Source organism: Buttiauxella agrestis, assembly GCF_900446255.1.
Classification (GTDB): Bacteria; Pseudomonadota; Gammaproteobacteria; order Enterobacterales; family Enterobacteriaceae; genus Buttiauxella; species Buttiauxella agrestis.
In genome coordinates, this window is sequence record NZ_UIGI01000001.1 from 3,560,687 (window position 1) to 3,618,357 (window position 57,671).

The 57,671-nt window shown below is 50.2% G+C and carries 53 protein-coding genes and 1 tRNA gene (2 of these 54 running past the window's edge); 33 read left to right on the forward strand and 21 right to left on the reverse strand.

Features of this window, described 5'->3' with window-relative positions; all coding sequences use genetic code 11:
* The 4 genes in view from leuS to nadD are tightly spaced (at most 14 nt apart) and all read left to right on the forward strand, a layout consistent with a single transcriptional unit that may run on beyond the window.
* Positions 1 to 1,337, forward strand: partial view of a leucine--tRNA ligase gene (gene leuS / locus DY231_RS16895; RefSeq protein WP_115630158.1) — the 3' portion only. 1,246 nt of this gene lie to the left of the window's left edge; only the last 1,337 of its 2,583 coding nucleotides appear in the window; its start codon lies beyond the left edge, outside the window; it ends in the stop codon at positions 1,335 to 1,337.
* Positions 1,338 to 1,351: 14 nt separating this feature from the next.
* Positions 1,352 to 1,969, forward strand: a complete 618-nt coding sequence (lptE, locus tag DY231_RS16900) for an LPS assembly lipoprotein LptE (RefSeq protein WP_115630160.1) — start codon at positions 1,352 to 1,354, stop codon at positions 1,967 to 1,969.
* Positions 1,966 to 2,997, forward strand: a complete 1,032-nt coding sequence (gene holA / locus DY231_RS16905; RefSeq protein ID WP_115630162.1) for a DNA polymerase III subunit delta — start codon at positions 1,966 to 1,968, stop codon at positions 2,995 to 2,997. The genes lptE and holA overlap by 4 nt, the downstream gene beginning before the upstream one ends.
* A complete protein-coding gene (nadD, locus tag DY231_RS16910) occupies positions 2,990 to 3,643 on the forward strand; it encodes a nicotinate-nucleotide adenylyltransferase (protein ID WP_115630164.1) in 654 nt (217 codons plus the stop codon). The genes holA and nadD overlap by 8 nt, the downstream gene beginning before the upstream one ends.
* Here nadD and cobD read toward each other — a convergent pair.
* Positions 3,615 to 4,709 carry a threonine-phosphate decarboxylase CobD gene (gene cobD, locus DY231_RS16915; RefSeq protein ID WP_115630166.1) on the reverse strand — a complete coding sequence of 365 codons (1,095 nt, stop codon included), beginning with the start codon at positions 4,707 to 4,709 and terminating at the stop codon, positions 3,615 to 3,617. The two genes, nadD and cobD, sit on opposite strands and share 29 nt — an antisense overlap.
* A gap of 68 nt (positions 4,710 to 4,777) precedes the next feature.
* Between cobD and DY231_RS16920 the strand changes: the two genes are divergently transcribed.
* The 11 genes from DY231_RS16920 (at position 4,778) to lipA (ending at position 15,353) form a co-directional block, all read left to right on the forward strand.
* Positions 4,778 to 5,389, forward strand: coding sequence for an adenosylcobalamin/alpha-ribazole phosphatase (locus DY231_RS16920; RefSeq protein WP_115630168.1), 612 nt, complete (start codon positions 4,778 to 4,780; stop codon positions 5,387 to 5,389).
* Positions 5,390 to 5,643: 254 nt separating this feature from the next.
* Positions 5,644 to 5,961, forward strand: a complete 318-nt coding sequence (gene rsfS / locus DY231_RS16925; protein ID WP_034493995.1) for a ribosome silencing factor — start codon at positions 5,644 to 5,646, stop codon at positions 5,959 to 5,961.
* A gap of 3 nt (positions 5,962 to 5,964) precedes the next feature.
* Positions 5,965 to 6,435: a 23S rRNA (pseudouridine(1915)-N(3))-methyltransferase RlmH gene (gene rlmH / locus DY231_RS16930; RefSeq protein ID WP_034456714.1), complete on the forward strand. Its 471-nt coding sequence runs from the start codon at positions 5,965 to 5,967 to the stop codon at positions 6,433 to 6,435.
* A 27-nt stretch (positions 6,436 to 6,462) separates the two neighbouring features.
* Positions 6,463 to 8,364, forward strand: a complete 1,902-nt coding sequence (mrdA, locus tag DY231_RS16935; protein ID WP_115630170.1) for a peptidoglycan DD-transpeptidase MrdA — start codon at positions 6,463 to 6,465, stop codon at positions 8,362 to 8,364.
* Between the two features lie 2 nt (positions 8,365 to 8,366).
* Positions 8,367 to 9,479 (forward strand): peptidoglycan glycosyltransferase MrdB, encoded by a 1,113-nt coding sequence (gene mrdB, locus DY231_RS16940; protein WP_034493991.1) that lies wholly within the window; start codon positions 8,367 to 8,369, stop codon positions 9,477 to 9,479.
* A gap of 16 nt (positions 9,480 to 9,495) precedes the next feature.
* Positions 9,496 to 10,623, forward strand: coding sequence for an endolytic peptidoglycan transglycosylase RlpA (gene rlpA, locus DY231_RS16945; RefSeq protein WP_115630172.1), 1,128 nt, complete (start codon positions 9,496 to 9,498; stop codon positions 10,621 to 10,623).
* Positions 10,624 to 10,766: 143 nt separating this feature from the next.
* Positions 10,767 to 11,978: a D-alanyl-D-alanine carboxypeptidase DacA gene (gene dacA, locus DY231_RS16950; protein ID WP_034493987.1), complete on the forward strand. Its 1,212-nt coding sequence runs from the start codon at positions 10,767 to 10,769 to the stop codon at positions 11,976 to 11,978.
* Positions 11,979 to 12,084: 106 nt separating this feature from the next.
* Positions 12,085 to 12,348 carry a DUF493 family protein YbeD gene (gene ybeD, locus DY231_RS16955; protein WP_034493985.1) on the forward strand — a complete coding sequence of 88 codons (264 nt, stop codon included), beginning with the start codon at positions 12,085 to 12,087 and terminating at the stop codon, positions 12,346 to 12,348.
* Positions 12,349 to 12,423: 75 nt separating this feature from the next.
* Positions 12,424 to 13,065: a lipoyl(octanoyl) transferase LipB gene (gene lipB, locus DY231_RS16960; protein ID WP_115630174.1), complete on the forward strand. Its 642-nt coding sequence runs from the start codon at positions 12,424 to 12,426 to the stop codon at positions 13,063 to 13,065.
* A gap of 175 nt (positions 13,066 to 13,240) precedes the next feature.
* Positions 13,241 to 14,164 carry a YbeF family transcriptional regulator gene (locus tag DY231_RS16965; RefSeq protein WP_256682675.1) on the forward strand — a complete coding sequence of 308 codons (924 nt, stop codon included), beginning with the start codon at positions 13,241 to 13,243 and terminating at the stop codon, positions 14,162 to 14,164.
* Between the two features lie 223 nt (positions 14,165 to 14,387).
* Positions 14,388 to 15,353, forward strand: coding sequence for a lipoyl synthase (gene lipA / locus DY231_RS16970; RefSeq protein ID WP_115630178.1), 966 nt, complete (start codon positions 14,388 to 14,390; stop codon positions 15,351 to 15,353).
* Between the two features lie 98 nt (positions 15,354 to 15,451).
* Here lipA and tatE read toward each other — a convergent pair whose 3' ends face one another.
* Positions 15,452 to 15,655 carry a twin-arginine translocase subunit TatE gene (tatE, locus tag DY231_RS16975; protein ID WP_115630180.1) on the reverse strand — a complete coding sequence of 68 codons (204 nt, stop codon included), beginning with the start codon at positions 15,653 to 15,655 and terminating at the stop codon, positions 15,452 to 15,454.
* Positions 15,656 to 15,783: 128 nt separating this feature from the next.
* Entirely contained in the window at positions 15,784 to 16,572 is a 789-nt protein-coding gene (locus tag DY231_RS16980; protein ID WP_115630182.1) for a deaminated glutathione amidase, read from the reverse strand.
* 103 nt (positions 16,573 to 16,675) lie between these two features.
* Between DY231_RS16980 and crcB the strand changes: the two genes are divergently transcribed.
* Complete coding sequence (crcB, locus tag DY231_RS16985; RefSeq protein WP_115631874.1) at positions 16,676 to 17,059, forward strand: fluoride efflux transporter CrcB; 384 nt, start codon at positions 16,676 to 16,678, stop codon at positions 17,057 to 17,059.
* Between the two features lie 212 nt (positions 17,060 to 17,271).
* On the opposite strand, the gene cspE is transcribed toward crcB, so the two are convergent.
* The 6 genes from cspE to DY231_RS17015 form a co-directional block, all read right to left on the reverse strand.
* The gene (cspE, locus tag DY231_RS16990; protein WP_004100146.1) at positions 17,272 to 17,481 is read right to left on the reverse strand and encodes a transcription antiterminator/RNA stability regulator CspE; all 210 of its coding nucleotides are present in this window, start codon (positions 17,479 to 17,481) and stop codon (positions 17,272 to 17,274) included.
* 200 nt (positions 17,482 to 17,681) lie between these two features.
* The gene (gene pagP / locus DY231_RS16995; protein ID WP_256682716.1) at positions 17,682 to 18,239 is read right to left on the reverse strand and encodes a lipid IV(A) palmitoyltransferase PagP; all 558 of its coding nucleotides are present in this window, start codon (positions 18,237 to 18,239) and stop codon (positions 17,682 to 17,684) included.
* A gap of 189 nt (positions 18,240 to 18,428) precedes the next feature.
* Positions 18,429 to 21,548: an efflux RND transporter permease subunit gene (locus DY231_RS17000; RefSeq protein ID WP_115630186.1), complete on the reverse strand. Its 3,120-nt coding sequence runs from the start codon at positions 21,546 to 21,548 to the stop codon at positions 18,429 to 18,431.
* Positions 21,545 to 22,810, reverse strand: a complete 1,266-nt coding sequence (locus DY231_RS17005) for an efflux RND transporter periplasmic adaptor subunit (RefSeq protein WP_115630188.1) — start codon at positions 22,808 to 22,810, stop codon at positions 21,545 to 21,547. Before DY231_RS17005 ends, DY231_RS17000 begins: the two co-directional genes overlap by 4 nt.
* Positions 22,810 to 24,066 (reverse strand): TolC family protein, encoded by a 1,257-nt coding sequence (locus tag DY231_RS17010; RefSeq protein ID WP_115630190.1) that lies wholly within the window; start codon positions 24,064 to 24,066, stop codon positions 22,810 to 22,812. The genes DY231_RS17005 and DY231_RS17010 overlap by 1 nt, the downstream gene beginning before the upstream one ends.
* 185 nt (positions 24,067 to 24,251) lie before the next feature.
* On the reverse strand, positions 24,252 to 24,605 hold the full coding sequence (locus DY231_RS17015; protein ID WP_115630192.1) for a hypothetical protein: 354 nt from the start codon (positions 24,603 to 24,605) through the stop codon (positions 24,252 to 24,254).
* A 443-nt stretch (positions 24,606 to 25,048) separates the two neighbouring features.
* Between DY231_RS17015 and dcuC the strand changes: the two genes are divergently transcribed.
* A complete protein-coding gene (dcuC, locus tag DY231_RS17020; protein WP_115630194.1) occupies positions 25,049 to 26,431 on the forward strand; it encodes an anaerobic C4-dicarboxylate transporter DcuC in 1,383 nt (460 codons plus the stop codon).
* A gap of 18 nt (positions 26,432 to 26,449) precedes the next feature.
* Here the strand turns inward: dcuC and dpiA are convergent, their stop codons facing one another.
* Entirely contained in the window at positions 26,450 to 27,130 is a 681-nt protein-coding gene (dpiA, locus tag DY231_RS17025) for a two-component response regulator DpiA (protein ID WP_115630196.1), read from the reverse strand.
* On the reverse strand, positions 27,099 to 28,760 hold the full coding sequence (gene dpiB / locus DY231_RS17030) for a sensor histidine kinase DpiB (RefSeq protein ID WP_115630198.1): 1,662 nt from the start codon (positions 28,758 to 28,760) through the stop codon (positions 27,099 to 27,101). Before dpiB ends, dpiA begins: the two co-directional genes overlap by 32 nt.
* A gap of 381 nt (positions 28,761 to 29,141) precedes the next feature.
* Between dpiB and citC the strand changes: the two genes are divergently transcribed.
* From citC to DY231_RS25245, 13 genes are all read left to right on the forward strand, one after another.
* Positions 29,142 to 30,218 carry a [citrate (pro-3S)-lyase] ligase gene (gene citC / locus DY231_RS17035; protein WP_115630200.1) on the forward strand — a complete coding sequence of 359 codons (1,077 nt, stop codon included), beginning with the start codon at positions 29,142 to 29,144 and terminating at the stop codon, positions 30,216 to 30,218.
* Positions 30,215 to 30,511, forward strand: a complete 297-nt coding sequence (citD, locus tag DY231_RS17040) for a citrate lyase acyl carrier protein (protein ID WP_115630202.1) — start codon at positions 30,215 to 30,217, stop codon at positions 30,509 to 30,511. Before citC ends, citD begins: the two co-directional genes overlap by 4 nt.
* Positions 30,502 to 31,416: a citrate (pro-3S)-lyase subunit beta gene (gene citE / locus DY231_RS17045; protein ID WP_370511334.1), complete on the forward strand. Its 915-nt coding sequence runs from the start codon at positions 30,502 to 30,504 to the stop codon at positions 31,414 to 31,416. The genes citD and citE overlap by 10 nt, the downstream gene beginning before the upstream one ends.
* A gap of 9 nt (positions 31,417 to 31,425) precedes the next feature.
* Positions 31,426 to 32,946 carry a citrate lyase subunit alpha gene (citF, locus tag DY231_RS17050; RefSeq protein WP_115630206.1) on the forward strand — a complete coding sequence of 507 codons (1,521 nt, stop codon included), beginning with the start codon at positions 31,426 to 31,428 and terminating at the stop codon, positions 32,944 to 32,946.
* A gap of 3 nt (positions 32,947 to 32,949) precedes the next feature.
* Entirely contained in the window at positions 32,950 to 33,501 is a 552-nt protein-coding gene (gene citX / locus DY231_RS17055) for a citrate lyase holo-[acyl-carrier protein] synthase (RefSeq protein ID WP_115630208.1), read from the forward strand.
* A complete protein-coding gene (citG, locus tag DY231_RS17060; protein ID WP_115630210.1) occupies positions 33,473 to 34,363 on the forward strand; it encodes a triphosphoribosyl-dephospho-CoA synthase CitG in 891 nt (296 codons plus the stop codon). Before citX ends, citG begins: the two co-directional genes overlap by 29 nt.
* Positions 34,364 to 34,389: 26 nt before the next feature.
* Complete coding sequence (locus DY231_RS17065) at positions 34,390 to 35,853, forward strand: anion permease (protein WP_115630212.1); 1,464 nt, start codon at positions 34,390 to 34,392, stop codon at positions 35,851 to 35,853.
* 90 nt (positions 35,854 to 35,943) lie between these two features.
* On the forward strand, positions 35,944 to 36,750 hold the full coding sequence (gene rna, locus DY231_RS17070; protein ID WP_115630213.1) for a ribonuclease I: 807 nt from the start codon (positions 35,944 to 35,946) through the stop codon (positions 36,748 to 36,750).
* Between the two features lie 325 nt (positions 36,751 to 37,075).
* Positions 37,076 to 38,110, forward strand: coding sequence for an aldo/keto reductase (locus DY231_RS17075; RefSeq protein WP_115630215.1), 1,035 nt, complete (start codon positions 37,076 to 37,078; stop codon positions 38,108 to 38,110).
* Positions 38,111 to 38,250: 140 nt separating this feature from the next.
* Positions 38,251 to 38,574 (forward strand): antibiotic biosynthesis monooxygenase family protein, encoded by a 324-nt coding sequence (locus DY231_RS17080; protein ID WP_034493946.1) that lies wholly within the window; start codon positions 38,251 to 38,253, stop codon positions 38,572 to 38,574.
* The gene (locus DY231_RS17085; protein WP_115630217.1) at positions 38,567 to 38,959 is read left to right on the forward strand and encodes an amino acid-binding protein; all 393 of its coding nucleotides are present in this window, start codon (positions 38,567 to 38,569) and stop codon (positions 38,957 to 38,959) included. The genes DY231_RS17080 and DY231_RS17085 overlap by 8 nt, the downstream gene beginning before the upstream one ends.
* Positions 38,956 to 39,666 carry an ArsR/SmtB family transcription factor gene (locus DY231_RS17090; RefSeq protein WP_115630219.1) on the forward strand — a complete coding sequence of 237 codons (711 nt, stop codon included), beginning with the start codon at positions 38,956 to 38,958 and terminating at the stop codon, positions 39,664 to 39,666. Before DY231_RS17085 ends, DY231_RS17090 begins: the two co-directional genes overlap by 4 nt.
* A 181-nt stretch (positions 39,667 to 39,847) precedes the next feature.
* Positions 39,848 to 39,997 (forward strand): hypothetical protein, encoded by a 150-nt coding sequence (locus DY231_RS25245; protein WP_172588704.1) that lies wholly within the window; start codon positions 39,848 to 39,850, stop codon positions 39,995 to 39,997.
* A gap of 45 nt (positions 39,998 to 40,042) precedes the next feature.
* Here DY231_RS25245 and DY231_RS17095 read toward each other — a convergent pair whose 3' ends face one another.
* Positions 40,043 to 40,873 (reverse strand): alpha/beta fold hydrolase, encoded by an 831-nt coding sequence (locus tag DY231_RS17095; RefSeq protein ID WP_034493942.1) that lies wholly within the window; start codon positions 40,871 to 40,873, stop codon positions 40,043 to 40,045.
* A 289-nt stretch (positions 40,874 to 41,162) separates the two neighbouring features.
* On the opposite strand from DY231_RS17095, the gene DY231_RS17100 reads away from it, so the two are divergent.
* Together DY231_RS17100 and rnk are read left to right on the forward strand one after the other, a co-directional pair.
* Positions 41,163 to 42,539, forward strand: coding sequence for a GntP family permease (locus DY231_RS17100; RefSeq protein ID WP_115630221.1), 1,377 nt, complete (start codon positions 41,163 to 41,165; stop codon positions 42,537 to 42,539).
* 156 nt (positions 42,540 to 42,695) lie between these two features.
* Entirely contained in the window at positions 42,696 to 43,106 is a 411-nt protein-coding gene (gene rnk / locus DY231_RS17105; protein ID WP_115630223.1) for a nucleoside diphosphate kinase regulator, read from the forward strand.
* A gap of 53 nt (positions 43,107 to 43,159) precedes the next feature.
* Here rnk and DY231_RS17110 read toward each other — a convergent pair whose 3' ends face one another.
* The 6 genes from DY231_RS17110 to folD all read right to left on the reverse strand — a co-directional run bounded on the left by DY231_RS17110 (position 43,160) and on the right by folD (position 53,572).
* Positions 43,160 to 48,727 carry a DUF3320 domain-containing protein gene (locus DY231_RS17110; RefSeq protein WP_115630225.1) on the reverse strand — a complete coding sequence of 1,856 codons (5,568 nt, stop codon included), beginning with the start codon at positions 48,725 to 48,727 and terminating at the stop codon, positions 43,160 to 43,162.
* Positions 48,728 to 49,074: 347 nt separating this feature from the next.
* The gene (gene malI / locus DY231_RS17115; protein ID WP_115630227.1) at positions 49,075 to 50,091 is read right to left on the reverse strand and encodes a Mal regulon transcriptional regulator MalI; all 1,017 of its coding nucleotides are present in this window, start codon (positions 50,089 to 50,091) and stop codon (positions 49,075 to 49,077) included.
* 86 nt (positions 50,092 to 50,177) lie between these two features.
* Complete coding sequence (locus tag DY231_RS17120) at positions 50,178 to 51,677, reverse strand: PTS transporter subunit EIIC (protein ID WP_115630229.1); 1,500 nt, start codon at positions 51,675 to 51,677, stop codon at positions 50,178 to 50,180.
* Between the two features lie 197 nt (positions 51,678 to 51,874).
* Entirely contained in the window at positions 51,875 to 52,402 is a 528-nt protein-coding gene (locus DY231_RS17125) for a metal-dependent hydrolase (RefSeq protein ID WP_115630231.1), read from the reverse strand.
* An 89-nt stretch (positions 52,403 to 52,491) separates the two neighbouring features.
* Positions 52,492 to 52,704, reverse strand: a complete 213-nt coding sequence (gene ybcJ / locus DY231_RS17130) for a ribosome-associated protein YbcJ (RefSeq protein ID WP_034493931.1) — start codon at positions 52,702 to 52,704, stop codon at positions 52,492 to 52,494.
* Position 52,705: 1 nt separating this feature from the next.
* On the reverse strand, positions 52,706 to 53,572 hold the full coding sequence (folD, locus tag DY231_RS17135) for a bifunctional methylenetetrahydrofolate dehydrogenase/methenyltetrahydrofolate cyclohydrolase FolD (protein ID WP_034493929.1): 867 nt from the start codon (positions 53,570 to 53,572) through the stop codon (positions 52,706 to 52,708).
* Between the two features lie 187 nt (positions 53,573 to 53,759).
* On the opposite strand from folD, the gene DY231_RS17140 reads away from it, so the two are divergent.
* Positions 53,760 to 53,836, forward strand: a tRNA-Arg gene (locus tag DY231_RS17140).
* Positions 53,837 to 53,901: 65 nt separating this feature from the next.
* Here DY231_RS17140 and DY231_RS17145 read toward each other — a convergent pair.
* The 3 genes from DY231_RS17145 to DY231_RS17155 all read right to left on the reverse strand — a co-directional run.
* Entirely contained in the window at positions 53,902 to 55,083 is a 1,182-nt protein-coding gene (locus DY231_RS17145; protein ID WP_115630233.1) for a MalY/PatB family protein, read from the reverse strand.
* Positions 55,080 to 56,546 (reverse strand): Na+/H+ antiporter NhaC, encoded by a 1,467-nt coding sequence (gene nhaC, locus DY231_RS17150; protein WP_115630235.1) that lies wholly within the window; start codon positions 56,544 to 56,546, stop codon positions 55,080 to 55,082. Before nhaC ends, DY231_RS17145 begins: the two co-directional genes overlap by 4 nt.
* A 145-nt stretch (positions 56,547 to 56,691) precedes the next feature.
* Positions 56,692 to 57,671, reverse strand: the 3' portion of a protein-coding gene (locus DY231_RS17155; RefSeq protein WP_115630237.1) for a LacI family DNA-binding transcriptional regulator. It continues 25 nt past the right edge of the window; 980 of the gene's 1,005 nt are visible here — the last part of the coding sequence; its start codon lies off the right edge, out of view; it ends in the stop codon at positions 56,692 to 56,694.

Consider the following 57,671-nt stretch of genomic DNA (forward strand, 5'->3'; position numbering starts at 1 on the left):
GTCTGCGCGACTGGGGTGTTTCCCGTCAGCGTTACTGGGGCGCGCCAATCCCAATGGTGACTCTGGAAGACGGCACCGTAATGCCAACGCCTGCGGATCAACTGCCGGTTATCCTGCCTGAAGATGTTGTCATGGACGGCATCACCAGCCCAATTAAAGCCGATCCTGAGTGGGCTAAAACCACCGTTGATGGCAAACCTGCGCTGCGTGAAACCGATACCTTCGATACCTTTATGGAATCTTCCTGGTACTACGCGCGTTATACCTGCCCGCAGTACGACAAAGGCATGCTGGACTCGAAAGCAGCAAACTACTGGCTGCCGGTTGATATCTACATTGGTGGTATCGAACACGCCATCATGCACCTGCTCTACTTCCGCTTCTTCCACAAACTGATGCGCGATGCAGGTATGGTGACGTCTAACGAGCCTGCCAAACAGCTGCTGTGTCAGGGTATGGTTCTGGCAGATGCGTTCTATTACACCGGTGTTAACGGTGAGCGTAACTGGGTTTCCCCGGTTGATGCGATTGTAGAACGTGACGAGAAAGGCCGTATTATCAAAGCCTCTGACGCACAGGGCAATGAACTGGTCTATGCTGGCATGAGCAAAATGTCGAAGTCGAAAAATAACGGCATCGACCCGCAGGTCATGGTTGAACGTTACGGCGCCGATACTGTTCGCTTGTTCATGATGTTTGCATCACCTGCTGATATGACTCTGGAGTGGCAAGAATCCGGCGTTGAAGGGGCAAACCGCTTCCTGAAACGTGTCTGGAGACTGGCTTATGAACACACCAGCCGTGGTGCTTCTCCAACGCTTGACGTTGCAGCACTGAGCGAAGATCAAAAAGCATTGCGCCGCGATGTTCACAAAACTATCGCAAAAGTGACCGATGATATCGGTCGTCGTCAGACCTTTAACACCGCTATCGCTGCCATCATGGAATTGATGAACAAACTGGCGAAAGCACCGCAGGATGGCGATCAGGATCGTGCATTGCTGAACGAAGCTCTGTTAGCAGTCGTACGCATGCTTTATCCATTCACCCCGCACGTTTGCTTCGATATGTGGCAATCTCTGGGTGGTGAAGACGATATCGACAATGCACCGTGGCCGCAGGCTGATGAATCAGCAATGGTTGAAGACTCGCTGCTGGTTGTGGTGCAAGTGAATGGTAAAGTTCGCGGCAAAATCACTGTTCCAGCAGATGCTACGCAGGAACAAGTGCAGGAGCGCGCAGGTCAGGAACATCTGGTTGCGAAATATCTTGAGGGTGTGACCGTTCGTAAAGTGATTTACGTTCCGGGCAAACTGCTCAATCTGGTTGTGGGCTAAGCGCAGGAGGAACCGTGCGACATCCCTTTGTCAGCTTGTTAGTTACTTTGGCGGTGCTTGTCACCGCCGGGTGTGGTTTTCATCTGCGTGGTAGCACGCAGGTTCCGGATCAAATGAAAACCTTGATCCTGAACTCAGGTGATCCCAACGGCCCATTGGCACGTGAAGTTCGCTCTCAGTTACGCCTGAACGGCGTCACGATTGTGGAAGATACCGGTACGGGTGTTCGCAAGGATATTCCATCGCTGCGTTTGCTGGGCAGTGGGATTGGCCAGGATACCGCATCTATCTTCCAGGATGGGCGTACTGCGGAGTATCAAATGGTCATGACGGTTTCAGCACAAGTGTTGATCCCTGGCCACGATATTTATCCGATCAGTGCCAAGGTATATAAATCATTCTTCGATAACCCGCTGACGGCTCTGGCAAAAGATGCTGAGCAAGATTTGCTTATCAAAGAGATGTATACCACTGCAGCGCAACAGCTGATCCGTAAGCTGATGAGCGTACGCGTGGCTGATGTTGCTGAGACTGAAGAGGCCGAAAAACCGGTTAAAGATACAACTTCAACTCCTGCAACATCCACCGGGCGTACGTCGGCAACGCTTTCGGCCACCTCTGGTAACAAATGATTCGGTTGTACCCTGAACAACTCCACGCGCAGCTCAACGAAGGGCTGCGCGCGGCGTATCTGCTGCTCGGTAACGATCCGCTATTACTTCAGGAAAGCCAGGATGCTATTCGTCAAACGGCGAGCACCCAGGCTTTTGAAGAACACCATACCGTTCAGATTGATGCCAGTACCGACTGGCAAGATCTGTTCTCGATCTGCCAGGCGTTAAGCCTGTTTGCCAGCCGTCAAACACTCCTGCTGTTGTTGCCAGAAAATGGTCCCAACGCGGCGATTAACACGCAACTCGAAATGCTGGTTTCCCTGCTGCACGACGACATTCTGCTGATGGTGCGTGGTAACAAATTCACCAAAGCGCAGGAAAATGCCGCGTGGCTGACGAAACTGGCTGACCGTAGTGTGATAGTCACCTGTCAGACGCCTGAACAAGCACAATTGCCGCGCTGGGTTGCCCAACGAGCCAAACAGATGAACCTGAATCTGGATGAGGCTGCAAACCAGCTACTTTGCTACTGCTATGAAGGCAACTTGCTGGCGCTGTCACAGGCATTGGAACGTCTGTCATTAATTTGGCCGGATGGAACGCTGACACTGCCTCGCGTCGAGCAGGCCGTTAATGATGCCGCGCATTTCACCCCGTTCCATTGGGTAGATGCGATTCTTGCGGGTAAAAGTAAGCGTGCGTTGCATATCCTGCAACAGCTGCGCCTCGAAGCCAGTGAGCCGGTCATTTTGCTGCGCACTATCCAGCGTGAATTGCTGCAACTGGTTAATCTTAAACGCCAGTCGGCGGATACACCGCTGCGGACTTTATTTGATCAGCAACGTGTATGGCAAAACCGTCGCGCACTCGTCACCGAAGCACTCAATCGTTTGTCGGCAGAGCAGCTTTTCCAGGCTGTGCGCTTGCTCAGCCAAATCGAAATGACGCTGAAAAAAGATTACGGGCAATCCGTCTGGGCGGAACTTGAAGGGCTTTCCCTGCTGCTTTGTCATAAAGCTTTGCCGGAAATTTTTATTGATGGCTAACAATGAATCGCGTTTATCTGCCCTGTATGGCGGGACTTTTGATCCCATTCATTACGGGCATTTAAAACCGGTTGAAGCACTGGCAAAACAGGTCGCGTTACAGCAAGTGACCATCATGCCAAACAACGTACCGCCACATCGCCCGCAGCCGCTGGCAAACAGCCAACAGCGCAAAAAAATGGTCGAACTCGCCATCGAGGGAAATCCTCTGTTCAGGCTCGATGATCGCGAACTCCGGCGCGAAACTCCCTCGTACACGGTAGAAACGCTCGAACAACTGCGCGCAGAAATTGGCGCTAAGCAGCCGCTGGCATTTATTGTGGGTCAGGATTCGTTGCTAAGTCTGCAACGCTGGCACCGCTGGGAAACTTTGCTGACGTTATGCCATTTATTAGTTTGCCAGCGTCCGGGATATTCTTTGTCGATGAAGACACCCGGAGAACAACAATGGCTGGATGAACACCAGACCACCTCCGTTGAACAGCTCCACAGCCAGCCTGCGGGTAAAATTTACCTCGCGCAGACGCCAATGGTGGATATTTCTGCGACAGCCATTCGCCAGCGCCTGGAGCAGCACCTTCCCTGCGATGACCTCCTCCCGCCCGCCGTGGCTGAATTTATTCGCCAGCACCAGCTTTATCGATAAGTACGCGCCGCAACGCATCCAGTAACTTGTCGTTATCCAACTGGCTTTTAATCGCCACTCGGTAATAACGAGCGTCCAGACCTGGGTAATTTGCGCAATGGCGAATCAAAATATTCTTTTCCAGCAACGCCCGTTGCAACTCTAACCCGTCAATATCGCAACGCAGGAAGATATAATTCGCCCGTGGCGGCCAGACCGTAATCCCCTGTAATTCACTCAAACCTTGATACAGCCGGGGTTGTTCAGCACTCAACCATCGATAACTCGCCTCAATGTAATCACGATCGTTGAGGATCACTTCTCCGGCTAATGCGGCAAACGCATTAATCGTCCAGGGTTCTCTGAGTGCACGAATCCGCCCAACTGTTGCGGTATCCGCGCTGACCAGATAGCCAAGACGCAGCCCGGCGATGGCAAAGAATTTGGTGAGCGAACGCAAAACATAAAGCTGAGGGAAGCTTGAAAGCCGGGGAATTAAACCAGCTTCATCAGGCAAAAAATCGAGAAAGGCTTCGTCTACGATCAGCGCAATACTGTTTTCACGGCAACGCTGCGCGATAGCCAGAAGCAAAACGTTATCGAGCAAAAGTCCGGTCGGGTTATTAGGCGTGCACAGAAACAGGCAATCGAGATCGGGCGTCAATGCGCTGAGTAAGGATTCATCAGGTTGCCAGCCCTGTTCTTCAGAAAGCTGAAAATCGACTATCTTACAGCCGACCCGAGTTAACGCACGGCGATATTCGGCAAATCCGGGCGTCAACAATAATGCTGTGCGCGGAGAAAGTTGCTGAACCAGATTAAAAATCAGCTCCGTTTCACCATTTCCTGCCAGCACCCATTCTGTCGGAATTTTATGATGATGAGCCAACGCCTGATGCAGAGCACGGTACTCAACGTCGGGGTAGCGCTCAGCCAATGCCAGGTTTTCGGTAATCGCCCGTTTTAAGGAATCAGGCATACCTAACGGATTGATATTCGCGCTAAAGTCAGTCAGCGAGTTTGCATCCACGCCAATCGCGGCAGCCGCTTCTATAATATTGCCACCGTGCTGGCTACTCAACGCCATACTTCCCCCAATAAAACTGACCTCAAAACAAGAAACGCAATGATACACTGATGCCTGCGGAGGATGAGATGAAATTATGGTTAGTGCGCCATGGGCAAACCCAGGCAAATTTACAGGGTTTATACAGCGGTATTTCCGAAACTCCGCTGACGGAAAGAGGCATCTCGCAGGCTGAAGCCGTCGGCAATATGTTAAATGATATTGCGTTCGATAAAGTGCTTTGCAGTGAACTAAGCCGTGCGCAACACACGACTCAGTTAATTCTCCAGCAGCGCGAACTCGCCGTCATTACCGAACCTCGACTTAATGAGATGAATTTTGGCGATTGGGAAATGCGCCACCATCGTGATTTACAGCGCCGGGATGCAGAAAACTACGCCGCCTGGTGCAATGACTGGCAGAACGTGGTGCCGAATAACGGTGAAGGTTTCCAGCTTTTCTCGCAGCGTGTTTGCGGATTCGCCTCCTCTCTTTTAGTGCAGCCAAAAGAAGAGAATGTTCTGATTGTGAGCCATCAGGGCGTGCTAAGTTTGTTTATCGCGACGTTGCTCAACATGCCTCCTGCCTCCCTGTGGCATTTTGTCATTGAGCAAGGAGCATGGAGCTGCATAGAGATTAACGACAGCTTCACGACACTCAGAACCCTTAATAATCGTGCTGTTTATTACCCGTCATCGTGAGTTGAATGCGTTACAGTTATCGTCAACCATTGACACTACAGTCCAGGCTGTTATGCTCCGCTGCCATAATTTCCTGCCCGCAAGCATGACTTTCCAAAATAGTTTTACAAAAATGGCGATGCAAACCAGGCCACTCGGTGGGATGATACCCCGCTTTGAGCGCCGCATTGCCGACTAATCAGTAAAACTGCCCCATTCAATGGGTTTTTATGCGGGCACCATCGAACACACTCTACTTCTCCCAGGGGGAACACTTGCAGGGTAAAGAATTTCAAGATTTCATCGTCGATAAAATCGACGACCTCAAAGGCCAGGACATCGTTGCTCTGGATGTTCAGGGTAAATCAAGCATCACTGATTGCATGATTATCTGTACCGGTACTTCTAACCGCCACGTTATGTCTATCGCAGAACACGTCGTAGAATCATCCCGCAAAGCAGGTTTTGATGCGCTGGGTGTGAAAGGCATTAACGCGACTGACTGGGTAGTTGTTGATCTTGGCGAAGTTATCGTTCATGTGATGCAAGAAGAAAGCCGTCAACTGTACGAACTGGAAAAGCTCTGGGGTTAATACGTGAAGCTGCAACTAGTCGCAGTCGGCACTAAAATGCCTGACTGGGTACAAACCGGCTTTACCGAGTACCTGCGTCGTTTTCCAAAGGATATGCCATTTGAACTGGTAGAAATTCCTGCGGGCAAACGTAGCAAAAATGCCGATATCAAACGCATTCTCGAAAAAGAAGGCGAAATGATGTTGGCTGCCGCCGGCAAGGGCAACCGTATTGTCACGCTGGATATCCCAGGTCAACCTTGGGATACGCCGCACCTTGCCGTGCAGCTTGAACGTTGGAAACAGGATGGTCGAGATGTCAGCCTGCTGATTGGCGGCCCGGAAGGTCTTGCCCCGGCATGCAAAGCTGCCGCAGAACAAAGTTGGTCGCTTTCGAATCTGACAATGCCTCACCCTTTAGTGCGGGTGCTGGTTGCCGAAAGCCTGTACCGCGCGTGGAGCATTACGACCAACCATCCCTATCACCGTGAGTAGATATCGTCAGGTAGAACAAAGCTGCGGATGAAATTACAGAATTCTTTTCGCGACTATTCAGCTGAGTCTGCGCTATTTGTGCGCCGGGCGTTAGTCGCGTTTCTTGGTATTTTGGCGCTAAGCGGTGTGCTTGTCGCCAACCTTTATAATTTGCAAATCGTCCGTTACACCGACTACCAGACTCGTTCCAACGAAAACCGAATCAAACTGGTCCCAATCCCACCTAGCCGCGGCATTATCTACGACCGCAATGGCACACCACTGGCACTCAATCGCACCATCTACCAGGTGGAAATGATGCCGGAAAAGGTGGATGACGTGCAGGCGACGCTTGAAGCCCTGCGCTCGGTGGTAGATTTAACCGACGAAGATATTGTTAACTTTAAGAAAGAACGCGCGCGTTCCCATCGCTTTACCTCCATTCCGGTCAAAACTAACCTCACAGAAGTGCAGGTTGCGCGTTTTGCCGTGAATCAGTACCGCTTCCCCGGCGTTGAAGTGAAAGGCTATAAACGCCGTTTCTACCCGTACGGCTCGGCGTTGACCCACGTTATTGGCTACGTTTCCAAAATCAACGATAAAGACGTTGAGCGTCTGGATAAAGACGGCAAACTGGCGAACTACGCATCCACGCACGACATTGGTAAGCTGGGTATCGAGCGCTATTACGAAGAAGTTCTGCACGGTCAAACCGGTTATGAGGAAGTTGAAGTCAACAACCGTGGCCGCGTGATTCGTCAGCTTAAAGAAGTGCCACCGCAAGCCGGGCACGATATTTATCTGACTATCGACCTTAAGCTACAGAATTATATTGAAACTTTACTGGCGGGCAGCCGTGCCGCAGTCGTAGTGACTGATCCGCGTACAGGTGGCATTCTGGCGCTGGTTTCAATGCCAAGTTATAACCCGAACCTGTTCGTCGACGGTATCTCAAGCAAAGACTATTCCGGTTTGCTTAACGACCCGAATACGCCGCTTATCAACCGCGCGACGCAAGGGGTTTACCCACCGGCTTCGACAGTGAAACCGTATATGGCCGTGTCGGCATTGAGCGCGGGCGTTATCACCAAAAATACCTCTCTGTTTGACCCCGGCTGGTGGCAGTTACCCGGTTCTGAGAAACGCTATCGTGACTGGAAAAAATGGGGCCACGGACGCCTGAATGTAACCAAAGCGCTTGAAGAATCTGCGGATACTTACTTCTACCAGGTCGCCTATGACATGGGTATCGACCGCATGGGCGAATGGATGCGCAAGTTTGGTTACGGGCATTATACGGGTATCGATCTTTCTGAAGAACGAGCCGGTAACATGCCGACGCGCGAATGGAAGCTGAAACGCTTTAAAAAGCCGTGGTATCAGGGTGACACCATTCCTGTGGGTATCGGCCAGGGTTACTGGACCGCAACACCGATTCAGATGAGCAAGGCGATGATGATCCTGATTAACGACGGCATCGTTCGTGTTCCTCATTTCCTGATGAGCACCGTTGAGAATGGGAAGCAGGTTCCATGGCAGCAACCTGTACAGCCACCGGTGGGCGATATCCACTCTGGTTTCTGGGAAATTGCCAAAGACGGCATGTACGGCGTTGCCAACCGTCCGAACGGCACCGCGCACAAATACTTTGCCAACGCACCGTACAAAGTCGCAGCGAAATCAGGGACCGCGCAGGTCTTTGGTCTGAAAGCCAACGAAACCTACAACGCCCACAAAATCGCTGAACGCTTGCGCGATCATAAATTGATGACCGCGTTTGCCCCTTACGATAATCCAAAGGTTTCCGTCACCATGATTCTGGAAAACGGCGGTGCAGGCCCCGCTGTAGGCACCATCATGCGCCAAATCCTCGACCACATTATGCTCGGGGATGACAATACGGTACTGCCTACTGAAGCGCCGGCAGCAGCAGGTGCAGAGGATCAATAACCATGACTGATAATCCAAATAAAAAGTCGTTTTGGGACAAAATCCACATCGACCCGATCTTCCTCGTGACCATCCTGGCGCTGCTTATCTTTAGTGCGCTGGTTATCTGGAGCGCCAGTGGCCAGGATATGGACATGATGGAGCGTAAGATTGGCCAGATCCTGATGGGCCTGGTCGTGATGATCGTAATGGCGCAGATTCCGCCTCGCGTTTATGAGGGCTGGGCGCCGTATCTGTACATCGTCTGCATCATATTGCTGGTAGCGGTGGATGCGTTTGGGGCGATATCCAAAGGTGCACAGCGCTGGCTAGACCTCGGCATCGTGCGTTTTCAGCCATCTGAAATCGCCAAAATCGCGGTGCCATTGATGGTTGCGCGATTCATTAACCGCGATGTTTGTCCTCCAACGCTGAAAAATACCGGTATCGCGCTGATACTCATTTTCATGCCGACCCTGCTGGTCGCCGCCCAGCCCGATTTAGGTACGTCGATTCTTATCGCTGCATCCGGCCTGTTTGTGCTGTTCTTGTCGGGTATGAGCTGGAAGCTAATCGGTATTGCCGTTTTACTGGTCGCCGCTTTCATTCCGATTTTGTGGTTCTTCCTGATGCACGATTACCAACGTGCACGCGTAATGATGCTACTTGATCCCGAAACTGACCCACTCGGCGCGGGTTATCACATTATTCAGTCTAAAATTGCGATTGGGTCTGGTGGTTTGCGCGGCAAAGGTTGGTTGCATGGTACGCAGTCGCAACTTGAATTTTTACCCGAACGCCATACGGACTTTATCTTTGCGGTACTTGCCGAAGAACTCGGCCTGGTAGGCGTTCTGGTGTTACTGGCGCTCTATCTGCTGCTGATTATGCGCGGCCTGGTGATTGCGGCTCGTGCGCAAACCACATTTGGCCGAGTGATGGCTGGTGGGCTAATGTTGATTTTATTCGTATATGTGTTTGTTAACATTGGCATGGTTAGTGGTATCTTACCGGTGGTCGGCGTACCTTTGCCGCTGGTAAGTTACGGTGGCTCGGCCTTAATCGTTCTAATGGCTGGGTTTGGTATCGTGATGTCGATACATACCCACAGAAAAATGTTATCAAAAAGCGTGTAAGTGGATGAGGTGCGTAATGGTTAAGCGTTGGCTTGGGATCTGTGTAGTGGCTGCAATACTGGCTGGCTGCTCGTCTGATGACGGCAACCAACAGCAGGTAAACCAGCAACCACAACCGGCGGTGTGTAATGGCCCGGTGGTTGAAATAAGCGGCGCAGACCCGCGCTTTGAACCGTTAAATCCTTCGGTTAACCAGGATTACGAAAATAACGGTAAGAGCTACAAAATCGTGCAAAACCCGGCGAACTTCAGCCAGGCGGGTCTTGCCGCGATTTACGATGCCGAACCGGGTAGCAACCTGACAGCCTCTGGCGAAACCTTCGACCCAACAGCCTTAACCGCGGCGCACCCTACATTGCCTATTCCAAGCTATGCGCGAATCACAAACCTCGCGAATGGCCGCATGCTTGTGGTGCGCATCAACGACCGTGGCCCATACGGCAATGACCGTGTGATTTCATTGTCTCGCGCCGCCGCCGATCGTCTGAACAATTCCAACAACACCAAAGTACGTATCGATCCAATTATTGTGGCGCAGGATGGAACAATGTCCGGGCCAGGTACCGTATGTACCACTATCGCGAAACAAACCTACGCCCTGCCCGCTCGTCCGGATTTAAACACCGGAATGGGAAGTGCGACATCCGCACCCGTTGACGCGCCTCAGAGTGATGTTCGCGCCATTAGCAATTCCACTTTGCAAAGCGAAGACACCACGGGAGCGCCTGTCAGCAGTAGCGGCTTCTTAGGTGCTGCAACGCCACTGGCTCCGGGCGTAATTGAAAATGATCCGCCAGCAGCTGCGCCAGCCCCTGCGGTGGTCGCAACACCAGTGCAGCAAAGCGCTCCTGTTACCGCACCAGCTTCAGTTCAAAGTAGCGTACAAACTGCCGCTCCAGCCGCAGCCGCCTCCGGACGCTATGTGGTGCAAGTCGGTGCCGTAAGCGACCAGGCTCGTGCCGCGCAATGGCAGCAGAAACTGAGCCAGCAATTTGGTGTACCGGGCAAGGTTTCCAGTAATGGGACGATGTACCGTGTTCAGCTTGGGCCATTTACCAGCAAAACTGAAGCGAGCGCGCTTCAACAACGCCTGATGAGCGAAGCCCAACAGCAATCCTTCATCACTAACGCACCCGCTATGTAAGCGGTTGTGTCTGGCATCCTCTCTGCGTCAGTTAATGTCAATTTCATTAACAAATGATGCGCAAAGACGGATGCCAGTAAAAACCGCTTTTGCTATAGTAAGGCACTTTTTTTATTCCCATCATGGATGTCGTTGTTCTAATCATGAATACAGCCCCTTCTTTTCGTTTTGTTAAACGCCTGGCGCTTACTACGGCCCTGACCCTTACGGCAATAACCGCCGCACACGCTGACGACCTGAATATCAAAACTATGATTCCAGGTGTGCCGCAGATTGATGCAGAAGCGTATATCCTGATTGATTACAACTCAGGTAAGGTTTTGGCTGAGTCCAACGCTGACACCCGCCGCGATCCTGCCAGCCTGACCAAAATGATGACCAGCTACGTCATCGGCCAGGCCATGAAAGCCGGTAAATTTAACGAAAGCTCGATTGTGACTGTTGGACAGGATGCCTGGGCGACCGGTAATCCGGTGTTTAAAGGCTCCTCTTTGATGTTCCTGAAGCCAGGTATGCAAGTTCCTGTCTCTCAGTTGATTCGTGGTATCAACCTGCAATCCGGTAACGATGCTTGCGTGGCTATGGCCGATTTCGTGGCGGGTAGCCAGGATTCGTTCGTTGGCCTGATGAACAGCTATGTTTCCGCTCTTGGCCTGAAAAACACCCACTTCCAGACTGTGCACGGCCTGGATGCTGAAGGTCAGTACAGCTCAGCGCGCGATATGGCCCTGATTGGTCAGGCATTAATTCGCGATGTGCCAAACGAATACTCTATCTATAAAGAAAAAGAATTTACCTTTAACAATATTCGCCAGACAAACCGTAACGGCTTGCTGTGGGATACCAGTCTGCAAGTTGACGGCATCAAAACCGGTCATACCGACGCTGCGGGTTACAACCTGGTGGCTTCGGCAACTGAAGGGCAAATGCGCCTGATTTCTGCTGTACTTGGCGGACGCACCTACAAAGGCCGCGAAACCGAAAGTAAAAAACTGCTGACCTGGGGCTTCCGTTTCTTTGAAACTGTATCTCCGCTGAAAGCCGGTAAAGAATTTGCTTCAGAACCCGCCTGGTTTGGCGACAATGACCGTGCATCGCTGGGTGTGGATAAAGACGTTTACCTGACGATCCCACGTGGTCGTATGAAAGATTTGAAAGCCAGCTATGTGCTTAACACCACTGAACTGCACGCTCCTTTGCAGAAAAACCAGGTGGTCGGCACCATCAACTTCCAGCTGGATGGCAAGACTATTGAACAGCGTCCGCTGGTCGTGCTTCAGGAAATGCCAGAGGGTAACTTCTTCAGCCGAATCATTGATTATATCAAATTGATGTTCCATCATTGGTTTGGTTAATAATTGAACACTTGAAAGAGTGCAAGCCATCCCCATATACTAAGAATCAAAGCAACTCCCGCTCTGCGGGAGTTATTATTTTTAATGCCGTAACGCTGGAGCTACCATGCAAACCAATCTGAAAGAATTGCTCGAATTCCCGACTTCCTTTACTTACAAAGTGATGGGTCTGGCGAAGCCTGAGCTGGTTGATTTGGTCGTCGAGGTGGTGCAGCGCCACGCACCCGGTGACTACACCCCTCAGGTAAAACCGAGCAGCAAAGGTAACTACCATTCTGTCTCTATTACCATTAATGCGACCCATATCGAGCAAGTTGAAACCCTGTATCAAGAACTGGGTAACATCGAAATCGTTCGTATGGTGCTGTAATTCACACCGCGCCCGGCCTTCTGGTCGGGCATGTGATATATTCCCTTCACTTTTCAACCTGCCGGAGACGATGTTTTGTCTCAAGATACTATTCAAATCCGCCAACTTGGCCTGCAACCCTACGAACCTGTTTCGCGGGCAATGCATGAATTCACCGATACCCGCAATGAAACCACTCTTGATGAAATCTGGTTAGTGGAGCATGAACGCGTATTTACCCAGGGTCAGGCAGGGAAAGCGGAACATGTTCTGGTGCCCGGAGATATCCCCGTCATTCAGAGCGACAGAGGCGGCCAGGTGACTTATCACGGGCCAGGCCAGCAAGTCATGTACGTGCTACTCAACCTCAAGCGCCGTAAACTCGGGGTTCGGGAACTGGTGACTATTCTTGAGCAAACCGTGGTTAACACTCTCGCGGAATTAAACATCGATGCTTATCCGCGCGCGGATGCTCCGGGTGTCTATGTTGACGGGCGTAAAATTTGCTCGCTCGGTTTGCGCATCCGCAAAGGTTGCTCATTCCACGGATTAGCATTGAATATCGATATGGATCTCAGCCCATTCTTACGCATCAACCCTTGCGGCTATGCTGGTCTGGAAATGACGCAGGTCAGCTCGTTACGATCGGGAGTTTCGCTGAGTGATGTTCAGCCACTGCTTATCGATAAATTCATTGAATTATTGAATGATCCACCATTCAAATATATCCCCGCTTAATATATATAATTTTTATGACTGCATTTTTTAAATGCAGTTATTAAATGCTAAGTTTCTTTTCGCCGCTTTACTTTATTTCTTATTTTGTATAATTTCATCCACATAAATATAAATCAAAATTTGAATATATATATTCAGTTTGACTGGTATCTGCCTGGCTATGGAGTTTTGCATCATGGAAAGAAATCAAGAAGACAATTACCCAACATTCAAAGCACTACGCAATATCGATCTTAATTTGTTGACCGTCTTCGAAGCCGTCTACATCCATAAAGGGATTGTTAATGCAGCCAGGGTGTTGAATTTAACACCCTCCGCTATTAGCCAGTCTATCCAAAAACTGAGATCGACGTTTCCTGACCCATTATTTATCCGTAAAGGGCAAGGCGTCACGCCGACCGCATACGCGGCACATTTGCATGAATACATTAGCCAGGGGTTTGAATCGATTCTTTGCGCGTTAGATGTTAACAATAACTACGATAAAGAGCGTACCATTACCATCGCGAGCACCCCGTCAGTAGGCGCACTGCTGATGCCCAGAATTTATTCCGCTATTCAGAAAGTCAATCCTAAATTAACTATTCGCAATGTCCCTGTAACAGAGCGTCAATTATCACAATTTCAGGCTGATATCGCCATCGATACGCGTTCCCATCACAGCCCTGGTATTAGCAGCTATAAACTTTATACCGATTCACTTGTGGCTGTTTGCCGTCAGAATCACCCTACTGCCTCATCAATAGTTAAAGGTAGTGATATTCATGACGTGAATTACAGCTTTTTAATTATGCAGGATGATCTATTAATAGATTTACGCCAATTAATTAACGAGACTTTACCGAATCGCCACATCACCTTTAGCAGTTATAATTTTTTAACCATCGCTTCAATGTTAAGTACCAGTGATCTGATTGGTTTCATGCCAAAGAAAATTTATGAAATGTACTCTCGCATCTTTGAGCTTCAGAAGGTTGAATGTGAAGCCTTTACCAGGATTACCGTCACAACCACCATGCATATCAACAAACTGAGTTCGCGTGATGCGGTGTTGCAGGAAGTTATAGACACTATCATTGATGAGTTTGAGCAAGCATAGGAAATCGACCTCTCGCCTTCCGGTATGAGGTCGACATACTGTTCGTTAACGTAGAAAAGCGCACAAACCAACAACTCATTTACAATTCTTTCCCCGTTTACGGCTTTGCCAGGCTGATTTATCCCCTCCAGTGATGGTATACTGCGCGCGCTATTAAAAAATAGTTGATAAATAAAACATTCGATTAGCCTGATTCGTTATTAGCAACTGGAATTTCTACGATATGAGTAAACCTATTGTAATGGAGCGCGGCGTTAAGTACCGCGACGCCGATAAAATGGCTCTGATCCCGGTTAAAAACGTGGTGACTGAGCGCCAGGAGCTGTTAAGAAAACCAGAATGGATGAAGATCAAACTTCCATCTGATTCGACCCGAATTCAGGGTATCAAAGCGGCAATGCGCAAAAATGGTCTGCACTCCGTGTGTGAAGAAGCTTCCTGCCCTAACCTGGCAGAATGTTTCAACCACGGCACCGCGACCTTTATGATTCTTGGCGCAATCTGTACCCGTCGCTGCCCGTTCTGTGATGTTGCTCATGGTCGCCCTGTCGCGCCCGATGTCAACGAACCGGGCAAGCTTGGTCAAACTATCGCTGACATGGCGTTACGCTATGTGGTTATCACATCGGTTGACCGTGATGATTTGCGCGACGGTGGTGCTCAACACTTTGCCGATTGCATCACCGCAATCCGTGAAAAAAACCCGAACATTAAAATTGAAACCTTAGTCCCTGATTTCCGTGGCCGTATGGATAAAGCTCTGGAAATCCTGACCGCTACGCCACCAGATGTATTCAACCACAACCTGGAAAACGTACCGCGCATCTATCGTAAGGTTCGTCCTGGCGCTGACTATAACTGGTCGCTGAAGCTGCTGGAGCGTTTTAAAGAAGCGCATCCGGATATCCCGACTAAATCAGGTTTGATGGTCGGTTTAGGCGAAACGAATGCTGAAATCGTAGAAGTCATGCGTGATTTACGCCGCCACGGCGTCACCATGTTGACGCTGGGGCAGTATTTGCAGCCGAGCCGTCACCATTTACCTGTTCAGCGTTATGTCAGCCCTGACGAGTTTGAAGAGATGAAAGCTGAAGCGCTGGCGATGGGCTTCACTCACGCAGCTTGTGGCCCTTTTGTTCGCTCTTCTTACCATGCAGATCTGCAGGCAAAAGGGATGGAAGTAAAATAACGATGTAACAAATCGTTACTTTTAATTTGCAGCTCACACAAAAAAACCGGCATTTGAGATGCCGGTTTTTTTATATCTGTTCGAAAGCTGTGTTTTGATCAGTCTTTATGCGTAATACGATCAGAGACTGCATCAGTATTATTGGCAGACTTCGCACCTGTTTCGTCTTCATTCATCGCTTTCTTAAAGCCTTTGATTGCCGCGCCAAGATCGCCACCGAGGGTGCGCAACTTCTTGGTGCCAAATAACAAAACAATCAGCGCACCGACAACCAACAACTTTGTAATACTAATCTCGCCCATAACAACCTTCTTTAATCATGCGTGCCGTGAATACGGCGAATAATACACTGAGACAATTAACGGTCATTTTCTCGTGCGTTACAATAGCAACCTGTAACAAGTTGGATCAAGATCAGGTTAAAAATCACTCACAACAAATGCGGTAAAGCGAAACGCCGATTTTTTAGCACCGGCAACATAGCCCGTACTTCACTTAAATGTTGCCTTTCCAGTTCAGCAAAGATCAACGCGGGTCTCTGATTAGCAGCCGCCATCACCACACCAAGTGGATCAATAATTTGGCTGTGCCCGATATTCTTGTTGCCGCACTCGCCTGAGGCCACAACATAGCATGTTGTATCGAGCGCACGTGCTGCCAGAAGCGTTGACCAGTGCATTTCTTTATTCGGCCCTCGCAACCAGGCTGCGGGCAGGACTAAAACCTCCGCCCCCGCCAACGCCAGGCTTAATGCCATTTCTGGAAAACGCAGATCGTAGCAGGTCATCAATCCCACTTTAAATCCTGCAACTTCAATCAATGGTGGCAACGTATCACCGGCATCAACAAGACGCGATTCCTGCACATTAAACGCATCATAAAGATGAAGTTTCTGATAACGGGCAATGACTTCGCCCTCGCGAATCGCCAGTAAGGTGTTCGCAGCACGCCCTGCTGTCGTTTTGACGTGCAGAGTCAGAATCGTCGTCAATTGATTACTGCGGCTTTGCTCGCAAAGTGGCTGAATAAACTCATGATGGACTGCCTGCGCGGATTTCACCGACAAATCCGGGTCATTATCGTCACGCGCCAGTATCGCCTCAGGCAAAACAAGTAAATCTGCCCCATCAGCATGAGCTGTGTGCATATAGTGAAGACATGTTTGCACGTTTTCCTGCCAAAGGTGACTCACGGCAAATTGCCCTATTGCAACTTTCATGTGGTTTCTCTCCAGGCTGCGAATAAATCATTATACCCAGTGTGAAACTTTCCGTGCTGACGTTACACTCATACACTTTAATAAGAACGAACAGGAAACGACTGTGTTGCAAATGCTATTAGCCGTATTCATTGGCGGCGGAACGGGGAGCGTTGTGCGCTGGCTTTTGAGTATGAGACTCAACCCTGTGCATGCTGCCCTTCCGATTGGAACATTGACCGCAAACCTGGTGGGCGCGTTTATTATCGGACTGGGTCTGGCGCTGTTTACCCGCATGACACACCTCGATCCCGTCTGGAAATTGTTAATCACCACCGGCTTTTGTGGTGGTTTGACCACCTTTTCGACTTTCTCCGCAGAAGTGGTTTTCTTACTTCAGGATGGTCGACTTGCATGGGCCGCGCTAAACATACTGCTGAATCTCGCAGGCTCACTCACCATGACCGCTCTCGCATTTTGGATAGTTTCTCTTACATACGGCCAATAATTAACCTCGCGTTAAGGTTAGCTTAATTTATGTCTGCCACTCTGGTTGAAAATTAGCGTGGGGCAGAATGATGAAAGAACGTGTTGCAGGGTGGACAGCTGTGCTGATGAGCACGCTGATCGTGATGTGCTTTGTGAAAATTTATCTATTTTCCTGAATTTAAAACAAAAAAAACCCGCCTTAGCGGGTTTTTATATTCTACTGGTAAAGCCTTAGATAGGCATTACGTTTGCAGCAGATGGGCCTTTGGCACCGTTAGTGATTTCAAACTCAACGCGCTGACCTTCAGCCAGGGTTTTGAAACCATTGCTCTGGATTGCAGAGAAGTGTACGAACACGTCTTTGCTACCATCTTCCGGAGTAATGAAGCCAAAGCCTTTTGACTCGTTAAACCACTTAACGTTACCTTTAATCTTAGACATCTAAATTACCTTTACATGAAAAACGACACAAATGCTGTGTCGGACATCAGTACACCAATTGTGGTGGATTTTGTCCAGTCCCGATTTAAGAAAAAGTGCTAAAAATTGCAACCTCTTTTAAAAACTGTGCAGTAGCCCTTATTTTTGAAAGTCAGATAATAGCGATACATGTTGTGCATGATTTCAGCCATTACCAAGCATCAGAATTGGAAGCGTAACCAGGCAAAGTAAACGTTACCGTTGTTGTAGGTTCCTGGGATATAGGTCATCTGGAACGTCGCCGGGCCATAACCCGCAGAGGCCAGCGGCAATATCACTGGGATCGGAATGTAATTCCAGTTATCGCGCGCGGTAGCGCCCAGCGTGTAGCCGAGTCCCAGACGGAAGTTATCATCAGCCAGCGGACGCCAGATTTTCTCCCAGCCGTAGCCGCCAATCGGTTCCCATTTGTTATAGGAATCTTTAAAAACCATCAGATACAAACCGTGCCAATTTCCGCTATCGTCCCAGCGATCCTGACCAAAACCTATCCCCCACGGGCGCTCGTTATAGCGATCGGTTTTTTCTTTATCGTAGGCAAACCGCGCATGCCAGGTGATGGCAGGCACGTATAAATCATAATGTTGCGGTTCATTCCACGTTTGTGAAACGTTATCCGTTAAAGTATTCCAGGCGTCACCTAAAACGCTACTTTGATTAGCCAGTGCGACGGGCATTATCATTAGCGATGAAAAGAAAACAATACAGGAAATGACAATTCTTTTTGTTAGGGTCACATTAATTTCCACTTCAAAAATCAATATACAACCTAACAAATTATATATGAACAAAAGTTAAATAAACGCGTAGTAAATTCCTAAAGATGTCTAACTTTGTCGAATTAATGGCCGATAAAAACATTACCCCAGCCATTATCTGAAAATAAAAAATGGTGGGGTAACTTGCTATTATTTATCTCTTTTTAATAAAACATACATTGCTGGAATCACCAGCATCGACAATAGCGGTGCCGTGATCATTCCGCCAATCATCGGCGCAGCAATTCGGCGCATCACTTCAGAACCGGTACCGTCACCCCACATGATAGGCAGTAAACCCGCCATGATCGTCGCCACAGTCATCACTTTTGGCCTGACGCGCAGCACCGCGCCTTCATGCAATGCCCGCATTAACATCGGCTTGCCGCCCAAAGGATTGAGTGCTTTATGCCGTGCAATCGCCTGGTTCAAATAAAGCACCATAATGACACCAAATTCAGCGGCGACTCCCGCCAGAGCAATAAACCCTACGGCGCCCGCAACCGACAAATTATATCCAAGCAGATAAAGCAACCAGACTCCGCCGATAAGCGAGAAAGGTAAAGTGCCCATTATTAATAACGCATCGCTCACCCGCGAGAATGTCACATAAAGTAAGACAAAAATAATAACAAGCGTAAATGGTAGGACTATTCTTAATTTAGCGCTTGCACGCTCTAAATATTCAAATTGGCCTGACCAGGATAATGAAACACCTTCCGGTAATTTAACTTGTTGGGAAACGGCGCGTTGCATATCTTCCACCGCCGATTTCAAATCTCTCCCGCGCAGGTCGACATAGACCCAATTCGATAAACGCGCGTTTTCACTTTTCAGCATGGGTGGTCCGTCGGTAATGCTGATATCGGCCAGTTCAGAGAGTGCAATCTGACTACCATTTGCCGTTATAACAGGGAGATTTTTCAGCTTTTGGATGTTATCACGCATTTCACGCGGGTAACGGACGTTGATGGGATAGCGCTCACGCCCTTCTATCGTCTCACCAATATTTTGCCCGCCAATCACCGTCGCTACTAACGACTGCAACTCTTTGACCGATACGCCATAACGTGCCGCTTTCAGTCGGTCGATATTGATATCCACATAACGTCCGCCACCCAACCTTTCCGCAAGCGCAGAAGTCACACCCGGAACCTGCTTCACCACCCGTTCGATTTGCTCGGCAACTTGCTCAATAGCAGCGATATTGTTGCCATTAACTTTGATACCCACCGGGCTTTTGATGCCCGTTGCCAGCATATCCAGGCGGTTACGGATTGGTGGCACCCAAACGTTGGCGATGCCAGGCACTTTCACCACGCTATCGAGTTCACTCACCAGTTTGTCCATCGTCATTCCCGGGCGCCATTGGTCACGCGGTTTAAAACGAATCGTCGTTTCAATCATCGTTAGCGGTGCGGGATCGGTCGCAGTATCTGCCCGCCCTGCTTTGCCGAATACCGTCGCCACTTCGGGTACCGTTTTGATGAGCCTGTCGGTTTGTTGCAGTAAATGTCCGGCTTCACGGGCTGAGATACCGGGTAATGTCGAAGGCATGTATAGCAAATCGCCTTCATCAAGCGGCGGCATAAATTCGCTGCCGAGCCGACTGAGCGGCCACAGCGTCGCCACCAGCACTAAACCGGCAATGACCAGCGTGGTTTTTGGGCGCGCCAGCACTTTGTCGAGAAGCGGCTCATAAGCCGCAATCAGCCAGCGGTTGATGGGATTCGCCTTTTCATCCGGGATTTTCCCACGGATAAAATAACCCATCAGCACTGGCACCAGCGTGATCCCCAGACCTGCGGCCACCGCCATGGCGTAGGTTTTAGTAAACGCCAGCGGCGAGAACATTCGCCCTTCCTGCGCCTCAAGAGAAAACACCGGAATAAACGACAGCGTGATAATCAGCAAACTACAAAACAGCGCAGGCCCGACTTCGACTGCGGCCTGTTCAGAGATACGCCAGTAATCAGCGCCTGTTGGCTGTTTATCCGGGTTGTCGTGCCGCCACTGCTCCAGCACTTTGTGCATGTTTTCGATCATCACGATCGCCGCATCGACCATTGCGCCTATGGCAATCGCGATCCCCCCCAGCGACATGATGTTGGCATTCACGCCCTGGTAATGCATGACAATAAAGGCACCCAATATGCCCAGCGGCAACGTTATCATCGCCACCAGCGCCGAGCGGAAGTGGAACAAGAACAAGGCGCAAATAATCGCTACCACGATAAACTCTTCAAGAAGCTTATAGGAAAGCGTTTCAATTGCGTTTTCAATCAGATGCGAGCGGTCGTAGACCGGAACAATTTCGACACCCGCGGGTAAACTTCTCTGGATTTGCTGAAGTTTGGCTTTTACCGCATTGATAGTATCCAGCGCATTTTTGCCATAGCGCATGACAATAATGCCGCCAGCGACTTCACCTTCACCGTTAAACTCAGCTACGCCCCGACGTATTTCCGGCCCCATACGCAACGTGGCCACATCGCTCAGTAACACCGGGACGCCTTCACGAGTGGTAATAACGACCTGTTTGAAGTCATTGAGGTTTTTTAAATATCCTGCGGTGCGCACCATGTATTCAGCTTCGCCCATTTCGATGACCGAGCCGCCCCCTTCCTGGTTGGCACTTTGCACCGCATCTATCACCTGTTGATGCGTGATATTCAGCGCCCGCATCCGTTGCGGGTCGAGCACTATCTGGTATTGGCGAACCATGCCACCAACACTTGCGACCTCCGACACGTTCGGCACCGTTTTTAGCTCGAACTTAAGCATCCAGTCTTGCAGCGCACGTAAATCTGCCAAACTGTGTTTCCCGCTTCGGTCCACCAGCGCGTATTCATACACCCAGCCGACGCCCGTGGCATCGGGTCCCAACGATGCTTTGGCCTCCGCGGGAAGCTGCGATTGCACCTGGCTTAAATATTCGAGCACCCGTGAACGCGCCCAGTAAGGGTCGGTGCCATCTTCAAATAAAATGTAAACATACGAATCCCCAAACATCGAAAAGCCACGTACCGTTTTAGCCCCTGGAACTGAAAGCATGGTAGTGGTGAGCGGATAAGTGACCTGATCTTCAACAACTTGCGGGGCTTTACCTGGGTAGTTGATACGAATAATCACCTGCACATCGGAGAGATCGGGCAGCGCATCAAGCGGCGCGCGTTGCAGTGACCAAATCCCCCATGCCGCCATCATGATTGCCGCCAGTAAAACCAGCAGCCGGTTTTTGAGTGACCAACGAATCACGGTAGCAATCATTTCATCGCCCCCGCCATTGGCATCTGCATTGGCATTGCCATCTCATGTTGATGTTCAGGCTCTTTTTCCTGGGGCAAAGCACTGCGCAAGCTGGCTTCGGAATCAATCAGGAACTGCCCGGAAGTCACAACTTTGTCGCCCTCTTTCAGCCCTTGTTTAATCTCCACCCAGCCATTTTGAGCCGTACCCACCACCACGTTAACCGGGTTAAAATGGCCGTCATTCTGTGTCACTAACACCCGGCTGGCACTTCCGGTTTCAATCAGTGCTTCTTCAGGAATCGCCAACACCGGCGGCAGGACAGGCGAATTCGCCAGCGTGACATTGAGGTACATGCCCGGCTTGAGTTTCATTTGCGAATTTTCCAACACAATGCGCGCTTTCAGCGTGCGCGTGGTGGTTTCCATGTTGGGTAGCAACTCACTCACACGTCCGTGGAAAGTCTCTCCCGGCCAGCTATCCGATGAAGCCTGAATTTCGCTTCCCACTTGCAGCACTTGTGCCTGAGTTTGCGGGTAATCAATCACAATCCACACCGACTTGAGGCTGGCAATTTCAAATAGCGGTGCAGTAGCCGCAACTTGCGCGCCTTCTCGCGTATCCAGCTTATTGATATAACCCGCCTGCTTTGCTCGCACGGTGACACGCGTCTGCGGCTTTCCCGTTTTCTCCACCAGGCGAATAATCTCCGCAGGCATGAACTGGAGTTGCAGGCGTTCTCGCGCGGCAGACGTTAACGCGCTGTCGCCCAACTGGCGCACGGCCAGATATTCTTGTTGAGCCGCCGTCCACTCTGGTATCCATAATTGAGCCAACGGCTCACCCGCCTTAACGAATTGCTGCGGCGCATTTACAAACAACTTCTCAACTACGCCATTAGCGCTGGCCGGGATTATCTGCACGCTGCGTTCATCCGTTGAAACCGTGGCAAATGCATCAAACTGATAATCCAGAACTTTCTTCTCGGCCTGCGCCGTTTTAATACCCAGATTCTGCTGTTGGCGAGCGCTTACCGTCACCCCGCCCTCTTCCGTGGCTTCATCCGCGTAACGCGGCACCAGGTCCATATCCATAAACGGTGATTTTCCGGGTTTATCAAAACGCTGACCGGGTGTCATCGGGTCATACCAATAGAGAACTTTCCGTTCAGATTGAGCCGCTGGCGCGAGGGTGCCGTGGCTTTGCTTGCCCACGTAATACCCCGCGCCGAGTGCGCCCGCGATGGCGAGTGCGACAAAAGAGAGCTTCGTTATTGTTTTCATTATTGGTTTTCATCCTGTGGCGTCAGATAGCGAATAGCGGCCCAGGTTTCAGCCACGGATTTCTCCGCGCTATTCGCGGTCAGTTCGGTATCAAGTAACGTGCGGCGGGCATTGAGCAAATCGGAAAGCGTGGATTGCCCGGATCGGTATTGCGCTTCAATCAGTGAAAGGCGCTGGCGTTGTAGGGGTAGAATTTCTTCTTGCTGGCGCTGCCAGAGGGTTTGAGCGGCCTGATATTGCGCCACCAGCGTACGAACCAGAGCCACGCGCTCGCGTTTCGCTAAAGCCAATTGATCGTTAGCTTCCATTGATCGCGACATATCAGCCGCCAGATCTTTGTCCTGGCGTTGAGATTTAAACATCGGTAAATCAACGGTAAACATCACGCCCGCCATGTCGTCGTAATCATCGGCGCGATGAGCGTAGTACACCTCAACGCCAACATTCGGCTTCGCTGCCACCGCAGACTGAGCCGAACGCGCTTTGGCAACATCTGCCTCGCGCGCCGCTTCAATCACTTCAGGATGCAGCCCGACGCTTTGCTCAAGAACAGCAGGGTCCGCTGGCAGGCGCTGATAACGGGGTAACGAGCCACGTGCGTTATCAATTTGTTCGCCGGTTAATTGCAGCAAACGAGTCTGAGCCAGCGTCACATCACGCTGTGCGAGGGTCACTTTGTCCTGCATGCCTAAAAGCGTCATGCGAATATCCATCACGCTGGATGCCGGTGAGCTTCCGCTGGCCACCGTGGCTTTTTGCACGCCAATCTGGCGCTCAGTTTCTGCGACCAGTTTTTGAGCCGCCGTCAGGACCTTTTGTGATAACGCTAAATCCAGCCACGCCTGGGCGGCCGATCTTTGCAGCGTCGCGCGAATCACCTCCGCTTTTGCAACACTGCTGGCTGACTGAGCCAGAATCGTTTCTGCTTTGCGGTCGCGTTTATCCTCGCTGACGTAATCTTGCATGATACCGATGCGCTGCATGGTCATGCCTTCGCGGGTAAAACGGTGGCTGTTGCCGCCCTGTACCGGGACGTTTTCAATGCCAAATTTCAGTTTTGGGTCAGGTAGCTGGCGAGCAGAATCCGCCATCGCATTCAGGGCATTGCTCTGATTACGGTTAGCAGAAAGTTCTGCGGAATAGTGAACAGCCGCGGTCAGGGTCTGTTGCAGGCTGAACTCTGCCGCATGAGCGGCAGAGACAGACGCAGCAACCAGCACCCCGCCGAGCCATAAGCTCAGGGAATGTTGTTTCATGACGGCCTCGGTTACTTAGTCGGCGTAACGGAGACGAGTTGGGAAGCGGCATGAGCCACAGAAAAGAAAGCAAAAACGGACAGCGCAGCGGCTGCAAAGGAACGTGCAAAAATAACAGACATAAAAATCTCCAGAACCAAAGTCAAAGGATGGCGAAACGCGCATGAACCAAGACAGTGCTGGAGTTATTCTCTAAAACGACAAAACCGTATTGTGGCGGGAGGGCCGGTTGCAGGTGGGGTTAACAGCGCAACGGAAGTGACCACTTCCTGACATTCAGGGATCACTAAGGCCAGAGTGTCAGTGACCGGCAATGCGACCAACGAACTATAGCCATTATCTTTTTGCATCACGTCCGGAATACAGTGCTTATCACACAGTGATCCTTTCGCTTTCACAATATTCCAATGGTTTTTCATCAGCATATGTTCGCTATGCTGAATAGAAAGTGAGGACGCGCTAATTTCTACCGGGCAGTCGTGCGATGCCACCGCGACCTGGCTGTTGACAAACAGCCAGCCAAACGCCAACAGCAGCATCAAAAGATGCTTCCTGAAAAAGCGTAAACGGCTTGTCGACCAGAACGTGGATTGCAAGGTATTGCCCCTGAAATATGTGAGGCGGCAGTATAAGCATCAGAGCTTTTTAATTTAAAGGGATTTTTAGTTGTTTTACATTTAGCGAAATAATTAACAATTACGTAATATAATCTTAATTAATTACCCTCCAAATGATTATTAACAGAGCAATAAGCGATATAAATATATACCGCTAATCAATAAGTAAATGTCATAATTGCAATGCTGTCGACAAAAGTGTCATGACGGCAGTAGGAAGCTGACTAAATTTGATGCTCATCAGAAATCTACGCCAATGATTCAGGCAGATTGGCTCCGTTTTCGCTGACGACTGCAAAGCGTCTTATTATTTTATTTCTGGCATGGCGTTGCGTTGAGATACCTGAACGCAACAGGGGGCTTTAATGCTGACAACTATTGAATTACTTATTGGGGTTGTGGTTATTGTTGGTGTAGCTCGCTACATCATCAAAGGCTACTCCGCTACCGGCGTATTATTCGTCGGTGGCTTAACGTTACTGATTATTAGTGCCTTGATGGGCCACAAAGTTTTACCTGCCAGCGCTGAAAGCACCGGCTATACCGCAACTGACATCGTCGAATATGTCAAAATCCTGCTGATGAGCCGCGGTGGCGATCTCGGCATGATGATCATGATGCTTTGCGGTTTCGCATCGTACATGACGCACATCGGCGCTAACGATATGGTGGTAAAGCTTGCCTCTAAGCCACTGAAATTAATTAACTCACCATACATTCTGATGATTGCCGCCTATTTTGTGGCGTGTCTGATGTCACTGGCAGTTTCCTCAGCGACTGGCCTGGGCGTGTTGTTGATGGCGACCCTGTTCCCGGTCATGGTGAACGTGGGTATTAGCCGTGGTGCGGCGGCTGCAATTTGCGCCTCCCCTGCTGCAATCATCCTGTCCCCGACTTCAGGCGACGTGGTATTAGCCGCGAAAGCCGCAGAAATGTCATTGGTAGATTTTGCCTTTAAAACCACGGTGCCAATTTCTATCGCTGCCATTATCGCCATGGCGATTGCCCACTTCTTCTGGCAACGCTATCTGGATAAAAAAGAAAACGTCAGCCACGAAATGCTCGATGTCAGCGAAATCCAGACTACCGCACCATCTTTCTATGCCATTCTGCCGTTTACACCAATTATTGGCGTGCTGATTTTCGACGGTAAATGGGGTCCGCAGCTGCACATCATCGCCATTTTGGTTATCTGTATTCTAATTGCTGCGGTGATTGAGTTCTTCCGTAGTTTCAAAGCGCAAACCGTCTTCTCCGGTCTGGAAGTCTGCTACCGCGGCATGGCTGATGCCTTTGCCAACGTGGTCATGCTGTTGGTTGCCGCGGGCGTATTCGCACAAGGCCTGAGCACCATTGGCTTTATCCAGAGTCTGATTTCCATTGCGACGTCGTTCGGTTCCGCAAGCATCATTCTGATGCTGGTGCTGGTCGTGCTGACCATGCTGGCTGCAATGACCACCGGTTCCGGTAACGCGCCGTTCTATGCTTTTGTGGAGATGATCCCGAAACTGGCTCATTCCTCCGGCATTAACCCGGCGTATCTGGCGATTCCCATGCTGCAAGCCTCAAACCTTGGCCGTACCATTTCTCCGGTATCCGGTGTGGTCGTCGCGGTGGCAGGTATGGCAAAAATCTCACCGTTTGAAGTCGTGAAACGCACTTCAGTGCCGGTTGCTGTCGGGCTGATTGTGGTGATTATTGCCACCGAAGTCCTGGTGCCTTCTGCCGCTGCCGTTATTGGCGGTTAAACCCGTTCGCATACCCGCTCACAGCGATCTATATGTGCGCTGTGGGCGTCCTACTTTTCCATAAACAATCTCCGCCATAATCTGCTGTCGCCCTGCGGCAAACTCAAGATAACGCCTCGCCGTAGTACGACTCAGTTTCAACTCCTGCGCCACGGTTTCTGCGGTATGTCGCGCATCCGGGTCAGCAAACAACAACTGCACTTTGGCCAGTGTTAACGCATCAATACCCGCGGGCAATTCCTCTTTCCGCTCGCCACGCGCATAAGCATTAAACATGTCGTCTATCTGCCGCTGGCTGGCGCTCGCATGGCTGACGAGCAATTGCATTCGCTGCTGATAACGTTCGAGCGTTTGGCTCAGGCGTTCATAGGCAATCGGCTTCACCAGATAGTCAAAGACACCCCCACGCACCGCCTCCGCGACGGTTTCCATATCACTTGCGGCCGTAGTAAACACTACGCCACCAGCAAAGCGTGCCTGGGTCAGCTCGTGCAAAAGCGTGATGCCTTTGCCATCGGGTAAATAATTATCCAGCAGAATCAGTGCAGGTTTAAAACGCTCAATCATCATTCGTGCCTGCGCTAAATTGCCCGCCAGCCACACCTGCCCACAACCGTGGAATCGACGAATAAACTCGGCATGCATTTCTGCCAGCGGAGTTTCATCTTCAACAATCAGAATCGTTAGAGCTTGAGCCATAAATGATCTTCACTTTCGGAATAAAAACAGTAAATAAAGAGCCGGACGGTTCATTATCTTCAATCGTAATAATACCGCCGCACCGCTCCACATAGCTGGCTATAAGATACAGACCAATGCCGTGTTCTCCGGGCGCATCAGTTTTGGTGCTGACTCCCTGGTCAAAAATCACTTCGCGCAAGGCTTCAGGCACCCCGCAACCGCTGTCAGCCACCTCAATAATCACTTCATTACCTTCATCACTTAGCCAAAGCTCAACGCTCTTATCACTCTCGGGATAATTCAGGCAGGCTTCAAAAGCGTTATCCAGCAGATTACCCACTACGGCGGCAAACTCGGTGCTGTCCAGTCCTTCCGGCAAATGGCGAAGCTGGCTGCCAGGGTTAATATTGAGCATCAGCCCCAGTTCCCTGGCACGCTGCCATTTACCGAACAGTAGCCCCGCGACCTGTCGGTCATCAAAGGAACCGCGCAGGAAATCAATTAAATCCTGCTGTGCCTGCGACTCGCCTTTCACCATCGCCAGCACCTGGTCGTACTCTTTCATTTGCAGCAGACCACTGAGCGTAGACATCCAGTTAAGGTGTTCGTGCCTTAATGCACGCAGGCTATCAACGTATTGTTTAACCTGCGTCAATTGTGCATTGAGTGCACTGATTTCATCTTTACTGCGAAAGCTGATAATCGCGCCTAACAGTTCATCGCCGGACCAAATCACCCCGCGATTGGCAATCACGTTCAAGCCGTTAAAAGTACACAGCACATCCCGCCGTTCTTGTTCGATGTGTTCCGTGAAAAAGGATGCAGGGTGCACCACTTCGGCGATAGGTTTTGCCAGCCACTGCCTGCCCGGTGAGCTTAACCCCAGCATTTTACGCGCGTTGCGATTAATCGCCGTGATAACACCGTCGGGATCGACGGCGATCAACCCTTCAAATACCGAGCCGAATAGCGCCTCCTGCTGGCGAACCACCTGAGCAATCTGCTGCGGTTCCATGCCTAACATCTGCCTACGGATATGGGCGGCAAAAAACCACGACAACAGCAGCAAAATCACCAGAATCAGGACAAACACCCCAACCAGCGGCAAGAGAAAATCAAGCCGCCAGCTATCTATTTTGCTGACCAGATACCCCAGCGACACCACCCCGATGACTTTCCCCTGCTCGTCAAAAATTGGCGTTTTGGCGCGCATCGCCAGGCCAATCGAGCCTTTGCCGGTAATAAAGTAGCTTTCGCCCTTTTCGAGCGCTCCGGGTTTTGTCCATTGCATCGGCCGGCCGATTTGTTGAGGATTGGGATGATAAAGCCGGATGGAGTTGCGGTCGCCAATGACCACATAATCGAAATCAGAACCCGTTGCCATCTTGCCGACAATCTCGGACAGACGCTGACTGTCTCTGTTTTTTACCGCCTCAACCAGGCTGTCATTAGACGCAATAATTTTCGCCTGATGCATCGCCATATCACGCACATGGTTGGTCAGATAATCTTCAAAACTGGCGGATAAATACTGGCCAAGTGCCGCCATCAACAGAAGGGAAATCAGGAGGAGTAATAAAAAAATGCGTAGCGGAAAGGCAATACGACGTAGAAATCGAAACTCTTTCGCGGGGGTTTTGCCAAACATTGCCATTCCTTTATTAGCACTTTAAATAGCAGACGAATGTAACCAATTTGTTTTCAAACGCGCCCATCAAAACGGCTCAAATCGTTACAGATTCCATACATTAAATCAATTAAACAAATAAAAACCGCTACTCAACTCACAGTGAAAATAATTAAGGAAATAAAAACCATTAAGTCTATTTAAACCACTTAACTCTTTGTGAAATATATCAAAATTAAAAACTTAATTTCTCCGTACGATCGTTGAATTCGCACAGCAGCCTTAACTATGTCGCGATGAGAATGATTGAAAACAAAATGTTATTCATTTGCGACAATCGGCAACACATTTATTTCAACAAGTTTCCACCCACGCAATTATTCGCGTGGCAAAAGGATTTTCATGTTCAGTAATATCGTATTAGCCCGGGTTAAACGCGCAGAAAATAAAAAGATGGCTGAGATTACGCGTTTTCTCCGTGCCAACTCGCTGAGCATCGATACCACGGTAGAAATCTTTATTACACTAACCCGTGATGAACAGCTTATTGCCTGCGGGGGAATTGCCGGAAATATCATTAAGTGTGTCGCCATCAGTGAATCTGCACGCGGTGAAGGTTTAGCCCTGACACTCGCCACCGAATTAATCAATTTAGCCTTTGAACGACAAAGCACCCATCTTTTCATCTACACCAAAAGTCACAACGAAGCGCTGTTTAAACAGTGCGGCTTTTATACTCTCGCCAGCGTGCCTGGCGTCATGGTGCTGATGGAAAATAGCGCCACGCGCCTGCAACGTTACGCCAGTTACCTCACCACACTGCGCCAGGACGGCAATAAAATCGGCTGCATCGTGATGAACGCCAACCCGTTCACTCTCGGCCACCGCTATCTGATTCAAAAAGCGGCCGCACAATGCGACTGGCTGCACGTGTTTATGGTGAAAGAAGACACCTCGCGCTTCCCTTACGAAGACCGCCTCACACTGGTGCGCGCTGGCACCGCCGACATCGCCAAAATCACGGTTCATCGTGGCTCGGAGTACATGATTTCTCGCGCCACTTTCCCCTGCTACTTCATCAAAGAGCAGAGCGTAATTAACCACTGTTACACCGAAATCGACTTACAGATTTTCCGCCAACACCTCGCTCCCGCGCTGGGTATCACGCACCGATTTGTTGGCACCGAACCCTTCTGCAAAGTCACTGCCGGATACAACGCCGATATGTGCCAACGCCTGACCTCGCCAGCCGACAGCTCCCCGCCCATTGAACTGGTGGAAATTGAACGGCTGCGCTATCGCGGCGTATCCATATCCGCCTCCCTCGTGCGGCAATTGCTGGTGAAAAAAGATTTCGCAGCCATTGAGCACCTCGTCCCGGAAGCGACCCGAGAATATTTGCAAAACCTGCTTGCCACGCGATCAGAAAGCGCCGCTGACAGGCAACCGGAACCCGCATTACAAACAGGTGAAAAATGAAAATTACCCGCCCCGCCGTCGCCGGCACGCTTGAGTCGGGAGATGTGATGATTCGCATTATCCCGCTCGATACCCAGGAAATTGACCTGCAAATCAACAGCAGCGTTGAAAAGCAGTTTGGCGCTGCGATCCACGCCACGCTGATCGAAATTCTCACGCGCTATGACGTGCGCGGCGTTCAACTGAACGTGGATGATAAAGGCGCGCTGGACTGCATTCTTCGCGCCCGTCTGGAAACGCTACTGGTTCGTGCCAGCGACGTTTGTGCTCTGCCGTGGGAGGAATGCCAGTGATTGCCCCTATCGCCCAGCAGCGGAAAACCCGCACCCGCCGCAGCATGCTGTTCGTCCCCGGTGCGAATGCTGCCATGGTCAGCAACGCCTTTATCTACCGCGCCGACGCGCTGATGTTTGATCTCGAAGACTCGGTGATTTTGCGCGAGAAAGACGCGGCGCGCCGTCTCGTCTACCACGCCCTACAGCACCCGCTGTATCAGGAAATCGAAACCATCGTGCGCGTTAACGCGCTGGACTCTGAATACGGTCTGGCGGACCTGGAAGCGGTCGTGCGCGGTGGAGCCGATATTGTTCGTCTGCCGAAAACCGATTCTGCTCAGGATGTTATCGACATCGAGACTGAAATTGCGCGCATTGAAACTCAGTGCGGTCGCGAAGCCGGGAGCACGGGCCTGCTGGCGGCAATCGAATCCGCACAGGGCATTACGCAGGCGGTGGCCATTGCCCATTCCTCACCCCGGCTTATCGGCATCGCGTTAGGCGCAGAAGACTATGTGCGCAACCTGCGCACCGAACGATCGCCTGAGGGCGTTGAGCTGTTATTCGCCCGTTGTTCAATCCTTCAGGCCGCGCGCGCAGCAGGGATTCAGGCGTTCGATACCGTCTATTCCGATGCCAATAACGAAGCCGGATTTTTACATGAAGCCGCCCACATCAAACAGTTGGGATTTGACGGCAAATCACTGATCAACCCGCGCCAGATTGAACTCCTGCACAACCTTTATGCCCCGACCCGCAAAGAGGTCGACCATGCACAACGCGTCGTGGAAGCCGCCGAAGCCTCCGCTCGCGAAGGGCGCGGCGTCGTTTCGCTCAACGGCAAAATGGTAGACAGCCCGGTAATCGAACGCGCACGTCTGGTACTCGCCCGGGCAGAGCTTTCTGGCCTTCGTGAAGAATAAGGAATCACAATGACTCACACTCAACGACAGGAACGCCTCAACGCCTGGCAACGCCGCAGCGACAGCGATATCCAGGCTTTCCAGAACGCGTCCAAACTGAACCAGCAAACGCAAAAGCCACGCGATAAAAAACTGTGCGCCGGGCTTGATGAAGCCATTCGCCGTTCCGGCCTGCACGACGGCATGACGATTTCTTTCCACCACGCGTTTCGCGGTGGCGATCTGACGCTGAACACCGTGATGGAAGCTATCGCCAGAATGGGCTTTAAAAATCTGACGCTAGCTTCCAGCTCGTTAAGCGACTGCCATGCGCCGCTGGTCGAGCATATCCGCAACAACGTCGTCAGCCGTATTTATACCTCCGGGCTGCGAGGCCCGCTTGCTGAAGAGATCTCTCGCGGATTGTTGGCCGAACCGGTGCAAATCCACTCCCACGGTGGCCGCGTGCAACTGATCAAAAGCGGCGAGCTGAAAATTGACGTCGCATTTCTCGGTGTTCCTTCCTGCGATCCCTTCGGTAACGCCAACGGCTACACCGGCAAAGCCTGCTGCGGCTCGCTGGGTTACGCGAAAGTAGACGCAGAAAATGCCCGTCAGGTGGTTTTGCTGACCGAAGCCCTGCAACCCTACCCGCACAATCCCGCCAGCATCCCGCAGGATCATGTGGATTTGATCGTTCAGATCGACCGCGTCGGCGATGCCGATAAGATCGGCGCAGACGCCACCCGCATGACCTCCAATCCTCGCGAGTTGTTGATTGCCCGAAGTGCGGCCGATGTGGTGGTGAACTCCGGTTATTTCAAAGAAGGCTTTTCCCTGCAAACCGGCACCGGCGGCGCATCCCTTGCCGTCACCCGTTTTCTGGAAGACAAAATGCGCAGCCGTGGCATTCACGCGGCTTACGCGCTGGGCGGCATAACTTCCACCATGGTGGATCTGCATGAAAAGGGCTTGATCAAAAAGCTGCTCGACGTGCAGAGCTTTGACCGCATTGCCGCCGAATCGCTGGCACACAACCCGAACCATATCGAAATCAGCGCCAACCAGTATGCCAACTGGGGCTCAAAAGGCGCATCTGTCGACCGACTGGATGTCGTCGTGCTCAGCGCGCTGGAAGTGGACACGCGTTTTAACGTCAACGTGCTGACCGGTTCGGACGGCGTGCTACGCGGCGCCTCCGGCGGCCACTGCGACACTGCCGTTGCCGCCGCGCTATCGATTATCGTCGCGCCGCTGGTTCGCGGACGCATTCCTACGCTGGTAGATGAAGTGACAACCTGCGTCACGCCTGGCTCAAGCGTCGATATTCTGGTCACAGACCACGGTATCGCCGTCAACCCGGCGCGCCCGGAACTGGCGGAAACCCTCAAAGAAGCCGGGATGAAAGTCGTCTCTATCGAATGGTTACGTGAACGCGCCGAACTCCTCACCGGAAAACCGCAGCCGATTGAATTTACCGATCGCGTTATTGCGGTGGTGCGCTACCGCGACGGCTCGGTTATCGACGTTGTTCGCCAGGTGAAGGAGTAAACGATGCCGCTGTATCTTACCTCTGCAACCCGCGCCGTTGTTACGGTGCCGGAAATCATCGCCAGCCGTGATGCACGCCAGACCCGCCAACAGTCCTGGCTGGAACGCCATGGTGTAACGCTGGTTTCGTTTACCGTCGTCGCGCCCGGCCCCGTAAAAGATAGCGAACTGACGCGACGTATCTTTAATCATGGTCTCAGGGAGTTACGCCATCTGGCAGAGCTTTCCGGCTGGGAAATCAAAAAACAGACTTGCCTGCCTTTAGCCACCGGCCCGGAAGGATTACTGGCAATAGATGCGCCAGCCATGAGTGTGAAACTGGCGACCATCGGGCTTGAGAAAACGCACCCGCTGGGCAGGCTTTGGGATCTGGATGTGCTCACTGCGCACGGGCAAATTCTTTCGCGTCGCGACTTTGACCAGCCGCCACGCGATTGCCTGATTTGCCAGCGTGCTGCCAGCCTGTGTGCTCGGGAGCAAACTCACTCGCTTTCTGAGCTGCACGCCCGCATGGAGGCACTGTTAGATGCTGCCGAAAACGCTGCCCACGCTTGATGCCGATATCGTCGCGGGATGCTGTGACCTCGGATGGCGCGCGATGCTGACTGAAGTCAATCTCTCCCCGAAACCGGGCCTGGTCGACCGCTTTAACTGCGGGGCGCACAAAGACATGGCGCTGGAGGATTTTCATCGCAGCGCCGAAGCCATCCGCCACTGGTTGCCGCGTTTTATGGCGTCAGGAGCCCGTCACGCCAACCGTCCTGCACATGAAGCGCTCGCGGACCTGCGCGTGATTGGCATGGGCTGTGAAGCCGATATGTTCTGCGCAACGGCTGGCGTCAACACCCATAAAGGCACTATTTTTTCCCTGGGATTGCTATGTGCCGCCATCGGGCGCTTGTATCAGCAGCGGCAGGTTATTTCGCCAGAAGCTGTCGGTAAAACCGTCGCTAATTATTGCCAGGGTTTAACCGGTCGCGAACTGCAAAATGGCAACGCCCAACACACCGCCGGGCAACGCCTTTACCGCCAGATGGGGCTAACAGGGGCACGCGGAGAAGCCGAAGCGGGCTATCCGCTGGTGCTCACACTCGCCCTTCCCCATTACCGCACACGCCTGGCGGCAGGAAGTGACCCCGAACTCGCGTTGCTCGACACTTTATTAGTGCTGATGTCTGTCAACAACGACACCAACGTCGCCTCGCGCGGCGGAAGCACCGGCCTTCAATGGCTACAACAACACGCCCAAACACTGTTACGCCGGGGTGGCATTCGTCAACCCGCCGATCTGAGCCACCTGCACGAATTTAACCAGCAATGTATCGAACGCAATCTCAGCCCAGGCGGCAGCGCTGACCTGCTGATCGTCACCCATTTTTTAAGCGAACTAATGCCTTACACACTCAACACAAATTAATAAAAATCCTTACTGGAGAATCAGTTATGTCTGTTTCAAAAGATAAAATATGGAAGTTACTGGCCCCGCTAGTGGTGATGGCCGTGATGCTGCTTATTCCAGTGCCCGACGGCATGCCTCCGCAGGCGTGGCACTACTTTGCAATCTTTGTCGCCATGATTGTCGGCATGATTCTGGAGCCGATTCCTGCAACGGCAATCAGCTTTATCGCCGTGACAATTTGCGTTATCGGTAGCAATTACCTGCTGTTCGACGCTAAAGAACTGGCAGACCCTGCATTTGACGCCGGAAAACAGGCGCTGAAATGGGGGCTAGCGGGCTTCTCAAGCACCACGGTCTGGCTGGTATTCGGGGCATTTATCTTCGCGCTGGGTTATGAAGTCACCGGGCTGGGTCGCCGTATCGCGCTGTTTATGGTGAAATTCATGGGCAAGCGGACGCTGACGCTGGGCTACGCGATTGTCATCATCGATGTGTTGCTGGCACCGTTTACCCCGTCAAACACCGCACGAACCGGCGGCACCGTATTCCCGGTAATCAAAAACCTGCCGCCGCTGTTCCAGTCCTTCCCAAACGATCCTTCATCGCGCCGCATCGGGAGTTACCTGATGTGGATGATGGTGATCAGTACCAGTCTTAGCTCCTCGATGTTTATCACCGGGGCGGCACCTAACGTGCTGGGGCTGGAGTTCGTCAACAAAATTGCCGGTATCCAGATAAGCTGGATGCAGTGGTTTTTAAGTTTCCTGCCCGTGGGAATCATCTTGCTGATCGTCGCCCCATGGCTTTCTTATGTGCTGTATAAACCAGAAGTGACACACAGCGCGGAGGTGTCTGGCTGGGCCAGCAGCGCGTTAAAAGAGATGGGCGCGTTAACACGCAAAGAGATGATTTTAATCTGTTTAGTGTTACTGAGCCTCGGGTTGTGGGTGTTCGGCGGTGAAATCATTGATGCCACCGCGGTGGGGTTGCTGGCGGTGTCGCTGATGCTGGCGCTGCACGTCGTGCCGTGGAAAGACATCACCAAATATCACAGTGCCTGGAACACGCTGGTGAACCTCGCCACGCTGGTCGTTATGGCAAGCGGTCTGAGCCGGTCCGGTTTCATCGACTGGTTTGCCGATACCATGAGCTCGCACCTTGAAGGGTTCTCGCCTAACGCCACGGTGATCGTGTTGGTTCTGGTGTTCTACTTTGCGCACTATCTCTTCGCCAGCCTTTCGGCCCACACGGCCACCATGCTGCCGATGATCCTCGCCGTTGGTAAAGGCATTCCGGGCGTACCCATGGAGCACCTGTGCATCCTTCTGGTGCTGTCCATCGGCATAATGGGCTGCCTGACGCCTTATGCTACCGGCCCTGGCGTGATTATCTATGGCTGCGGTTATGTGAAATCCAAAGATTACTGGCGATTGGGCGCCATTTTTGGCGTGATCTATATCAGCCTGTTGTTGTGCGTCGGCTGGCCGATTCTGGCCCTCTGGAGCTAACGGTAAGTCATTCTGGAAACAAGCGTCTCTGTGAGGCGCTTTTTTTATGGTTAAATATGATGACTTCTGGAAGCCCGAGCGAGAAAACGCATGAAAATGACGTGGCAAAACACGCTAATTCTGACCTCTTTACTGACCACCAGCTCCCTGCTGCAAGCGCAGCCGCTGACCGCAAAGCAATATGGCGATTTTGACCGTTATGTCCTGGCGCTATCCTGGCAAACGGGCTTTTGCCAAAGCATGCATGAACGCAATCGCAATGAGCCTGCCGAGTGTAAAACACAGCAGGAACAAAATGATAAACGTGCCTTTTTGACGGTGCATGGTCTGTGGCCAGGTTTGCCAAAATCAGTGGCAGCAAGGGGTGTGGATGAAAAGCGCTGGATGCGTTATGGCTGCTCTACGCGCCCGGTTCCTAACATGGCCGAGGCTCGCGGCTCGCAAAAATGTCAGGCACCTGCCCCTGCATTAACCCCAGATATCGCCAGCCAGCTCGCCGGAGTCATGCCGGGGGCGGGCGGCCAGTCATGCCTGGACCGATACGAATTTGCCAAACATGGCGTCTGTTTTGGCTTCAACCCTAATGCCTATTTCGGCACCATGGTGCGCCTGAATAGTGAATTTAAACAAAGCGCTTTTGGTAACTTTTTGGCTGAAAACTACGGCAAAATCGTGACGCGAAAAGCCTTCAATAAAGCGCTGGAAAAAAGCTGGGGAGACGATGCGGTAAAAGCGGTAAAACTGACCTGCAACGGGAATCCAGCTTATCTGACTGAAATGCAAATCTCTCTGGATGCAGCAAAAATTAACGGCCCTTTAAACGAAGATTCATTCGCTAAACAGAAAAACCCAGGCAACTGCGCGAAGCAATTCCGCCTGGATGCGGTAGGTTATTAATCACCAAAGCGGTGGATGACGCCTGCGGCTTATCCACCCTACAAAACCCGTTCTTTCACGTTTTCGTAGGTCAGGATCTTCCTACTTCTGACCCGCTCCGGCAACCCCCGTAAGACATATGGGGGAAATGGTGAGTTGCAACCTATGCACTACACTCTAGTGAAATTAAAAATCTCCTCTGCATTCCCTCTTTTCGATAGTTTTCAGCTGATGGCTACAGTTTTCACGGACGTTGAGTCTACTTCTGAAGTTACCGCGGTCTGACTAGTCGGCGGTTCTCTCATATACAGATATGTCCACGAAACAACCTTTACGAGGTGAAGCCATGCGTTACCGCATCTTTGGAAATACAGGTCTTAGAGTCTCAACCCTCGCCCTCGGCACGGGTAATTTCGGCAACGGTTGGGGTTATGGCGCTGACAAAGAAGAAGCCCGTAATATCTACACCCGCTACCGTGAAGCCGGTGGCAACTTTATTGATACGGCTGACCAATATCAGTTTGGTCAATCAGAAACGATGCTCAGCGATTTCATCGCTACCGAACGCAATGACATTGTGCTGGCGACCAAATTTTCCCTCGGCGACTCGCCTGAAGCGGGCCTTCAACGCTCCGGTAATAGCCGCAAGTCCATGGTGAATTCCCTTGAGGCAAGTCTCAAACGCTTAAAGACGGATCACATCGATTTACTTTGGGTGCATATGCCTGATGGAGTCACACCTGTCGATCAAATCGCACGAGCCCTCGATGACCTAATTCGTTCAGGTAAAATTCTCTACGCCGGGCTTTCTGATTTCCCGGCATGGCGTGTGGCAACCGCCGCCACCGTGGCTGAACTTCGCGGCTGGTCTTCTGTATCCGCGGTGCAGTTGGAATACAGTCTGGTGGAACGCTCGGCAGAACGCGAGCTGTTGCCTATGGCGGAGGCTTTTAACCTGGGCGTGGTGAGCTGGTCACCTTTAGGCGGCGGTTTGCTTACCGGCAAATATCGCAAAGGTGAATCCGGACGTGCACAAGGTCTGGGCGCGGTCATTCATGATGAGAGCAATCAAATAAAAACTGCCACGGTGGATGCAGTACTGGCGATTGCTGATGAAACGGGATATCCCCCTGGGCAAATCGCCATCGCGTGGGTGCTCGCGAAGGGAACGCTACCGATTATTGGCCCACGGACAGCGGAACAACTTGCGGATAATCTCGCATCGGTAAATGTTCAACTGACGGGGGAACAACTATCACGCCTGGACGCCGCAAGCGCAATTTCGCTTGGTTTCCCGCATGACATGGTCGCGGCTTCTGCCCCGTCGCTGGGCGGTGGAAAGCATGAGCTGATTGATACAGCCATTCGAACCGTCCGTTAATTTCACGCAGGAATAAACGCCATGTATTTAAGTTACCGCCTGCGGGTTCAGACGGTAACGCATTCATATTTCGGTGTCTGCCGAAGCATCTCACTTTTATCGGTAATAACCTGGCTGAACTTTGACACAGGAGAGAGCCAATGATTGCCGTACTTTTTGAAGCAGACACCCAACCTCAGACGCAGGAACGATATCTTCAGCTTGCCGCTGAACTGAAGCCCTTGCTGGCAGACATTCCCGGATTTATTTCTATTGAACGATTCCAGAGCATCAGCACGCCTGGAAAAATTCTTTCGCTTTCATGGTGGGAAAACGAGGATGCGGTACTCCAGTGGAAATGCAATGCCATGCATCGAGCGGCGCAGCAGGAAGGCAAGCAGTCGATTTTTTCGTTTTACAGAATACGCATTGCCAACGTAGTCAGAGATTACTCGTCTGAAAAGGGAGAGCAGGCGCATGTTTGATATTCACGTCATCCTCACCAACTCCTGCGGTTCACTCGCCTCGCTCGGCAAATTGCTGGGTATGAATGGCGTCGGTCTTGAGGGCGGCGGTGTTTTCTCTGTGCCCGACGCAAGCCATGCTCATTTTCTGGTGGAAGACGGCGAGAAAGCCCGTAAAGTTCTGACCGAAGCCGGTTTCGACGTTCGGAATGTGTGTCGCCCACTGATAAGAAAATTACTTCAGGAGAGACCTGGGGAACTGGGGGAAATAGCGGCGGCCATTGCTCAATGTGGCATAAACATTCTGGTACAGTATAGCGATCACAATAATCGGCTTATTCTCCTTACCGATGATAATACCCGTGCCGCAGAGGCAACACGTAAATGGGAAATACCGACTCAATGAGTCTTCTGAAAACTGAAGTTGACGACAACCTGGCTGATTCACTTGAAAAATCCATGTCGCTGGTGGCTTCCGCAATATCTGACCCCTCGCGGGTCAGTATTTTGTGCGCGCTGATGGATGGACGGGCGTGGACGGCGACCGAACTGAGCGCGGTAGCTGAGATTGCCGCGTCGACTGCCAGCGGGCATCTGACCCGACTTCTCAACAGTGGGCTGATTATCTGCCTGACACAGGGCCGCCATCGCTATTACAGCCTTGCGGGGCAACATATTGCCGGGCTGCTGGAAAACCTGATGGGGGTTTCCATGCACCCACGCATTTCTCCTACGCCCCGCACGCCGGTAAACATGCGTTATGCACGTACCTGCTATGACCATCTGGCGGGAGAATTGGCGGTGAAAATTTACGACTTCATGCTGCGGGAAAAATGGCTTGAGGCGGATGGCAACGCGCTGACGCCAGAGGGAAAATCTCAGCTCCAGAATCTCGGGGCAGTGCTCGATCCACATCCACGCCGCAAGGCCTGCTGCCCGTGCCTGGACTGGAGCGAAAGACGTTTCCATCTGGGAGGAGAAGCAGGTTCAGCATTAATGACGCTTCTTTTACACAAAGGCTGGATAACACGCACGCCGGGATATCGTGAAGTGAATATTACCGGTAGCGGCGAGATTGCCATGAAGAAATTGTTCAGCCTGAATCTGCCTTAGCCGCTCTTTTTAAATCGCGCTTATACCTAAAAACTGCTTCTACTCAAAAATACTCCCATTATTGAGGCCACCGCACTGGCGGCCGACAGTCCCAACAAACACTGAACACAAAAAACAATCAGTTCACTATTAGTTCCGGGTTTGCAGACCTATGCTGGGTCTATCCAATACGGAGGTGCTTATGAACACAACAAAACGTTATTTAATGCAGCTAAAAGCTCAGTTCGAACGCGAAGGCCAGGCACATAAATTGTTAGGCTTGATTTGGCTTTCACCACAGCAACGTTATGAAATTTTGAAAGAAATTATGTTGCCGGTCGCGGCGAAATGAAAATAACTGAACGGCGGGTAAAACTGATTTACCCGCCGTATGAGGCTAGCCTTTCAGAAACTCCAGCAAATCCGCATTGACCCGGTCTTTCTCCGTGGTGCAAATACCATGCGAACCACCTTCATAAACCTTGAAGATTGAGTCTGGCAATGTCGCCGCCGTAACTTTGCCGCAGGTTTCAAACGGCACTATCTGATCGTCATCGCCATGAATCACCAGCGTCGGGATGGTCATCTTCTTTAAATCTTCGCGCAGGTCGGTTTCAGAAAACGCTTTGATGCAGTCGTAAAGCGCTTTAATCCCGCCCTGCATGCCTTGTTCAACAAAACTCTCCCTCACCCCTTCCGAGATTTCCGCCCCTGAACGGTTGTAACCATAAAACGGCAGCGTCAGCTCTTTGAAGAAATCTGCGCGGTTGGCACGCACGCCTTCGCGAATACCATCAAATACGTCAATGGGCACACCATTGGGATTGAAATCGGTTTTCACCATAATCGGCGGAACGGCACTGATCAAAACCGCTTTCGCCACGCGACTCGTACCGTGACGCCCAATGTAACGAGCAACTTCGCCGCCGCCAGTTGAATGCCCGACATGAATCGCATCTTTCAAATTTAAGTGCGCCGTCAGTTCGGCCAGGTCGTCAGCATATTGATCCATATGATTACCGTCCCAGGTTTGCGACGAGCGACCATGCCCGCGCCGGTCATGAGCGATGACCCGAAATCCTTTCTGCCCAAGGAAAAACATCTGATCTTCAAACGCATCCGCCGTTAATGGCCAGCCGTGGCTGAATACTACCGGTTGCCCTTCTCCCCAATCCTTAAAATAAAGAGAACTGCCGTCCTTTAACTTGAGTTTGTCGAAATGGCTCATGATATCTCCTGTTCAGGTGATGGTCGTACGATGTGCCCAATTGAAAGGTGCATATACAGCGTAATTCAATTTTCTCACCAGGCAGGTTTATTTACGGTCAGCAATTGTTCTCCTGAGGCTTGTGAGGGTTTATTTCGATAGTTTGACCTTGCTCCCAAAATGTTAATAAACATGAGGTGGTCCATTCCCGACAGCGTCATGTTACCGATATCATGTTACCGGTATCAGCAATCTGGTGAATTATGCTTAAAGCCTTTTTCACTTATAAAGTCGGCGCAGAGGAAAACATATGACCGAACTTACAACCCATTACGGTGCAGGAACCCTGCTAGGGATCGCAGCCTGTGCAGTCCTACTCCTGCTTATTCTCATCATGCGCTTCAAGGTGCATGCCTTCTTAGCATTAACGCTGGTGAGCGTTGTCGTTGCCCTGGTCACTGGCGTGCCATTCGACAAAATTGTCCCGACTATTTTGGGCGGTTTTGGTAGCACGCTGGCGGGCGTTGCACTGCTGGTTGGCCTCGGCGCGATGATTGGCCGTCTGCTGGAAATTTCCGGCGGCGCAAAAGTGCTGGCTGACACGCTGGTCGGTAAATTTGGTTCGCACCGCGCTCCGTTGGCGCTCGGCGTGGCTTCATTGCTGTTTGGCTTCCCGATCTTCTTCGATGCGGGTCTGGTCGTTATGCTGCCGATTATCTTCAGCGTGGCAAAACAGTTTGGTGGTTCCACGCTTAAATATGCGCTGCCTGCTGCGGGTGCGTTTGCCGTCATGCACGCCTTGCTGCCACCGCATCCGGGTCCGGTTGCTGCCAGTGAATTACTGGGTGCAAACATCGGCCTGTTGGTGATTGTTGGTCTGGTGATCGCACTCCCAACCTGGTACCTCGGTGCTTACCTGTTTGGCCTGTATGCGGGTAAAAAATTCGAAGTACCTTTGCCTTCTTCTTTCCTCGGAAGCGTGGAAGCCGATCCTAACCACCAGCCGCCAGCGTTTGGTACCGTTTTATCCATCCTGATGCTGCCACTGGTTCTGATCTTCCTCGATACCGGCCTGAACACCGCGACCGTGCTCGGTTGGGTAACTGCCGATAACATCGTGGTTCAGTTCCTGCGTATGTTAGGTAAAACTCCTATCGCCTTGCTGATTACCGTGTTCTTCGCGCTGGCAGTCTTTAGCGGCCGCCATAGCCGTCAGCATCTGGAAAAAGTGTGTGATGGCGCGCTTGGCCCAATCTGCGGCATCATTCTGGTGACTGGCGCGGGTGGTATGTTCGGTGGCGTTCTGCGTGCAAGCGGCATTGGTGATGCGCTGGCAGGTATTTTGTCTGATACCGGTATGCCGGTGATTGTTGCCGCGTTCGTTATCTCTACCGCTCTGCGTGTGGCGCAAGGTTCAGCAACGGTTGCGCTGACCACCACTGCGGCACTGATTTCCCCGATGGTCGCAGCAACTCCAGGCCTTAGCCAGTTCGACCTGTGCTTTATCGTGGTGGCGATTGCCGGTGGTGCAACCGTGTTGTCTCACGTGAACGACTCCGGTTTCTGGCTGGTCGGCCGTTTCCTTGAAATGGACGAGAAAACCACGCTGAAGACCTGGACCGTGATGGAAACGCTTATCGGGACTATCGCCTTCCTGTTCGCTTTGGTCGGCAGCATTATTCTGTAAACGGTAGTTTGTGACTGATGTCACTTTAAACTATGGGCTAAGCTAAGTATCATCACTACAGACCAAACCCTCACTCTTACCGGTGAGGGTTTTCTTTTGTAAGGTCCTCATCAGGCACATGACTGCCTGCTATTTACACGGAGAGAAACGAGAATTATGTCCAGACCAGCCATTATCATTAATGAACTCGATGCCGAGCATATTGACCGTTTGCTGGAGAATCCACAATTTGCCAACCAGCCGGTAGCAGCAGCGCTGAACGCAGAACTGGACAGAGCTGAAATGCGTAAGCCTGAAGATATTCCGGCTGATGTGGTGACGATGAATAGCCGCGTGAAATTCCGCGATTTGTCCTCGAAAGAAGAGCATGTGCGCACGCTGGTTTACCCGGCAAACCTGAAGGACAGCGATAACCAGCTTTCAGTGATGGCACCAGTGGGTGCGGCACTGTTGGGTTTGCGTGTGGGCGCGACAATTAACTGGACGTTACCGAACGGTAACCAGACACATCTGGAAGTGCTTGAGCTGCAATATCAGCCAGAAGCTGCGGGCGAATATCACCGTTAATGAAAATAAGGGCTTAATTTTCATTAAGCCCTTAAACACATCAAAACAGTAAGTTACTCAGTCGTAGATATTAATTTATTTTCCACAACCATTGCTTCATCCCGCAATAGAAGACTGTTTTCGATAAGGCCCTCAAGAATATCTAATATTGCTTTACGCAATACACTACTGGTCGATTTAAAACCTAGCATTCTCGAAATTGATACAACAATCTCATCATCAGTAGCCCCCAAATTATTCTTAACTACCTGGACCACTCCGATGGCAATTTCTTTTGGAGGAAGCATTTCAATCTTTCGCAGCCCTAAAGACTCGACATTCTGGCGGTTTCGAAGAGCAATTATCGATTTCTGGTGAATTAAAAACTGACCGTCTCTGATAATATCCCCTTTTTTACACACAAGATTGGCCGCTCGGTCGACTACAGACTCAATCCTGGTACCTGTCCTCTGTAATCCCCAAGCGGTTCTAATTCTCGTAACAACTTCACTGAAGTGCACCGGTGACTCAATTTCAATTATTTGTTCAACTAATTCGGTCAGGATCCCTAAAGGTGTTTCATGCAGTTCATAATTTAGGTGTGCGACTGGTTTAGCTTCAACGTAATCCTGCGAAGCAGTAGCAATAACATCGGCATCAACCAGTCCAATTTCAACGACGGGACCTCGATCGACCGTTATAATATCGACTGGAACTGCGCGGGAACGATTTTGAGTTCTTTCTGATCGTTCTGACAATTCACGTTTTGCAGATTCAATTGCCTGCAATGTTCGCTGCAATTGTTCCGCTGGCCGTTGGAACCAATCAGTGCTCCAGATCCTATGAATAATCCATCCATGATCTTCGAGGACGGCCTGGCGTAAGCGATCGCGTTCTCGTGCAGAACGGGAGGAATGGTAAGCTCGTCCATCGCATTCGATACCCAGCAAATATCGACCCGGCATTTCAGGATCGGCAATCCCCAGGTCAATAAAGAATCCAGCAATACCAACCTGCGGATGAACCTGGAAACCAGCTTTTTGGATAGCGTCAGCTACTTGTTCTTCAAAGATGCTGTCCATTTCTCTTTCTGTACGCTGAGCTAAGGAAATTTTGCCGGTTCGGGCATATTGCAAAAAGAGTTTGAACGCAATTACCCCTTTGCCCTTTGCTCTTTCCAAATCAATATCTTCGTCAGTAATTGAAGCGAATACCTCACAACGTCGTTTCGCACGGCTAATCAAAACATTGAGTCTTCGCTCCCCGCCCTCTGAGCCGAGGGGACCGAACCGCATAGCCATATATCCCTGAGGATTCCTGGCGTATCCTACTGATATCATAATAACATCACGCTCATCACCTTGAACGTTCTCAAGGTTTTTTACAAAGAATGGCTCACTAAGATGGGCGTTAAAAAACTCTTCTAAATCTGGATTCAGTCGGCGCAAAAGTTCGAGTTCATCCTGAATCACTTTACGTTGAGAAACTGAAAATGTAGCCACACCTAAAGACTGCTCTGGGTATTTACGGGCATGTTCCATGATTGCCAAAGCAACTTGTTTGGCCTCTACAGCGTTTATGCCTTTTCCTGTTTCAAAAATACCATCTACAACCGGACGAAATTGCAGTCCCATCCCTGCTTCCTGCGTGTAAGGACTCGGCACAATAAAAAGTTTATTCTCATAAAATTGAGTATTTGATACGGCTATCAAAGATTCGTGCCTACTGCGGTAATGCCATCTTAACATTCGCTGCGGTAACCCACGGGCAACAAATAACCCAAGAATACTTTCAATATCTGAGACTTGAGCAATATCATCCTCATCATCGTTTACGGACTCAGTCATTTTGGCAAAGAAGCGTGTTGGTGGAAGTTGGCGTTCATCACCTACAACGACAACTTGTTTACAACGTGCTATTGCACCGATTGCATCTACTGGTTGTATTTGACTAGCTTCATCCATAACTAAAAGGTCAAACTTTTGTTTTCCGGGGATTAGGAATTGAGCGACAGATAATGGACTCATCATCATTACAGGTTTTAGTGCCTGAATAGCAGATCCTGCCTTCAACATTAATTGTCGAATAGGCATGTGACCTCTTTTCTTAACCATCTCAGCACGCAGAATCCCTACAGGACCGAATCCAGCATTTTTAGATGGGATTTGTCTATGATGGGTTCGTACTACTTCAAGGCTTGCAGCCTTGATTCGCTTGAGATCTAATTCAGCAAAGCCTGCAACCTGGCGAGAATGTAGCTCACCATCAAAACGAGCTAACTCAGGCTCTTTAGATACCATCGTTTTTAGTAATGACTCAAAATACGACCGCTCTACTGATGAGATACATGAATCTAAACTAAGTTTCCCATTTGCCAGGCTTTCAACAACGTCACCCAATCCAAATTTATGCGCCAGAGAAATACGATGCCTATAGGCAACCCACTTGGAAAGCTGCTCCGAATGAGATATCCAAGTTTGTAACTTCTCTTCCAGACATTTTAAAGATATCTGGGCAACGGTTGTCACTCCAAATAATGTCTCAGGCTCAGAGCAAAATTCATTTGCTATCTGAGTGATTTGATTTGATATTTGCTCACCAGAATCCACAGCATCTTTTGCTGATTGAAGTACTGCATTGCAATCCGTTATTTTCGCAGCCACAAAACGCAAATCTGAATGCTTTTCAATCCAGTCAAATGCATGACAAAGTATCTGCAAATCGGAATGCTGTGCTTTCCAATCGGTGCCAAATGCATGCTCACCAACTTGACTTTCAGAATTGATCTGTGCAGCACGTTGCTGAAGCTCAATAATCTTCATGATCATCTGGCTTCGCTCGTCGATGCGTGAAGAAGGATTAAGCAAAACTTTTCGCGATATTACATCGATCCAATTTAACTTTTGGACACGCTGTTCAATGAAAATTAGCGAGACACGTGAGATAGAGAGCTGATTTGAAAAATACTCTTCGGGCGAGTGTCCAAAGGAATACCAAAGAACATCCAATTCTGTTCGAACTTGTTGTAGTAAATTGTTTAATTGTTGAGTTCTGAGCTTAATACCTTCCCTGTCAGCAAGGCGACCGGCCAATTGCCGAGCCTCGGCTCCAACTCCACGTAATGTTCTCATCCATTCAACTAATGCCATTAAAGATGAACTATTACTTTTTTCTCCTCGCCAATCAGTGCCGAAGGCTGAACTACCAAATTCATTATTTTCTTTAATAGTTTTCTTCGCTACCTGGCCGCGGATTAGTTCATCTAACAACTGTATTTGTTGTTCAATTGGCAATGCTGAATTTTTGAGGAGAGAACCGACTAATGCTTTTGCCTTCCGCCAATCAGAATTGAAAAAGCGGAAGATCCCTGTATGGCTAGCAAGAGTATTTCTGGTCGCTAGTAAGTCCATTCCCCATGATGACTCGTTTATCTGATTTTCAATTGCGCTATATATGGAAGTGAATGTTGATATTGAATCTACTAGCTCTGCCGCTTTTTCTACGCCGTGATCCCATACAGAAGCAATAAAGGCATCTGGGCAGGCATCCGGGGCTTCCGCAACTCTTTCACCTAATGCAACAAGCCTCTCTATTTCCTGAATAGTACTAAATCCCTCGTGAGTACCGAGTTCTTCATGCAGGCGCATCGCGTCTTGAGAAAGCTTCTGCAACGGATTAAGTAAGTTTCTAGATGCAGAAAACCCCTTTGAATCAAAGTCTTGAGGTAACTTAGCGAGTGCATCATCCAGCTCACCGAGTGGTGTTTCTATTTCACTTAAAACGATATACGACTCAACACTCTGATAAGCCTGTTGATACTCTCTAACATTATTAATAAGCTTTTTAACAGGAGCTAAATTTTCCTGCCAAATAGGAGAACTCAGTGCATCTGTGGAAATTTTAGGGGCATCTACTACAAATTCAGTAATTTCAACAAGACTTTCGAGATCGGATAATACAAGTGGCGGAGTAGTTGCTAGTTCACCAGCTAGATAAATAGTATCTGACTGTAGTTTTGTCACACTATTTTGCAAACCGCTTAATCGAGGAACTAGTCTTTCAACTTCTACTGGTAAAATTTCCTCAAGATTCACACCGTTCCATGGATGTTGGTCTGGTAAACCAATATCAGTGATCCTCTCAACGATCTCTTTAGCCAAATCAATCCTTTTGACAAAATCGTTTTGATTCCATTCTTCAAAATGATGCAGTTTTAAATCAGTGGGTGCCTGGCCTGCCTGACGCAAGCGTACAAGATGCCCCATGACTTGGTAAGGTGATAACTCTGAAGGATGATAAACTTTGTGAAGTCTTGTTGGGTGCTGATTTAGAGTGTCCCTTATAGCAGTTAAATTCTCTACAAGGACGTCAGGAAATTCACCTCTGGGTGATCCTAACTCCCAAACTCGTTTTAATTCATCAAGAAAACCACGTTTATTGGCTTTATTACTATGTAATTCCAGACATGCATCGCCTACACCAGCCTGATCTAAACGACGTTTTACTACTTCAAGTGCCGCTAATTTTTCAGCAACAAAAAGAACTGTCTTCCCATCAGCAATTGCTGAAGCAATCACGTTTGCTATTGTCTGAGACTTCCCCGTTCCCGGAGGACCTTGAATCACAAGGCTTTTACCTTTACGAACATCATGTATAGCTAATGTTTGGGATGTATCGCTATCCATGATATGCAGCATATCACGCGGTGGAATTAACGAATCTATTGGTGCATCATCCGGGAACATTTCATCTCTACAATCAAAACCATTAACCATAAGAGATTGGATAATTGGTTGATCAGTTATGCGTTCGTTCTCAGGCCAGTTTGCAGGATCAAGGTCGCGATACATTAGAAATTTTGAGAAGGAGAAAAAACCAAGAGTGATATCATTCTCCAATACTTCCCAATCTTTTTTTATAACAATAGAGTCGGCAACTTGGGACATATAACTAGAGATATCAAAATCATCATCCATATTCATTTCAGGTAAAATAATTTCATGTACCCGCTCTAAATAAGTTTCCAATGATAAATTTGGAATTATATCGTCTTGCCTAATTGTTAGTTTAAATCTTTCTCTGGCTGTGCCACGTTCGAGATTTACAGGCAACAAAACTATCGGTGCATACCGAAGATTTTCTTTATTGTTAGGATCGATCCATTTGAGAGAACCCAGAGTTAGGAACAAAATGTTTACACCCTGATCTTCCTCAAGAGTCCTTGAGTCATGGTACAGATCGAGCAACCGCTTCTGTAAGCCCTTTGACGTTAGGCGAGTCTGGAATTTTGTATCTTGATGTTCAGCTTTTAGTTCAGAATTATCGTAGTTGACGTCAAAATCATATGTCTGTTCATCCGACTCTTCATTACTGCCTTCAGCATCGTTATCGTCAATCACTTCACCTTTTTTTCCTGCTCGGCCAGGAAGAAAAGTAAACGCTCGTCCTTCTTTCACCAGCAACCGATAGATTTCATCAGAACGCTCGTCCACGATCTCAAGTTGCTTAGCTGTTTTAGTCCGTGGAATATTGAGAAGTTTGTTACGTGCTGTTAGGTCAAGAAGTTCTGTACGTGCTCGGTCAAGCTTTTGTTCTAACGATAAGCTGCCATTTTGAAAAGGTGAACTTTCATTATCAGACATATACATAGATTCCAGTACGTTGTTTTAGTGGATGACAAAATCATCCCCACTCGGTGTAGTGAGTGGACATTTGAAGTGTTTTTTTATGATTTATCTATCTTACTCCTTCTCCTTACCCAAGGAAAATTAGAATACATATCATTAATTGACATCTAGTTTATAAAGAATTTCATATAGGTTTTAAATTTGACTTAACAAAAACTTTTATTACATGAATGCAACATGACTCACATTTTTGTATCCAACAACATCTTTTTCTGAATAAGCAGTGAAAGGCATTATCATATAACCCCCTCGCTACCTTATGCTAAACGATGCTTTGGAGGATGTGTTTTTTGCTCATTTAGTTAAGCCGATTCCCGCTGAACCAACTCCCCGGAAATAATAATCTTCTGCGACGGCAACGTCGGCTCTTTAATCTTGTTCACAATCAACGTTGCGGCTTGTCTTCCCGCTTCTTCACTGGATGCCGAAACATAGGTAAACCGCGGCGAGGTGAGATTAATGTTCATCATGTCTTCAAAACCAATCAGCGAAACCTGCTGCGTTAAAAACACGTCTTTACCGACGGTACGCCCAACCTGCGCAATCCCATTCAGGCAGCCAATTATGGCCGAGGGGGAATGGCAAAGCATGGCGGTGATTTTGCTGTTTTTCTCAAGCAACTGGCGCGTTAAACGGGCCGCCGCTTCCGTATCATTTTCACAAACTGGCGACCACTCTTCACGGAACGGTAAATCATACTGCGCCAGCGCGTTGCGATAACCGAGCAAGCGTTCCTCGCGCATGAGATTTGCCGCCGTACCGCCCAGGTAAGCGATATTGCGGTGGCCGCGATCGATCAGATAGCGCGTCGCCTGGTTCCCGGCCTGGCGATTGTCCCGCCCAATCACGTCACGATGGCTGCTCACCGTGGACTCCGCGATAATCACCGTCGGCAACGAGCATTCAGAAATAAGTGACGGAATCGAGGCTAAACGGTGGTTGGCATCCAGGTAAATCACCCCAGCCACACCTTGTTGCGTAAACGACGTTAAGCATTGCTGTAGCTGTTGCGTGTCATCCTGCGGATGGCCGAGAAACACCATATAACCTTGTTTTTCAAGGTAGTGAACTACACTTGCCATCACATTAACGCAGAAAGAATCGTTAAAATCACGGATGATCAGGCCGATGAGATTGGAGGTGCTGGAACGCAGATTCGCCGCCGCGACATTATGGACATAGCCAAGTTGTTTAATCGCAGCATTGACCTTTTCGATGGTCGCCTCGGAGATCTTCCCTTTTTGGCGCAGCACTAAAGAAACGGTGGAGACAGAAACTCCAGCCAGTTGTGCCACATCAATAATATTGACCTTTTTCATCCCGTTCCTTTGCACCAAATATCCTTGTTATCAATACCATAAAGCCGCCGATAAACATATCGGCGGCTTGAAGGATGACGGGGAAATTATTTGCCAATCATTGTGGACATCGTCTGTGCGATAAACTGCGCTCGAGCACCAAATATCACCTGAATCCCCGAATCACCGACAAACACCACGCCACGCGCACCAAGACTATTCAGGCCGTCTTTATCGACGCGCTCGCTTTTTTCCACTTCCAGACGCAGACGCGTGATGCAAGAACCGACGGAGTTAATATTCTCCGCGCCACCCAGCAGGCCGATAATATCCCCCGCCAGTTCGGTGTCCGTTTTATCATTCGCGTTAGCGGTAACATCCGCACGGCCCGGCGTTTTCACGTCGAAACGGCGAATCACGTAGCGGAATGTGAAGTAGTAAATCAACGCCATTGGGATGCCGACAATCACCGCCGACAGGAAGTTAGTCTGATAACCGTTGAACGAAGGCAAAATACCAAAGGAGATGTAGTCAATCATCCCTGCGGAGAACGACTTGGCGATATGCGCATGCAGCAAATACATACACATATAAGACAACCCGGCCATAATCGCGTTAAACACGTACAGAATTGGCGCAACGAAGATAAAGGTAAATTCTACCGGTTCGGTGATGCCGGTCAGGAAACAGGTCAGCGCCGCAGAGAACAAAATACCGGAGGCTATTTTCTTATTTTTGGTGTTCGCTTCGTGGTACATCGCCAGACATGCCGCCGGCAGCGCGAACAACATCAACGGGAACTCGCCTTGCATGAATTTACCGGCGTTGTGGTAGCTGTCGCTGCTAAAGGATTTCACACCCTCTTCCAACATTTTGAACCAGATTGTCTGATCGCCGTGAATGACCTGGCCCGCGTTTGTGGTGTATTCGCCAAACGAATACCAGAATGACGGATACCAGATATGATGCAGGCCCAGCGGGATCAGCGCGCGTTCAACCAGCCCAAAGATAAACGTGGAAAGTGCCTGATTGTCTCCGTTGACAATTACTGACAGCGAATCAATCCCCGACTGAATGTATGACCAGACCCACGGCAGCGCCATACCCAGCAGGAACGACAGGAATGCGGTCGCGATAGCCACAAAGCGCTTACCCGAGAAGAAGCCGAGGAATTCAGGCAACTGCATGGTGTGGAATTTGTTGTAACACCACGCCGCCAGAATGCCGGAAATCAGGCCGCCAAATACCCCCATCTGCAAAGTCGGAATACCGACCACCATGGCGTATTTTCCGCCCGCCGCCGCCATTTCCGGCGTGATGTGCAAAACAGTGCCGATGGTAACGTTAATGATAAACACCGAGACCGCCGCAGACAGCGCGGCAATACCTGATTCCGCCGCCAGGCCGACCGCAGAACCAATGGCAAACAGCATCGGCAGGTTGTCGAAAATCACCCCGCCCGCGTTCATCATTAACGGTAAATGGAATTTATCGCCAAAGGCCAGCAACAGACCCGCAGCCGGTAACAATGAGATAGGCAACATTAATGCGCGGCCTATCATCGACAACTTAGATAACGATTTTGTAATACTGGATAACAAACTCATAGACAATCCCCCGGTGTTGACGCCGCTATCGCGCTTTCTGAATTTACGCGTTTTTATGCTAGGTAGAACGTTCTAGTAGAACGTTCTACCTATACTGGCGAAACGTTTTTTGTCCGGCAACTAAAATCTGAGTTGTAGCCATACTGTTATCGAATATTTGAAGTTGCGCAGGTTTTAACCTGCGCAGTTGTAGGGTTTTAGCGAAGATTTTTACGCAGAACGAAAATTAAAAATGCCATCAACAAGCCCGGCAGCCAGACCCACTGAATTTCTGACCAGATAACCGCCTGCCCGCTCGGCTGGAGATAACGTGAAAGCGCAAAAGGTGCGACACGAATCACCTGCCAGGGGGCAAAAAACCGTTCGTCTGACCACGGCCACAACCAGCCAACACCTTTGCCACCGGTCGTTACCGAGTCCAGCAAGCTATGCGAAAGCAGCGAAACGGTCAGGAATAACCAGATGCGCACGATGCCCGCCCGGAACCAGCGATAACCGAATAAACACAGCAAAGGCACCACGAACGCAAACAATAATGAGTGCGTGAAACCTCGATGCCCAAAAGCATTGCCATATGCCACCCCAAATTTGAACGCCAGTACGTCGGCATCAGGCAACATCGCCAGCACAATACCGCCGAGCAACAAACGAGGTGGAATTATTTTTTTGCCAAACCCCAATCCTAAACAAATGGGAACGGCTGCGTGGGTAATTATGGTTGGCATAAGTTGCGTAGGTTTGTGAGTGAGAAATGGAGAATAGATCAGATTTGCCAAAAAGAAACGGCCCGTAAAGGGCCGGTTTCGGTGAGAAATTACGCCTGAACCGTGATGCTCAGACTTTCAAAAACCACAGTCTGACCAGCAACAATTTTGCAGCGTTTGCGGGTTTCAACAACACCGTCAACTTTCACCAGACCTTCGGCAATCACCGCTTTCGCCTGTGCGCCGCTTTCACACCAGCCTTCCAGCTTCAGCAGATCGCATAATTCAACGTGTGGGTGTTTACCTAATGAGAAGGTCGTCATATTACTCTCCATCGACATCATGATATTCCTCGCAAGCCTGCAAGGTATTCTGGATAAGAGTGGCGACGGTCATTGGGCCAACGCCACCCGGAACCGGCGTAATATACGAGGCTTTGACGGCGGCTTCATCATAATTTACGTCGCCAACCACTTTGCCGCTCTCCAGACGGTTAATACCGACGTCCACGACAATCGCCCCTTCCTTGATCCACTCACCCGGAATAAAGCCAGGTTTGCCAACCGCGACGATCACTAAATCGGCGTTCTCGACGTGTTGACGCAGGTTTTTGGTGAAGCGGTGCGTGACGGTCGTAGTGCAACCTGCCAGCAGCAGTTCCATGCTCATCGGGCGACCGACAATGTTGGATGCGCCAATCACCACGGCGTTCAGGCCGTAAGTATCAATGCCGTAACGCTCAAGCAGCGTCACGATACCGCGCGGCGTACAAGGACGCAGACGCGGCGCACGCTGGCACAGGCGGCCTACGTTGTACGGATGGAAACCATCCACGTCTTTATCCGGATCAATACGCTCCAGCACTTTTACGTTGTCGATACCCGCAGGCAACGGCAGCTGCACCAGAATGCCGTCGATTTCGTTATCCGCGTTAAGCGTATCAATCAATTCCAGAAGTTCTGCTTCGGAGGTGGAATCCGGCAAATCGTAAGAGCGGGAAATAAAGCCCACTTCTTCGCAAGCCTTACGTTTGCTGCCCACATAAATTTGCGATGCAGGGTTCTCGCCAACCAGTACAACAGCGAGTCCAGGAGCACGTTTTCCAGCGGCAATTCGGGCTTTTACTTTTTCAGCAACTTCAAGCCGTACCTGCTGCGCAATCGTTTTACCGTCAATAATCTTTGCTGCCATCAGTCAGAGGATTCCGTCTGTAATCAAAAAGGAGGGGGATTGTTTCTATTTTGTCAGAAGCCAGGCTCGCTGTCAGGCATTGTTAAGCCTTTATGCTCAAATGTCCGGCAGGTGATTGAAAAGCCATTGACTCAGAAGGTACTGACCGTATAATCCGAGTCCGCAATGCTTCCGAAAGGAATACAGTGCGCCCTTAGCTCAGTTGGATAGAGCAACGGCCTTCTAAGCCGTAGGTCACAGGTTCGAGCCCTGTAGGGCGTACCATTTCGATTCGAAGAGAAAAGACGCCCGAAGGCGTCTTTTTTTATGTCTGAAATTCACAGCAACAATTATTGCGCCCCAATCCTCAACAACCCGTTAATTGCTTGTTCAAGATAGCTGCGCGGGCACCCCAGATTGATACGGATAAAACCAGAACCATAAGGGCCAAATCCGCTGCCCATTGAAGGCGCAATGCCGGCGATGTCCGTCATCACATGTTTTAACTGCTCATCGCTTAAACCCAGTGCACGGCAATCAATCCATACCAAATATGTGCCTTGCGCAGGAACCACTCGCAACCATGGCAAATCACGTTCTACCCTTGAAACAAACCAGTCACGGTTAGCGGCAAGATAATCGAGAAGCTCATTCAGCCATTGCTCTGAACCGTTATACGCTTCGGTCGCCGCTGCCATTGACAGCGCATTAAATACATCCAGACCATGGGCATTTAAGCGATCAATAAATCGCGCCTTTAAACCTGAACTGGGAATCAGGAAATTTGAAATCCGCAGCGATGAAAGGCCAAAGGTTTTACTGGCAGATGTGGCTGCAATCACTCTGGAGTGCCAGCGAGAATCAAGATGCAGCACCGATGTAAACGTCGAGCCTGGTAACAGTAAATCCGCCCAAATCTCGTCTGAAAGCACCGTAACATCGTACTTATCACATAGCGCCAATAGCCGCGTTAGCTCTTCTTTACTCCAGCAACGCCCAGTAGGATTGTGGGGATTGCACAAAATAAACAGTGGCGGGCGATATTCACTAAAAAGCATTTCAAGCTGCGCGAGATCCATCACATATCCCGCTTCCGAATCTTCTTGCAGCGGGTTTTCGAGTAGCTTTCGCTGATTGAGCTGGATTATTTTGGCAAACGATCCGTAATACGGCCCCTGAACAACGACGTTATCCCCCACCTGACTCAGCATCTGCACCAACAGAGAAAGCCCTGGCACCACGCCTTCAATACTGCAAATCCATTCAGGTTTAATCGTAAGTTGGTGGCGGCGCTCAAACCAGCCGGTCAGCGCCGAGTAGTATTTTTCGTCACGCTCGCTGTAACCAAACACACCGTGGTCAACACGTTTGTGAAGGGCATCCAGTACGTTTGGTGGACATGCGAAATCGTAATCAGAAACCCACATCGGGAGTAAGTTTTCAGTGTCCATGTTCTGATATCTGTCGATGAAATCCCATTTTACCGAGCCGGTCGCATGGCGGTTAATTACCTGGTCAAAGTTTGTTTTCATCGTGCGACTCCCTGCTCAGAACTCTCTACTGGCGCGGTTGCCAGAACCGGTGCTTTTGCGATTCCAAATCCGGTAAAACCGTAAATCAGCGCAAAGAAAATGGCGGAATAGCATTGAACGGCCCACGGCAATAAATCCAGCGTGCTCACGCCAAGCGTGGTCGCCATATACACACCAGCGGCTGTCCATGGAATCAGCGGTTCGATAACGGTGCCAGCATCCTCAATGGTACGAGACAAGTTTTTGGTATCTAACCCCATGCGGCGATAAGCATCCTGATATAACTCCGCAGGAACCAGTAATGCCAGTTTGCCGTCGCTTGTTGCTGCCGTAACCAGAATCGTCGTACCGATAGTGGCGGCGATCAGTTGGCCCACGCTATGAATGACCGTCAGTAAGCGATTGATAATGATGGTGAGTGCCCCGGTCAGTGTTAATGCTCCGGCAAAAGAGAAGGCGCAGAAAACCAGCAAAATAGTGCTCATCATCGAGAATAAGCCACCGCGATTAAGCAGGCGCGGAACATCCGCGATCATCCCCTCCGTCCCTTGTGGGAACATGCTGATGTTAAAGCCATCCATGAACGCATCCAGCCCTTGCTTGAGGCTTAAACCTTGCAGCCAGATCCCCAGAACGATCGCCAGCACACAGGCAATCAGCATCAATGGAATTACCGGCTTTTTGCTAATGGCACCCCAAAGCACAATAATCGGCGGCAAAATCAAAACGATATGGAAATGATACAAGCTATCTAACGCGCCAATAATGTCGGTCACACGCTGCGGAGTAGCAACCTCACCCATCATGCTGCTGTGGCCCGCCACAAGGTAAACAATCGCGGCCAGAATGAAGCTCGGAATGGTGGTGTACATCAAATGCTGGATGTGCTCGAACAGCGTGGTGTCCGCAACAATTGCCGCAAAGTTGGTGGAGTCTGAAAGCGGCGAAATTTTATCGCCGAAATAAGCACCGGAAACAACGGCCCCGGCAGCGGCAGCCAACGGAACATCAAGTCCTGATGCCACGCCCATCAGCGCCACGCCCACGGTTCCCGCCGATCCCCATGACGTCCCGGTACACACCGAAACCACGCTGGTCAGGAAAAATGCTGCAATCAAAATGTATTGCGGGCTAATGAGCTTAAGCCCCCAATACACCATGTAAGGGATGGTGCCGCTGAACATCCAGGTACTGATTAGCCCCCCGACGCAAATCAAAATCATAATGACCGGCATCGCTTTCGCCAGTTTTGCCACGATGGAGTTAATCACATCATCCCAGCTATAGCCCTGCCAGTAAGCCAGACCTGCGGCAATGGCCGCAGAACAGAGAAGCAGTGGTTCAATGCGCAAGCCCATCAGTCCATAACCGACGATAAGCAACAGCAGCATCATGACGATAGGAAGTAAAGCCAGTCCAAAAGAGAGCGTTTTTTTCTCACTGTGTTGTTCATTCGCTTTCATAAATGTGTTCCAGGTATTGTTGGTTGGCTAAGAGTAAGAGGAACAGCGAAATGCAAATGTGATGGGCGGGATGCTGTCATGTAACCGCATACATGGGATTTGTAATTATGACGTATGTCACATAAAAACCATTGACGGTCCAGTTTCACGGCTGATTTTGTATCACCGAATCTCGTTCAATAAGCTCAGCATCAAAACGTAAAGAGCGCGGTGGAGGTGTATCTTGCTGATACAACTGGATGGCGAGCAGTGCCGCACGCCGGGCCATGCGCTCAACCGGATAGTGCATGGTGGTTAAAGCCGGGAACAGATAACGCGCCAACACAACATCATCAAACCCCACCAGCGACAATTGCTTTGGAAGCTGAATACCTCGCTGATGAAGGGCGCGCATCATGCCAGCAGCCATCACATCATTAAAAGTAAATGCCGCCGTAAATGGTATGCCGCTATCCAGCAATTTTTGCGCGGCAGCTTCCCCGCCCTCTTCGTTAAACGGCACGCTAATAATCCAACGTTTGTCTGGTGTAATGCCATATTCAGCCAGCGCTGCACGATAACCGTCCAGCCGCTGCCGGCGGTCATCAATAGGGAGATCCGAGGTAATACACGCAATGCACCGATGTCCATTTTCCAACAGATGCCGTGTCGCCTTGTGAGCGGCACTTTGGTTATCGAGCCAGATACAGCGCGGTGCGATGGAAGGAATGTAGCGGTTAACGACAATCATGGCGGGGGTGTGAGCGCTGTAGCGAATTAAATCGTGATCTGGCAGACGAGTCGCATGCACAACAATGGCTTCGCAGCCCTGGTTAATCAAAAAGTCTAAACCTGACTTTTCCAGTTCAGCCTGATGCCCACCGCTGCAAACCATCAAACGAAAACCCTGATGACGGGCAACCTCTTCAACACCCCTTGCAAGTCGTGCAAAGAACGGATCGGCAAGATTACCCGTTAACAAACCCAGCATGTTGCCGCTGCGTTTGGCCAGCGCCAGTGCAGCGGCATTGCGCCGATAGTTTAATTCGCGCATCGCTTTTTCCACACGCTCCTGCGTAACAGGTTCCACGTATGAAGTTTGATTTATCACTCGGGATACTGTCGCCGTTGAAACACCCGCCAACA

Bases quoted from the DNA above. Each gene is read 5' to 3' on its own strand.
- holA (WP_115630162.1), top strand. From the start codon at position 1,966: ATGATTCGGTTGTACCCTGAACAACTCCACGCGCAGCTCAACGAAGGG.
- nadD (WP_115630164.1), top strand. From the start codon at position 2,990: ATGGCTAACAATGAATCGCGTTTATCTGCCCTGTATGGCGGGACTTTT.
- cobD (WP_115630166.1), bottom strand. From the start codon at position 4,709: ATGGCGTTGAGTAGCCAGCACGGTGGCAATATTATAGAAGCGGCTGCC.
- DY231_RS16920 (WP_115630168.1), top strand. From the start codon at position 4,778: ATGAAATTATGGTTAGTGCGCCATGGGCAAACCCAGGCAAATTTACAG.
- mrdA (WP_115630170.1), top strand. From the start codon at position 6,463: ATGAAATTACAGAATTCTTTTCGCGACTATTCAGCTGAGTCTGCGCTA.
- mrdB (WP_034493991.1), top strand. From the start codon at position 8,367: ATGACTGATAATCCAAATAAAAAGTCGTTTTGGGACAAAATCCACATC.
- rlpA (WP_115630172.1), top strand. From the start codon at position 9,496: ATGGTTAAGCGTTGGCTTGGGATCTGTGTAGTGGCTGCAATACTGGCT.
- dacA (WP_034493987.1), top strand. From the start codon at position 10,767: ATGAATACAGCCCCTTCTTTTCGTTTTGTTAAACGCCTGGCGCTTACT.
- ybeD (WP_034493985.1), top strand. From the start codon at position 12,085: ATGCAAACCAATCTGAAAGAATTGCTCGAATTCCCGACTTCCTTTACT.
- DY231_RS16965 (WP_256682675.1), top strand. From the start codon at position 13,241: ATGGAAAGAAATCAAGAAGACAATTACCCAACATTCAAAGCACTACGC.
- lipA (WP_115630178.1), top strand. From the start codon at position 14,388: ATGAGTAAACCTATTGTAATGGAGCGCGGCGTTAAGTACCGCGACGCC.
- tatE (WP_115630180.1), bottom strand. From the start codon at position 15,655: ATGGGCGAGATTAGTATTACAAAGTTGTTGGTTGTCGGTGCGCTGATT.
- DY231_RS16980 (WP_115630182.1), bottom strand. From the start codon at position 16,572: ATGAAAGTTGCAATAGGGCAATTTGCCGTGAGTCACCTTTGGCAGGAA.
- cspE (WP_004100146.1), bottom strand. From the start codon at position 17,481: ATGTCTAAGATTAAAGGTAACGTTAAGTGGTTTAACGAGTCAAAAGGC.
- DY231_RS17000 (WP_115630186.1), bottom strand. From the start codon at position 21,548: ATGATTGCTACCGTGATTCGTTGGTCACTCAAAAACCGGCTGCTGGTT.
- DY231_RS17005 (WP_115630188.1), bottom strand. From the start codon at position 22,810: ATGAAAACAATAACGAAGCTCTCTTTTGTCGCACTCGCCATCGCGGGC.
- DY231_RS17010 (WP_115630190.1), bottom strand. From the start codon at position 24,066: ATGAAACAACATTCCCTGAGCTTATGGCTCGGCGGGGTGCTGGTTGCT.
- DY231_RS17015 (WP_115630192.1), bottom strand. From the start codon at position 24,605: ATGCTGCTGTTGGCGTTTGGCTGGCTGTTTGTCAACAGCCAGGTCGCG.
- dcuC (WP_115630194.1), top strand. From the start codon at position 25,049: ATGCTGACAACTATTGAATTACTTATTGGGGTTGTGGTTATTGTTGGT.
- dpiA (WP_115630196.1), bottom strand. From the start codon at position 27,130: ATGGCTCAAGCTCTAACGATTCTGATTGTTGAAGATGAAACTCCGCTG.
- dpiB (WP_115630198.1), bottom strand. From the start codon at position 28,760: ATGTTTGGCAAAACCCCCGCGAAAGAGTTTCGATTTCTACGTCGTATT.
- citC (WP_115630200.1), top strand. From the start codon at position 29,142: ATGTTCAGTAATATCGTATTAGCCCGGGTTAAACGCGCAGAAAATAAA.
- citD (WP_115630202.1), top strand. From the start codon at position 30,215: ATGAAAATTACCCGCCCCGCCGTCGCCGGCACGCTTGAGTCGGGAGAT.
- citE (WP_370511334.1), top strand. From the start codon at position 30,502: ATGCCAGTGATTGCCCCTATCGCCCAGCAGCGGAAAACCCGCACCCGC.
- citF (WP_115630206.1), top strand. From the start codon at position 31,426: ATGACTCACACTCAACGACAGGAACGCCTCAACGCCTGGCAACGCCGC.
- citX (WP_115630208.1), top strand. From the start codon at position 32,950: ATGCCGCTGTATCTTACCTCTGCAACCCGCGCCGTTGTTACGGTGCCG.
- citG (WP_115630210.1), top strand. From the start codon at position 33,473: ATGCTGCCGAAAACGCTGCCCACGCTTGATGCCGATATCGTCGCGGGA.
- DY231_RS17065 (WP_115630212.1), top strand. From the start codon at position 34,390: ATGTCTGTTTCAAAAGATAAAATATGGAAGTTACTGGCCCCGCTAGTG.
- rna (WP_115630213.1), top strand. From the start codon at position 35,944: ATGAAAATGACGTGGCAAAACACGCTAATTCTGACCTCTTTACTGACC.
- DY231_RS17075 (WP_115630215.1), top strand. From the start codon at position 37,076: ATGCGTTACCGCATCTTTGGAAATACAGGTCTTAGAGTCTCAACCCTC.
- DY231_RS17080 (WP_034493946.1), top strand. From the start codon at position 38,251: ATGATTGCCGTACTTTTTGAAGCAGACACCCAACCTCAGACGCAGGAA.
- DY231_RS17085 (WP_115630217.1), top strand. From the start codon at position 38,567: ATGTTTGATATTCACGTCATCCTCACCAACTCCTGCGGTTCACTCGCC.
- DY231_RS17090 (WP_115630219.1), top strand. From the start codon at position 38,956: ATGAGTCTTCTGAAAACTGAAGTTGACGACAACCTGGCTGATTCACTT.
- DY231_RS25245 (WP_172588704.1), top strand. From the start codon at position 39,848: ATGAACACAACAAAACGTTATTTAATGCAGCTAAAAGCTCAGTTCGAA.
- DY231_RS17095 (WP_034493942.1), bottom strand. From the start codon at position 40,873: ATGAGCCATTTCGACAAACTCAAGTTAAAGGACGGCAGTTCTCTTTAT.
- DY231_RS17100 (WP_115630221.1), top strand. From the start codon at position 41,163: ATGACCGAACTTACAACCCATTACGGTGCAGGAACCCTGCTAGGGATC.
- rnk (WP_115630223.1), top strand. From the start codon at position 42,696: ATGTCCAGACCAGCCATTATCATTAATGAACTCGATGCCGAGCATATT.
- DY231_RS17110 (WP_115630225.1), bottom strand. From the start codon at position 48,727: ATGTCTGATAATGAAAGTTCACCTTTTCAAAATGGCAGCTTATCGTTA.
- malI (WP_115630227.1), bottom strand. From the start codon at position 50,091: ATGAAAAAGGTCAATATTATTGATGTGGCACAACTGGCTGGAGTTTCT.
- DY231_RS17120 (WP_115630229.1), bottom strand. From the start codon at position 51,677: ATGAGTTTGTTATCCAGTATTACAAAATCGTTATCTAAGTTGTCGATG.
- DY231_RS17125 (WP_115630231.1), bottom strand. From the start codon at position 52,402: ATGCCAACCATAATTACCCACGCAGCCGTTCCCATTTGTTTAGGATTG.
- ybcJ (WP_034493931.1), bottom strand. From the start codon at position 52,704: ATGACGACCTTCTCATTAGGTAAACACCCACACGTTGAATTATGCGAT.
- folD (WP_034493929.1), bottom strand. From the start codon at position 53,572: ATGGCAGCAAAGATTATTGACGGTAAAACGATTGCGCAGCAGGTACGG.
- DY231_RS17145 (WP_115630233.1), bottom strand. From the start codon at position 55,083: ATGAAAACAAACTTTGACCAGGTAATTAACCGCCATGCGACCGGCTCG.
- nhaC (WP_115630235.1), bottom strand. From the start codon at position 56,546: ATGAAAGCGAATGAACAACACAGTGAGAAAAAAACGCTCTCTTTTGGA.